Raw genomic sequence first — 56,011 nt, forward strand, 5'->3', positions numbered from 1 at the left:
CCATCAACGACAACCCGGCCGCAGTCAGACACCAGACTCGCTAAGTAAGTGGCATTGCCCCCAGGGCGGGTGGGGTCTGTCCGGTGGGGTTCGTTCGGTGGGGTTCGTGGCGAATCGTGCGGCTACTCGGCGACGTCCTCCTCGACCACGGCCAGCGCCGTGTCGATGCGCTCGCGCGCGCCGGCCAGATGCCGCTCGCAGAGCTTCGCCAACGACTCGCCGCGCTCCCACAGCGCGAGCGAGTCCTCGAGGGACAGCCCGCCCGCTTCGAGCCGACGCACCACGTCGACCAGTTCGTCCCTCGCCGCCTCGTAACCGAGGCCCTGGTCTGCCGTCGTACTGATCTTCGAACCGTCGCTCAAGTGGTCGGACTCCCCATTCGACTCTGTGTGACTTTGTTCTGGGCGAGCACCACGACGGTAGCCACCGCCTGGTCGTAGCCGACGAACGCCTCGGCGAACTCGGCCCCGTCGCCCTCGCGGACCGCCTCGTCGATGCGGCCCTCGGCCTCGGCGACCCGGTGGCGGTGCACCGCGCCGTCGCTCAACCACCACTGCGTCCCCGCGTACACCGACGTCGCCTCGGACAGCTCGCGCAGCCGCGAGGACAGCACCCGCCGCCCGTTCGAGTTGCAGCCGGCCAGTAACGCCGTCCAGCAGTCCGCAGCGGCCCGGTTCGCCGTCTCCGCCCTGCGCAGCACCACGCGCGCGCCGGAACGCGCGGGCGCCTCCCTGTCGACGGCCGTGTTCGCCGCGGTCACGGTCAACGGGAGGAACGTGGGTTCACGCGCCAGGTTCGGCACCACTACCTCCGCTCACCGTAGGTCTTTCGTCGCCGTTGTCGCCTTCGCCCGATACGACCGCGTACACCGCCCCGTCAACGAGCCGAACCCGCAGCTGGGTTCCCGCCGGAGCGTCCGCGACCGAACGGAGCACTCCGTCGGTCCCCTCCAGTGTGACGCGCTGCACAACCGCGTATCCGCGAGCCAGCGTGGCCGCAGGGCCGAGGGTCGTCAAGCGCGCCCTGGTCGCGGCGAGCCCGGCCTGCTCGGTGGCCAGCCCGGCCTGCACCGCCCGACGAGCGCGCTCCCGCATCGCGGACACCTCGTCCGCGCGACGCCCCAGTGGCCCGAACGGATCAGCGAGCACCGGCCGCGTGCGCAGCGCGTCGAGCAGCCTGCGCTCCCGATCCACCCATCCGTGTAGCGCGCGCCTGCCCCGGTCCCGGAGCTGCCTGATCCGCTCGGTCTCCTCGGCCACATCCGGAACCACCCGTTTGCCGGCGTCGGTCGGCGTCGAGCAACGCAGGTCCGCGACGTGGTCCAGCAGCGGGGTGTCGGGCTCGTGCCCGATCGCGCTCAGCACCGGAGTGCGGCACTGGGACACCGCCCGGCACAGCGCCTCGTCCGAGAACGGCAGCAGGTCCTCGACGCTGCCCCCGCCCCTGGCCACCACGATCACGTCCACCTCGGCGTCCCGCTCCAGGGTGGACAGTGCGGTGAGGATCTGCGGAACAGCGGAAACCCCTTGCACCGCAACGTTGATCACCCGGAACCGGGCGCCGGGCCAGCGCGCCTGCGCGTTGGTCAGCACGTCCCGTTCCGCCGCCGAGGCGCGGCCCGTGATCAGGCCGATCTTGTTCGGCAGGAACGGCGGCTTCCGCTTGCGGCCAGGCTCGAACAGGCCCTCGGCGGCCAGCAGCCTGCGCAGCCGCTCGATCCTGGCCAGCAGCTCGCCGATGCCGACCGCGCGGATCTCGTCCACCCGCAGGCTCAGCGTGCCGCGCCCGGCGAAGAACGTCGGCTTCCCGTGCACCACGACCCGGCTGCCGTCGGTCAGCGGCGGCTCCATGCCGCGCACCAGGCCGACCGCGCAGGTCAGCGACATGGACAGGTCGGCGGACGGGTCGCGCAGGGTGAGGAACGCCGTCGAGGTGCCCGGCCGCGCCGAGATCTGGGTCACCTGGCCCTCGACCCACACCGCGCCGAGCCGGTTGATCCACTCGGCGATCTTGCGCGCCACCGTGCGGACCGGCCACGGCTCCTCCGGCGTCGAAGGAGCGGTCACGACGCCGCCTCAGCGACGAGGACGTCGGCGGTCACGACGACTGCGCGGAGACCGTGGCGATGCGCCTGGTCAGCATGCCGACGAACGGCGGCCGGGCCGCGTGCCCGCGCTCGAAGGCCAGCAGCTCCTCCAGCTCGGCCAGGGACAGCCTGCGCATCCTGGCGCGCAGCTGCGCGACGGTCAGCTCGTTGTAGCCGGGCAGCACATCGGGGGCGTCCCCGTCGGCCGTCTCCTCGGCGAGCGCCCGCTCCTCCTGCGCCCACGGGTCCGGCGCCGCGCCGTCGTCCGGCTCGGCTGCGAGGTCCGACGACGCGACAGGGTCCGACGACGCGGCGGGCTCGTCCTCGTCAAAGGTCGCCCACTCGGGGTTCTCCTCGGCGGGACGCAGCGTCGCCAGCACCTCGTCGCCCTTGATCGCCAGCTCGGTGACCTGTTGCTGGACGCGCATCGACAGTTGCAGAGCCTCGCTGACCACGGTCACAGGCAGGCCGGCGAGCTGTTTCGGAAGGCTGCGGGCCTGCTCAACTGCGGTGGCCGCGAGACCGGCCGCGATACGGACCGCCAGCGGCAGTTGCTTCATGAGCACTAGCCTGCCGCAGTCACACCCTCCCTGCCCAGCTTCCCGCGCGGGTAGCAGCCCTCGGCGTGACCGAGCCGACCCCGAGCGCCGCGACACCCGTTCGGCCGCAGCCGTAGGCTGGACGCATGACCGAGCAGACCCCCTCCAAGCCTAAGCGGGTTCTCCTGGCCAAGCCTCGGGGTTACTGCGCAGGTGTCGACCGCGCGGTGGTGACCGTCGAGAAGGCGCTCGAGACCTACGGGCCGCCCGTGTACGTCCGCAAGGAGATCGTGCACAACCGGCACGTGGTCGAGACCCTCCAGGAGCGCGGCGCGATCTTCGTCGACGAGACCGACGAGGTGCCGGAGGGCGCCCTCGTGGTGTTCTCGGCGCACGGCGTCGCCCCGGTCGTGCACGAGCAGGCCGAGCAGCGCGGGCTGCGCACGATCGACGCGACCTGCCCGCTGGTCACCAAGGTGCACATGGAGGCCAAGCGGTTCGCCCGCGAGGACTACGACATCCTGCTGATCGGCCACGAGGGCCACGAGGAGGTCGAGGGCACCGCAGGCGAGGCCCCCGAGCACATTCAGCTCGTGGACACCGCCGAGGACGTCGACAAGGTCGAGGTGCGCGACCCGTCCAAGGTCATCTGGCTGTCCCAGACCACGCTCAGCGTCGACGAGACCATGGTCAGGGTGAACCAGCTCCGCGACCGGTTCCCCGAGATGCAGGACCCGCCGAGCGACGACATCTGCTACGCCACGCAGAACCGCCAGGTTGCGGTGAAGGCGATGGCGCCGGAGTGCGACCTGGTGCTGGTGGTCGGCTCGACCAACTCCTCCAACTCCAAGCGGCTGGTCGAGGTCGCCCTCCAGGCCGGGGCGCGCGCGTCCCACCTGATCGACTACGCCCGTGAGATCGACGAAAGCTGGCTGTCCGGCGTCGACACCGTCGGCGTCACCAGCGGCGCGTCCGTGCCCGACATCCTCGTCATGGAGGTGCTGGCCTACCTGGCCGAGCGCGGCTGGGGCGAGGTCGAGGAGATCACCACGGCCAACGAGAAGATCGCCTTCGCGCTCCCACGGGAGCTACGCAAGGACCTCGTCCGCTAGCTCTCCGCAGGCCCCAGACTCTCCGCGAAGACCCAGGAAGACCCAGACAGCCCTGGCGCGATCCGCGCCGGGGCTGTCCGCTGTTCGTGCCAGATGTTCGGTTGGACGCGCTCGACTCAGTACTCGTCGTCGCGGGGACGCGGCCGGCGCGGGGGCGGGGACTGACGGCCGCCGCGCGGCGGCTCCTGCCGAGGCGCCCTGGCCGGCGGCGTTGGCCGTCCGCCACCCTGGGCCGGTCGACCGGCGGCGCCGCCCGACGGGCGACCAGCGGCGGAAGCCGGGCGGCCGGTGCCGCCAGCACGCGCCGCGCCGGCATCCCTGCCGTCCCTGCTGTCTCGGCCGGCCGTGCCGCGCCGTTCGGGAGCCGCGTCAGCGGCCGGGCGCCTGCCCTCGGCCGGCTTGGGGCGCTTGGCGGGCTCGCCCCTGCGGTCGGCGGTGCGCGCGGCCTTGGCCTTCGCGTCGCTCCTGCGCGCGCTGGCCAACGCGGCCGAACGCTCCTCCTTGGTCGGCTGGTTCGGGTCGCGCTGGAGGAAGATCCGCAGCACCCCGATCACCACCGTGACACCCGTGGTGACCGCCATCGCCGGGAAGCCGTTGACCAGCGGCGTTCCGATCGCCAGGGCCTTCTGGCTCAGGCCGCCGGACGGGCTGTTGGAGGTGGCCAGCGCGATCACCGGCACCGTGATGGCCAGGATCAGCGGCGGCTGCACCATCGGCGCGAACAGGCTCCTGCGGCGGACCAGGGCGACCCCGACGGCGCAGCCGAGGAAGTACAGGCCCTTGAACACCCAGCCCAGCTGCTGTTGCTGCGACTTGAGGTCCACCATGGCGCCGATGCCGGCGAGCACAAGCGCGATGAGCACGGCGGCCCACCACGGCAGGCCCCGGAACGAGCCGACGACCGGCCGGTCGTCCCACGGTGTGGTGCCCGGCTCGTCATCGAGGTCGGTGTCGCGGTCGCGCGTGCTGATCACGCGATCTCCTTGCTGCGCTCGTCGCCCGCGTGATCGCGTGCGGGGCTCAGGTGCCTGGTGGCCGAGTGGATCGTGACCGTGCGTCGCCCGGTCACGTGACCTCACCGTAGCCCGTTTGTGTTCGGAAGATGATGGCCGGAACGCGCGCGCCGGCACAACTCACGGGCGAAAACGCGTGCGGTGACCACTCGCGCACGCACTGGCGTAACGCGTGGATCTCGTGATCGCGCAGCTCACCGTGCATCCGGCGATGTTAGACAGGCCACACTCCCGCAACGTCACCTCGGTAGGCCGAGGTCATCCCACATGAGGGTGAAATGCCCCGCTTCGACCAGCGAGGTCGAGTGATCGCCTGGAAGGTCCAGATTCATGCCCCGCACGCACCCGCGCGCACGCCTGTCCGCCGCCGTCCTGCTGGCGGGGGTGCTCACCCTGTTGGTGAGCCTGCTGGTCGCCGCGCCGGGCAGCGCCGCGCAACTGCCCGGCGGCCTCGGCCCGTGCGTGCCGGGCAGCTGCCCGGACCCGTACCCGTACCCGCCGCACAACGGGCCGTTCGCCGGCCGGGACGACGGCATCAACGTGTTCGTCGGCAAGAACTTCGACGTCCTCGGCGGCGCGGCCGAGACCGAGGGTCGCGTGGTGGTCGGCGGCGACTTCACCCAGAACAAGAGCGAGGGACGGCTGTACAACATCGGGGTCGCCGGGGTCGGCTCGCGGGTGCCGCCGTCGGATGGCACGGACTGGCTGACCACCGGGGGCAACATCACCATCGCGCCCGGTCAGGACCTGGACGCCAAGGGCGACTCGGCGGTTGGCGGCGTCGTCCGGCACGCGGGCACAGCCACCGGCCGCATCATCGCCAAGGAGGTCGTCCGGGATCCCAACGCGTTCACGCCGTACGAGGGGCTGAGCCCCAGCCTCACGACGGCGAGCCTGTGCTATGCGAACGGCGACTCGGGCACCGGCCGCCCTTCCACCGGATCCGTGGTCAACGTGGGTTACGCGACGCAGTTCTCCGGCGACGGCACGTCGATGTTGCAGGTGTTCAACCTGACTGCCGACATCGCCAACCCGAGGACCGGCGGCGCACAGGACATCACGTTCTCGAACATCCCGGCCGGGGCAACCGTGCTGGTCAACGTGCTCGGCGGCGCCAGGACGATCAACACCACCATCGGCGAGCTGGCCGGCATCGACCGGACCAGGCTGCTGTGGAACTTCCCGACCGCGACCACCGTGACCCTGACCGGGCCAGCGCAGTTCCAGGGCAGCATCCTGGTCGGCAATCCCGCGAGCACGACCACGCTGACGCAGGCCGGGCTCAACGGCCGGTTCTTCACCACCGGCAACTTCGTGCACGGCACGCCTACCGGCAGTCGAGGCCAGGAGATCCACGCGTACCCGTTCAACGGCGATCTGCCCGGCTGCGCGTCACCCACCACGACCACGACCACAACGACCACGACCACCACCACGACAACTACGACCACCACCACGACCACCACGACGACCAAGCCCACGACCACCACGACGACCGATGGCAGTTCGACCACGACGCCAACCACCACGAGTGGCGGCAGCTCGACCGCGACGACGACCACCACTCCCGGAGGCGGCACGGCCTGGACCACCGATTCGGACGGCGGCGGCACGGGCTACACCGGCCCGGACGACTCGACCGGCCCGAACCTGGCCAGCACCGGCGCGGACATCCGCGGGCCGATCGCCCTGGCCGGCCTGCTGCTGATCGGCGGCTCGATCCTGCTGTTCACCGTCGGCCGCCGCTCGAGCGGACGAGGCAGGCACCGCAACTGACGGTCAGTCGGTTGAGAACTCCTGGGCGAGGGCCTGCTGCGCCGGCGACCCGCCGGTGGGCTGCTCCTCGGCTCGACGCACCGGCGGGATCGCCGTCGGGCTGGCCGCCGCGTCGGTGAGCGGCTGGACGGCCGCCCGGAAGGTCTCCAGCGCGTCCAGCTCCCGCCTGCGGGCCGACAGGAACCGCTGAAGGTGGGTGCTGGACAGGTTCACCGAGTCCACCGCGGCACCGGCGGCCCGGTGCGCCCGCACCGCCTGGCCGCGCACCTGCTCGACGTCGTCGGCGATCGCGCGGTCGGTGACGGCGAACATCGCCGCCGACGCCACCACCGCGAAGCCCGTTGGCCCGCACAGGAAAACCCGCCGGTCAAGCAACCAGCGGAGCAGTTCGGGGTCGGTGTCCAGCGCCGCAACGACGGCCGCGTCGGACGGCACGAACATGATCGTGCCGTAGATCGCGTCCGCCCAGCGCTGGTAGCCCTTGCCGGCCAGCTCCGCGGCCCTCGACCGGATGTTGCGCACGTGCACGCGCAGCGCCTCGGCCCGCTCGGTCGCGTCGTCGGTCTCCATCGCCTCGGCCCAGCAGACCATGCTCATCTTGGCGTCGACCGGCACCTGCCGGCCCCCGCCGACCGTCAGCACCATGTCGGGCCGGACCGTGCCGCCGCCGGCCAGGTCGGTCTGCACCGAGAAGTGCAGGCCCTCGCGCAGGCCCAACGCGCGCGCCGTCTCCACCAGCACCTGCTCGCCGAGCTCGCCGCGCCCCGAGATCGAGGCGAAGGCCACCTCGTACCGCTGGAGCGCGGCCTGCTGCGTGTCGGTGCGGGCTCGTTCCTGCTGCACGGCCATCAGCGCCGCGTCCGTCCTGCGGACGCTGTCCTGGTAGAGCCGCCACAGGAACAGGACCGCGCCGACCAGCAGCAACGCGAGGACGACGGCGGCAGTGCTGATCACTGCGGAGGTCACGGTTCTGTGCTCCTGAGGTCCGGGAACGTGTCGAGGTCCTTGTCGGGATCATCACGCACGACACCGACAGAACCCGCTAATCCTGACGCGAAAGCGGGACACGCCGGGGGACCGCCGCAGGCTCGGCGGGCCGCGCGCCCTAGTTTGTCCGCATGCGCGTGCTGCACACCTCCGACTGGCATGTGGGTCGCACGTTCCACGGCAGGGACCTGTTGGCCGAGCAGGAGGCGGTGCTCGGCGGCCTCGCCGACCTCGTCGAGGACCGCGGGATCGACGTCGTGGTGATCGCCGGCGACCTCTACGACCGTGCCGTGCCCTCCGGCGAGGCCGTGCAGACCTGCAACCGGGTCCTGCTGCGGCTCAAGGCGGCCGGCGCGCAGATCGTGATCACGCCGGGCAACCACGACTCGGCACCGAGGGTCGGCGCGTTCGGCGACTTCGCCGCCGCGGGAGGCCTGCACCTGCGCACCAGGATCGCCGAGCTGCACCAGCCGGTGGTGCTGCGCGACGAGCACGGCCCGGTCGCCCTGTATGGGATCCCGTTCCTCGAGCCGGAGCCCGCGCGGCACGTGCTCGGCGCGCCGGAGGCCAGGGGCCACACCGGCGTCCTGACCGAGGCCATGCGCCGGATCCGCGCCGACCTGGCCGGCCGCGAGCCCGGCACGAGGTCGGTGGTGTTGGCGCACGCGTTCGTGACGGGCGGCGAGGCCAGCGCGTCGGAGCGCAGCATCGCGGTCGGCGGCGTCGAGCAGGTGGCCGGCGCGGTCTTCGACGGCGTCGACTACGTGGCGCTCGGGCACCTGCACGGGCCGCAGCGGCTGGCCGAGCACCTGCGCTACTCCGGCAGCCCGCTGGCGTACTCGTTCTCCGAGGCCGCCCACCGCAAGTCGGTGTGGCTGGTCGACCTGGACGCCGGCGGCCTGGCCGGTGTCGAACGTCACGAGCTGCCGGTGCCGAGGAAGCTGGCCACCGTCACCGGCCGCATCGAGGACCTGCTCGCCGACCCCGCGCTCGAGCGCCTCGCCGACAGCTACCTGTCGGTCGCGCTCACCGACCGGGTCCGGCCGCTCGACCCGCTTCGCAGGCTCCAGGAGCGTTTCCCCTTCGCCGTGCACCTGGAGTGGCGGCCCGACGGCGGCAGGGCAGGCGCGGGGCTGCGCTACGCCGAGGCGGTCAAGGGCCGCTCGGACCGGGCGGTCGCGCACAACTTCGTCGCGGACTGCAAGGGCGACGAGCCGTCCGATGGCGAGCGTTCGCTGCTGGACGAGGCGTTCTCCTTCGTCGGCAGGGCCGAGGTCTCGTGAGGCTGCATCTGCTTGAGGTCACCGCGTTCGGGCCGTATCCGCGGCACGAGACGGTCGACTTCGACGCGCTCGGCGGCGACGGGCTGTTCCTGCTGCACGGGGACACCGGCGCCGGCAAGACGACGTTGCTCGACGCGGTGGCGTTCGCGCTGTTCGGCACGGTGCCCGGCGCGCGCGGGGACGTGAAGCGGCTGCGCTGCGACTTCGCCGAGCCGGACACCATGACCGAGGTGGCCCTTGAGCTGACTGTGCAGGGGCACCGGCTGCGGCTGACCCGCAGCCCCGAGTACGAGCGCCCCAAGCTGCGCGGGGAGGGCGTCACCAGGCAGCAGGCCAAGGCGTCGCTCACCTGGCTGACCCCGGCCCCCGGCGGCGAGCCGGTCGAGGGGCTGACCCGCATCGACGAGGTCAGCCGCACGGTCGGGCGGCTGCTCGGCATGAGCGCGGAGCAGTTCTTCCAGGTGGTGCTGCTACCGCAGGGCGAGTTCGCGCGGTTCCTGCGCGCGGAGACCGCCGAGCGCGAGCAGTTGCTGGAGAAGCTGTTCGGCACCGAGCACTTCGCCGACGTGGAGCGGTGGTTCCGGGACCGGCGCCAGGAACGCCGCAGCACGCTGGACGCGCACAAGCAGGTCGCTGGCCAGCTGGTCGCCAGGGTCGCCCAGGCGGCCGGCGAGGAACCGCCAGACGGCGACGGCGACGCGGAGTGGCTGAGTTCGGTCGTGAAGCGTCGTGCGGAGGCCACGGCCGAGGCGGCCCGCCTCGCCGCGATCGCCGCCGCGGAACGGATCCGGTCGTCGGCCGCGCTGGCCGCGGCGCGGGACACGGCCGAGCGGCTGCGCCGCAGGAGCGCCGCCGAGGCGACCCTCGCGGAATGCGCGGCCGAGGAGCCGCGACTGCGCCAGTGGGAGGCGGAGCGGGACGCCGCCCGCCGCGCGCTGGCAGTGCTGCCGGCCAACCGCGTCGCCGTCGAGCTGGCCGGCGAGCTGGACCGCGCCCGCGAGCAGGAGGCGAGGGCGGCCGCGCGCTGCGGCAGGCTCGACTTCGCCGGGACGGGCGGCCCGGTGTCCGCGCTGTTGGTGGCGCGGGACGAGCTGCGCGAGGAGGCCGGCGGCCTGACCCAGCTGGCCGCCGAGGCGGAGCAGCACCGCGCGGACCTGGTTCGGCTGGACGAGCTGGCGGACGAGGAGCGGGCGGCCGTCGAGGACAGCACGCGGGTGGCCGAGGCCGTCGCCGCGCAGCCGATGGCGTTGGCACTGGCCAGAACCGCGGTAGACGAGGCGAACCGCGCCGAGGCGAGCGTGGCTGGCCTGCGCGCCCAGCAGACCGAGTTCGCGGAGCTGGTGGAGATCGCGCGGCGGCTCCCCGGCACGGAACGGGACGCCGTGGCCGTCGAGGACGAGTTGCGCGCCGCCGTCGACGCGCACCAGCTGGCCCGCGAACGCTCCCAGGAAATCCGGGCCCGACGCCTGGACGGCATGGCGGCCGAGCTCGCCGGCAGGCTGACCGCCGGCGAGCCCTGCCCGGTCTGCGGCGGCACGGAGCACCCCGCGCCGGCCACCCCGGTGCCCGAGGCCGTCAGCGAGTCCGACGAACGGGCCGCCGCCGAGGTCGCCGACCGGGCCGAACAGCGCCGCCGCGAGCTGGAGCTCCGCAGGGAGAGCGTGCAGCAAACCCTTGCCCTGCAACGGGAACGACTGGCCGGCCGGACCGGGGAGACGCTGACGGCGGAACTGGCGTCCGCCGACCAGGCGCTCGCCGAGGCCGAAACGCTTGCGGCGCAACGAGAGCAGCGCGCGGCCGAGCTGGCCGAACTGGAGCTGCGCGGCGCGGCGCTGACCGCCCAACGGATCGACGCCGAGCAACAGGTCGCCGCCGCCAAGACGGAACGCACCGGCCTGGCCGAGGCGGTCGCCGTGCGGGCCGTGCGACTGGACACGGCGCGCGGCGCCCATCCGGACGTGTTGGCCAGGCGCCGGCACCTGGTCGAACTGGCCGAGGCGGTTGGCGACCTGGCCGCCGCGCGCCAGTCCACCCAGGACCTCGCGACGCGGGCGGCGACCGCGCTCGCCGAGGCGGACTCGGCGGCGCACGCGGCCGGCTTCCCCGATGTCAGGGACGCCATCGCGGCCGCGCGGGACGCCGCCGAGGTGACTGCCCTCGACCGTCGCATCACCGAGCTGACCGTGGCCAGGAACAACGCCGAGGCCACCCTCGCCGCACCGGAGCTGACCGGCCTGCCCGAGGACGCCACGGCGGACCTGACCGCCGTGACGGAGCAGGCCGAGTCGGCCCTCGCCTCGGCCGAGTCCGCCGCGTCCGTGCGCGACGCGGCGAAGGAAGCCGAGGACCGGGTCGGCGCGCTGGCCGCGCGGCTGCTGGCCGCGTGGGCCGAGCTGGAACCGATCGAGGCGGAGTTCGCCGAACTCGACGCCCTGACGGACGTCGTGAACGGCCGGGGCCAGAACGCGCGCAAGATGTCGCTGCGCTCCTACGTGCTGGCCGCGCGGCTGGAGGAGGTCGCGGTGACGGCGACGCGGCGGCTGGAGCGGATGAGCCAGGGCAGGTACTCGTTCGTGCACTCCGACGCGGCCGGCGCGCGCGGCACGCGGGGCGGCCTCGGCCTCGACGTGCTGGACGACTACTCGGGCCGGGTCCGCCCCGCCAAGACCCTCTCCGGCGGCGAGTCGTTCCTGGCGTCGCTGGCGCTGGCGTTGGGCCTCGCGGACGTGGTCGCGGCGGAGACCGGTGGCGCGCTGCTGGACACCCTGTTCGTCGACGAGGGCTTCGGCACGCTCGACGCGGACACCCTGGACCTGGTGATGAACACCCTTGACGAACTCCGCGCCGGCGGCCGGGTGGTCGGGCTGGTGTCGCACGTCGAGGAACTGCGCCAACGCATTCCGGTGCGGCTGCGCGTCCGCAAGGCGCGCACGGGTTCCACGGTGGAGATCACCGCGGCGTGAGGCACCGTACTTAGCCCCGCCGAAGGCGTGTCACGTGCGCGGGCGGGCCGGCGTGGGCCTGGCCGCCCGGGTTGGTGGGGCCAGGCCCACTCCTCGGCTGAGCCGGCGCGAATCGGGCTCCGGACAGTGCACAGTGGAGCCACGAAGCCGCGCCGACGGGACCGGCGCGGACGCACGTGCCACCGTCGGGCTCGGCACGCGAGAGGGAGGGATCCGTGCGACAGCTGGGGTCGTGGGTGGCGAGCGCCTGCGTGGGGTTCGGGCGAGCGTGCGTCGCGCTGGTCGTCGCCATGCTGGTCCCCGCCGTGTGGGCCGCCGCCGTCGGCCTGTGGCTCTGGTGGGGCGGCAACCCGTGGTCCTGGATCGCGCCGTTCGTGTGGGCGAGTATCGGCACGCTCGTGCTGGCCCGCCCGGTGTGCCGGATGGTCCGCTCGCTGGTCGCGAGGTGGACCGGCACCGTCATTCCCGCCGGCTACCGGCAGGCCGGGCCGGTGACGCGGCTGTCCACCGGGTACTGGTGGAACGGCTACTCCTACTCGCGCACCAGCCGGGACGCCCGCAAGGACCAGCGGATGCGGCTCTGGTGGGGCGATCCCGCCACCTGGCGCGACCTGCGGTTCACGGTGCTCGCGCCGGTCGCCGTCGGCGTGGTCGCGGCCGTCCCGCCCGCAGGGGTCGCCGGAGCGGTCCTCGGGTTCGCCCAGCCGACCCTCGCCGCGCGCGTGTTCGGTGTGCTCTGCGCGGCCGTCGCGGTCGGCAGCGCCCCGTACGCCTGGCGGCTCGTCGGGCCGGTGGCGGGCCGCCTCCTGCGCGCCTCGCCCGCGATGGTGCTCACGGACCGGGTCGCCGAGCTGACGGCTCAGCGCGCGGACACGACGGTCGCGCAGGCCGCCGAGATCCGCCGGATCGAGCGGGACCTGCACGACGGGGCGCAGGCCCGCCTGGTCGCGCTCGGGCTCTCGCTGGTGATCGCGGAGAAGGTGTTGGACGCGGACCCCGAGCAGGCCAAGGCAATGCTGCGGGAGGCGCGGGCAGGCGCGGCGACGTCGCTGACCGAACTCCGCGAACTGGTCAGGGGAATCAGCCCGCCGGTGCTGACCGAGCGGGGACTCGTCGACGCCGTTCGCTCGCTCGCCCTGGACAGCCCGCTCGACGTGGCCGTCAGCGCCGACCTCGAACTGCGCCTCGACCCACCGATCGAGGCCGCCCTGTACTTCGGGATCACCGAACTGGTGACCAACGCGGTCAAGCACGCCGAGGCGACCACGGCGCGGATCTCCATCGCCCTGGTCGACACCGACATCGTCGTCGACGTCGAGGACGACGGCCGGGGCGGCGCGGACGTGCTGGCCGGCGGCGGACTCGCGGGGCTGCGTCGCCGCCTCGCGGCCTTCGACGGCACCCTGGAGATCACCAGCCCGGCAGGCGGGCCGACCAACGCGAGAATGGCGGTGCCATGCGAGTCGTCGTAGCCGAGGACCTCTACCTGTTGCGCGACGGGTTGGTCCGGCTCGTCGAGGCCTACGGGCACGAGGTGGTGGCGACGGCGGCCACCGGGCCCGAGACGCTCGACGCGCTGCTGAGGTGGCGGCCGGACGTCGCCATCGTCGACGTCCGCATGCCGCCGACCCAGTCGGACGAGGGCCTGCGGGCCGCGCTCGCCGCCCGCAGGGAACTGCCCGGGCTGCCCGTGCTGATCCTGTCCCAGCACGTCGACCAGCTGTACGCCCGCGAGCTCCTGGCCGACCGGGCTGGCGGCATCGGCTACTTCCTCAAGGAGAGCGTGTTCGACGCCGACCAGTTCGTCGACGCCCTGGCGCGCGTGGCCGGCGGCGGGACCGCGATGGACCCGGCCGTCATCGCCAAGCTGCTGTCCAGCGGGTCGTCGAACCGAGGGCTGGACCGGCTCACCGAGCGCGAGCAGGAGGTGCTCGGCCTGATGGCGGAGGGACTGTCCAACCAGGCCATCGCCCAGCGGCTCTTCCTCAGCGACAGCGCTATCAGCAAGTACACCACCTCGATGTTCGGCAAGCTCGGCATCGTCGATGACGACAACAACAACCGCCGCGTCCTCGCCGTCCTCACGTATCTGAACAAGCCCTGACGCGCGCCGGACCGTGCTCGTTCGCGCGGCCGATGGACCGCAGGCCGACCACGCACCCGGCCGTCACCGTCGCGGCGCCCAACGCCGCGACCATCGTCAGCTGCTGCGCGCCGAGCAGCACCGAGACCGCCAGCCCGGACACCGGCATCAGCCCGATGAGCACCCCGGCCCGGTCCGCGCCGAGCACGGACACCCCGGTGTACCAGCAGCCGAAGGCGAGCGCCGTCACCACGAACCCGAGGACCAGCAACGCGGCGGCCTCCGTGCCGGTCGGCATCCGCCACCCGCCGAACACCGTGCCGAGCGCCGACTCGCCCACGGCCGCGACGATGCAGGACCAGGTGGACGTCTCCACCGCGCCGTGCCTGGCCACCATGCCGGCCGCGCACAGCGTGAACATCACCTCGCAGGCCAGCGTGAGCAGCGCGAGCGCCAGCCCAGGCCCGTGCCACGACCCGCCGCCGGTCAGCACCGCAACTCCCCCGATGACGAGCACGGCGCCGACCAGCGCGGCCGGCGACGGCCACCTGCGCCGCAGCGCGGGCACCGCGATCGCCAACACCAGCGGGCTCGCCCCGAGCACCGCGGCGACCAGGCCGGGCGTGGCGTAGCGCTGGCCGTAGAGCACCGCGGCGTTGAAGCCGACCATGCCGGCGCCGACCATGCCGAGCAGCGCGAACACGTCGCGTCCGGTCAGCCTCGGCAGCGTGCTCGCCGAGGCCGTTGCCCCGCCGGACGGCGACCGGCGCCGCCGGTCGCGCAGCCGCAGCCAGCCGTAGAGGGCGAGCGCGCCGATGGCGTACCGGATCGCCTGGCCGGTGAGCAGCGGGTAGTCGTTGAGCAGTCCGGTCACCGGCACCGAGCCGCCGACGATGAGCGCGGCCATCGCCGCGAGAGCGGCGGCCACCGGCTCCGACGTGCTCGGCCTGGTCAGGGTTTGCTGTTCCACACCGCAGAGGCTGCCGGCGAAGTGGCCCAGACGTAAGCTCCACTTTCATGACCGGCGAATGGACCACTTTTCGGGAGCTGCTGCTGCCCGCCATCGCCGAGGTGCCCGCGGGACGCCGGGGCCGCGCGGTCGAGGCGGCGCTGCGCTCGGCGGTGCGGGAGGGCAGGCTCGCGCCCGGCGGCCGGCTACCCTCCAGCCGCGATCTCGCCGGCCAGCTCGGGCTCGCGCGCGGCACGGTGACCGCCGCCTACGCCCAGCTGGTCGCCGAGGGCCACCTCACGGCGCGGCACGGCTCCGGCACGAGGGTCGCCGAGTCCGTCGGTCATGCCGCCGGCCCGAGGCGGCCCGCCGAGGACGGACCGCCGAAGTGGCGGTTCGACCTGCGTCCTGGACTGCCCGCGCTTGGCGCGTTCCCGCGCGCCGACTGGCTCGCCGCGACGCGGGCGGGCCTCGCGGCGCTGTCCGACGAGGAACTCGGTTATCCCGACCCCGCAGGGCTTTCCGCGCTGCGCGCCGAACTCGCCGACTACCTCGGCCGGGTGCGCGCGGTGGCCGCCGACCCGGCCGAGGTGCTGGTCACCAACGGCGTCGCCGAGAGCCTCGCGCTGACCGCGGGCGTGCTGGCCGCCGAGGGACACCGGACCATCGCCGTCGAGGACCCGCACCACGAGGGTCAGGACGAACTCCTTGACGCGCATGGACTTCGCGCCGTGCCGGTGCCGGTCGACGACGAGGGCATCAGGGTGGACCTGTTGTCCCGCACCGAATGCCGCGCGGTGCTGGTCACCTCGGCGCACCAGTTCCCGCTCGGCGTCGTGCTCAGCCCGCGCCGCCGGCACGCCCTGGTCGCCTGGGCCGCCGAGCGCGACGGGTACGTGCTCGAGGACGACTACGACGCCGAACACCGCTACGACCGGCCGGCACTTGGCGCTGTGCAAGGACTTGCGCCGGACCGGGTGATCTACCACGGCAGCGTCAGCAAGGTGCTCGCGCCCGCGCTGCGGATCGGCTGGCTGGTCGCGCCGCGCGCGCTGCACCCGCTCGTGGTGCGTCGCAAGCGGTTGACCGACCTCGGGTGCAGCCCGCTGCCGCAGGTCGCGCTGGCGCACCTGCTGCGCACCGGCGGCTACGACCGGCATCTGCGCCGCACCAGGGCCCTGTACCGGCGCAGGCGGGATGCGCTGCTCGACGCGCTGGCCACCGCCCTGCCGAGCTGGCAGCCGGTCGGTGTCGCCGCTGGCCTGCACGTGGTGCTGCGGCTGCCGGCCGGCACGGACGACGTCGCCCTCCAGGACGCGCTGGCCGCGCGCGGGGTGCACGCGCCCGCGCTGTCGGGCTACCGGATCCGGCCCGACCTCGGTTCGCCGTCGAACACCCTGTTTCCCGGGCTGGTGCTCGGCTACGCGTCGATGTCCCCGGACCGCCTGCGCGCCGCCGTCACCGAGATCGCCGCAGCCGCCGCTGCTTGCTGACCCCACCGCCATAAAGGACGCCTTCCCGACATCAGTGGCGCACTATGGGACCGTGCTGCTCGCCGAGATCGTGGACACCGCCGCAGCCGCTGCTGCTTGCTGACCCCACCGCCATAAAGGACGCCTTCCCGACATCAGTGGCGCACTATGGGACCGTGCTGCTCGCCGAGACCGTGGACACCTCCGCCGCCGTCGCCGCCACCCGCTCCCGGCTGGCCAAGGTGGCGTCGCTGGCGGCCCTGCTGCGGCAGGTCGCCGACGCGACGACCGCCCGCGCGGTGGTCTCGTTCCTGGTCGGCCAGCCACGGCAGGGCCGGATCGGCGCAGGCTGGCGGACCGTCGTCGAGCTGACCCCGCCGCCTGCCGCGAGCCCCGCGCTGACCGTCGAGGAGGTCGACGGCGTGCTGGACGCGGTGTCGCGGGCGGCCGGCAAGGGGTCAGTGCAGCTCCGCGCCGACCTGCTCACCGGGCTGTTCGCCTCGGCGACGGCGGCCGAGCAGGAGTTCCTGCGGCGGCTGCTGACCGGCGAGCTGCGCCAGGGCGCCCTCGAGGGCGTGATGCTCGACGCGGTGGCCGCAGCGGCCGCCGTCCCGGTCGACACCGCGCGGCGCGCGTTCATGCTGTCCGGGAGCCTGCCGGACACGGCGGCCACGGCGCTGTCCGACGGGCTGGACGCGCTCGCCGCCGTCCGCCTCGAACTGGGTCGGCCGGTGCGTCCGATGCTCGCCTCGCCCGCCGAGTCGCTGCCAGAGGCCGTCGCCGAGCTGACGCCCTGCGTCGTCGAGTACAAGCTCGACGGCGCGCGCATCCAGGTGCATCGGGACGGCGACGCGGTGCGCGTGTTCACCCGCACGCTGCGGGAGATCACCGCGAGCGTGCCCGAGCTGGTCGAGCTGGTGGCCGGCCTGCCGTGCCGCTCGGTGGTGCTCGACGGCGAGACGCTGGCGCTCACCGACGACGGCCGCCCCCGCCCGTTCCAGGAGACGATGAGCCGGTTCGGCGCGACCACCGCGACCGAGCTGCTGCTGAGCCCGTACTTCTTCGACTGCCTGCACCTGGACGGCGTCGACCTGATCGACGCCCCGCTGGCCGACCGGCTGACCGCGCTGCGCCGCGTCGCCGCCGGGTACCGGATCCCGTCCACGGACTCCCCCGACCTGGCCGCCGCGACCGCCACCCTGACCGAGGCCATCGCGGCCGGGCACGAGGGCGTCATGGTGAAGTCCCTCGCGGCCCCCTACGCGGCCGGGCGGCGCGGCAGCGCCTGGCAGAAGGTGAAGCCCGTGCACACCCTCGACCTGGTGGTGCTGGCCGCCGAGTGGGGGCACGGGCGGCGCACCGGCACGCTGTCCAACCTGCACCTCGGCGCCCGCGACCCGGACGGTGGCCCGCCGGTCATGGTCGGCAAGACCTTCAAGGGCCTCACCGACGAGCTGCTCGCCTGGCAGACCAGGGAGCTGCCGGCGATCGCCACCGAGCGGACCGACTGGGTCGTACACGTCCGCCCGGAACTGGTGGTCGAGATCGAGCTGGACGGCGTCCAGGTCAGCCCCCGCTACCCGGGCGGCGTGGCGCTGCGGTTCGCCCGCGTGCTGCGCTACCGGCCGGACAAGGAGGCTGCCGACGCCGACACCATCGACCAGGTCAGGGCACTGCTCCCTGGCGCGGATCCGAATAGCGGGTACCGTTAGCTCCTCGTGCGGTTCCTCGAAGGGCACCAGCCCAGTTACGACCTGACGTACGACGACATCTTCCTGGTTCCCAGGCGGTCCGGTGTTGAGTCCCGGTTCGGTGTCGATCTGTCCACCCCGGATGGCACGGGGGCGACGATCCCGTTGGTGGTGGCCAACATGACGGCCGTCGCCGGGCGACGAATGGCGGAGACGGTCGCCAGGCGTGGCGGCCTGGTTGTGCTCCCGCAGGACGTCGCCACCGAGGCGGTCATCGAGATCGTGTCCTGGGTCAAGGCACGGCACCCGGTCTGGGACACCCCGCTCGTGCTGCACCCCGGCGACGCCGTGGCCGACGCGCTGAACCTGCTGCCCAAGCGGGCGCACGGCGCGGTCGTCGTGGTCGACGAGGACGGCAGGCCGGTCGGCGTGGTGGACGAGGCGGCGTGCGCCGGGGTGGACCGGTTCACCCGCGTCGGCGAGGTCGCCGACCCCGAGGTGCTCACGCTGCCGCTGGACACCCCGCCCCGAGAGGTCTTCGAGCGGCTGCACGGCCGGACGGCGAAGATCGCGCTCGGCGTCGACGCGGACGGCAGGCTGGCCGGTGTGCTCACCGAGCTCGGCGCGCTGCGGGCCGAGGTCTACGCGCCTGCCGTCGACGGCGCCGGCCGGCTGCGGGTGGCCGCCGCGATCGGCGTCAACGGCGATGTGGCGGCGAAGGCGGCCGAGCTAGCCGAGGCCGGGGTCGACGCGCTGGTGGTGGACACCGCGCACGGCCACCAGGAGAAGATGATCACCGCGCTCAAGGCGGTCCGGTCGGTCGACCCCGGCGTGCCGGTGGTGGCCGGCAACGTGGTCACCGCCGAGGGCGTGCGCGACCTGGTCGAGGCCGGCGCGGACGTGATCAAGGTCGGCGTCGGGCCAGGCGCGATGTGCACCACGCGGATGATGACCGGCGTCGGCAGGCCGCAGTTCTCCGCCGTCGCCGAGTGCTCGGCCGAGGCGCGGCGGCTTGGCAAGCACGTGTGGGCGGACGGCGGCGTCCGGCACCCACGCGACGTGGCCCTCGCCCTCGCCGCTGGCGCGGCCAGCGTGATGGTCGGCTCCTGGTTCGCCGGCACCTACGAGTCGCCGGGCGACCTCCAGCGGGACGAGAACGGCCGGCCGTACAAGGAGTCCTTCGGCATGGCGTCCAAGCGCGCCGTGACCGCGCGGACCAGGACCGACAACGCGTTCGACCGGGCCCGCAAGGGGCTGTTCGAGGAGGGCATCTCCACCTCGCGGATGCGGCTGGACCCACTGCGTCCCGGCGTGGAGGACCTGATCGACTCGATCTGCTCCGGCGTGCGCTCGGCGTGCACCTACGCGGGCGCCGAGGACCTCGAGCAGTTCCACGAGCGCGCCCTGCTCGGCATCCAGTCGGCGGCCGGGTTCGCCGAGGGCAGGCCGCTCCCGGGCGGCTGGTGACCACGGGCCACTAGGAGCTCTGACGCACTCCGGCCCGGCGCACGCCGCGCCGGGCCGGAGTGGGTCGTGCGGCTCTCAGGTCAGCTCGCGTAGTCCTCCAGCATCTCGGTGACCAGCGCGGCGATCGGCGACCGTTCCGAGCGGGTCAGCGTGACGTGCGCGAACAGCGGGTGCCCCTTCAGCTTCTCGATCACGGCCGCCACGCCGTCGTGCCGGCCGACGCGCAGGTTGTCCCGCTGCGCGACGTCGTGCGTGAGCACCACCCGCGAGCCGGCTCCCAGCCTCGACAGCACGGTGAGCAGGACGTTGCGCTCCAACGACTGCGCCTCGTCCACGATCACGAACGAGTCGTGCAGCGACCGACCCCGGATGTGGGTCAGCGGCAGCACTTCCAGCATGCCCCGATCGATCACCTCGTCGACGACGTCCTGGCTGACCAGCGCGCCGAGCGTGTCGAACACAGCCTGGGCCCACGGCTGCATCTTCTCGCTCTCCGAGCCGGGCAGGTAGCCGAGTTCCTGGCCACCGACCGCGTACAGCGGCCGGAAGACCACCACCTTGCGATGCTGCCGGCGCTCCATCACCGCCTCGAGGCCCGCGCACAGCGCGAGCGCCGACTTGCCCGTGCCGGCCCGCCCGCCCAGCGAGACGATGCCGACGTCGGGGTCGAGCAGCAGGTCAAGGGCGATCCGCTGCTCGGCGGAGCGACCGTGCAGGCCGAACGCCTCGCGGTCGCCCCTGACCAGCCGGACCTGTTTGTCCTGGGTGATCCGGCCGAGCGCGCTCGACGTGCCGGCCAGCATGCGCAGGCCGGTGTGGCAGGGCAGCCCGTCGGCTTCGGCGAGGTCGAACTCGGCGAGGTCGGCGACGCCCTCCTTGTAGAGCGTGTCGACGACCTGCTGCGGCACCTCGACGTCGACCATCCCGGTCCACCCCGACGGGGTCACGTCCTGCGCGCGGTACTCGTCGGCGTCCAGCCCGACGGCGCCCGCCTTGACCCGCAGCGGCATGTCCTTGGTGACCAGGGTGACCGCCTTGCCCTCGGCGGCCAGGTTCAGCGCGCAGGCGAGGATGCGCGCGTCGTTGGAGTCGGTACGGAAACCTGGGGGCAACACCTCCGGGTCAGAGTGGTTGAGCTCGACGTGCAGGGTGCCTCCGAGGTCACCGATGGGTACCGGGGAGTCCAGCCGACCATGCCGCAACCGCAGGTCGTCGAGCAGGCGCAGCGCCTCTCGGGCGAACCAGCCCAGTTCGGGATGGTGCCGCTTGCCCTCCAGTTCACTGATCACCACGAGCGGGAGCACGACGGCGTGCTCCGCGAAGCGCGTGGCGGCCAGTGGGTCGGAAAGCAGCACCGAGGTGTCCACAACATATGTGCGGGTTGTTGGCGCATTACTGCGCCGAGAGGTGCTACGGGATGAGCCTGAGGACCGGCTCGCGGGACGTCGTGCAGTCACGGCAACTCCCTGACGAACGCGGCACCCGCGTCCGCTCCTCGCTGGGCCAGGCACCGCCCTGGTTGGTCTGTGGTTCCCGCACCTTCGGTGCGGGCCTACCGACCTCTAGGGCCGGGTGCCGGCCCGCTCGCGTGCGTCGTGGACGGTGTCACCGTCCGGACATGTGCACCCACGACCAGGGCCTCCCGGGGCGAATCGCTTCGGACACGACCCACCACTGCGGACGCTACCTGCGGTCACGCCGACTCGGCAGGCAGCCACACAGGTGATTCGTCAATTCGTCACCGGGTCGCCAGCCGGCCGACAACTGGTCACCACGGGTCACCCGCCGCCTCTCCCGGCTGACCCTCGACCGGGGTGAGCGGTGTTTGCGCTGGTCAGCGGCGAGGGCCTGACCGGAGCACGCGGATCGGTCAGCCGGCGCAACCGGCTCGACCGTTCGACGGCAGCCACCGGACGCCCTCGGAAATTTCCTCCCGAAGCGTAATTGGCACGAGCGGCTCGTCCAGCAGCCTGCGGTACCGCTCGATCAACGACTCCCCGGCGGGTCGGGCGTCCAGCCAGGCCCTGACCAGGCGGTAGCCCTCCACATAGGTCGTCGTGTACGCGCGCCACAGCGGGTCGGCCACGAACCGCAGCAGCTGCCTGGCCCGCCTCGGCGGGACGAGCAGCCACCGGCACAGGTACTCGATCACGTCGTCCTGGTCGACGCCCCGGTCGTGTAGCAACAGGGCGGCGTCCTGCCGGACCGACAGCAGCGCGCCGGCGGCCCGCTCGACGGTCTCGGCCAGCTCGCCGTCCATCCACAGCCCGAGGTCGGCCATGATCCCCTCGGTCCAGGCGCCCCAGCCCGCCCCGACCACGGCGTGCAGGCCGAGGTCGGCCAGCCCCTCCGCGACCAGGCACTGCGGGGTGTTCAGCAGGAAGATCGCCTGCTCCCCGTGCCCGAGCGCGCCGACCAGGCCCGCGTCCTTGCGGCAGTGCTCGGTGTGGTGGCCAGGGTAGGACTCGTGCGCCACCAGGTGTGGCAGGTTCGACATCCGGTGCCCGACGTCGGCGTTGATCGCCACCCTCGACCGGAAGTCGCCGAGGTAGTAGTTGAACCCGCTCCACGGCTTGTCCGCGACCACCTGGTACTCGACGATCTCCCGCTCCGGCAGGCCGACCAGGCCGCGCACCCGGTCCCGCAGCGCGCTGGACACCGCGTGCACGCAGCCGGCGAGCCTGCGCGGCGGGATCTCGTCGCGGGCGCGGAAGTCGGCGAGCCGCTCGCGGAGCGGGCCGCCGCCGGGCAGCACCGCGTCGAGGTCGGCGTGCGCCTGCCGGTACGCGTCCTGGTCGCCCGGCGTGATGGTCGTCTGGAAGTACGACCGCACCTCGTCGACGAAGCCGATCGGCTCGCCAGCCAGCTTCCGGCCTGCGCACTCCAGCGCGGCCAGGTGGGCGTCGAGGAACCGCCGTCGCGCCTCGGCGAGGTCGGCGCCCGCCAGCTCGCGGCGCAGCGACCTGGCCGAGGCGGCCAGCGCGGCGGGCGCTGGCGCCGACTCGTTGTCGACCAGCCGCCGCAGCGCGGGGTCGCCGGTGTAGGAGTCGACGACTCCCGGCGTCAGCCGGTCGAACCGCAGCCCGAGCAACTGGTATTCGCGAACGAGCTGGTTGCCGTCCATGAACAGGGGAGCCTACGAGCCGCGACGGCGCTTCTACCATAGGTCGGGAGTGATCGCCGGGAGCGAAAGTGGGAAAACACCGAAACAGGCGACAGCGCGCGACCAAACCATCACACAATGGTGTCAGACACATCCCGTCACGGGTTGATAACGGGTAGCTTTTCGCCGCGATGACCTCCCTGTCCGGAGTGCCCTCCGTGGGGGTCTTTGACCGTACGGGTATTACCCCAAATCCAAGGAGAGTGTGGAAGTGCTGAAGAAGGCAGCCGTTGTCGCCGCCGCTGCGGCGGGCATCATGTTGGCCGGATCCCCGGCATTCGCTTGCGGTATGGACGCCTGTGCCGCCGCACCGGTGGTCCCGACCACCGCGGCCGCTCCCCCGGCGATCGCGCCGGTCGTGATGCCGACGACGGAGCCCGGTAACGAAGGCACCGAGCCTGAGCACCACTTCCACTGGCACCCGATGGGGCTGCTCGACGCCGGCAACGGCAACAACATCAACCTCGTCGGCGGCGCCTGCGGCAACAACGTCGGTGTGCTCGGCGGGGCGGTGCCGATCAACTCGCCGTCCATCACCGGCAACTGCGCCGCAGGCGGCATCATCGGCGGCGGCGCCGACAACGGCTGACCCAGCCCCACAGCTGATCCGCGCGACGGAGTCACCGGAACCGGTTCCGGTGACTCCGTCGCGCGTTTTTCGTGCATATTTTCGCGGCATTGTTTCACCCGCATTGTTCACCGAATGCGGTGGGGTCCCGTCACTGCCCGAGTTCCACTCGACAGTTCCACCGACCGAGCGTCACACGATGGTGTCAGAACGGTCGCATCAGGGGTTGGACGACGGTAGCTTTTCGTGTCGAGGGCCCCACCCCGGAATTCCCCCGAGGAGTCCGGAATTGACGGGGAAATCCCGACAGAAGGAGATTCAAGTGCTGAAGAAGGCAGGCGTTATCGCCGCCGCAGCGGCCGGCCTGATGATGCTCGGCTCCCCCGCGTTCGCGGCCGACGCCCACGACGGTGCCCGCACGCACGAGGGCTGGCACCCGCACTCGCTGATCAACGTGCTCAACGGCAACAACGTCAACGGTGTGCTCGGCGTCTGCGGCAACAACGTCGGCGTGCTCGGCGCGGCCGTGCCGATCAACTCGCCGTCCATCACGCACAACTGTGCCGCTGGCGGCATCGTTGGCGGCGGCCAGGGCAACGGCTGATCCAGCCCGACACGCAGTCGAAGGGCCGCCGGAACCTGTTCCGGCGGCCCTTCGCGTATGCGGTCCCACGCGTATGTGGTCCCAAAAGGTCAGGAGCCGTAACGGCGGTGCCGGTAGGCGTAGTCGCGAAGCGCGCGCATGAAGTCGACCCGGCGGAACTGCGGCCAGTAGGCCTCGCAGAACCAGAACTCCGAGTGCGCCGACTGCCACAACAGGAATCCGGAAAGCCGCTGCTCGCCCGAGGTCCGGATGACCAGGTCCGGATCGGGCTGGCCCGAGGTGTACAGGTGCTCGGCGATGTGGTCGACGTCGAGGACCTCGGCCAGCTCCTCGATCGTCGTGCCGGCCTCGGCGTGCTGCTGGAGCAGCTTGCGGACCGCGTCGGCGATCTCCTGCCGGCCGCCGTAGCCGACCGCGACGTTGACGGTCATGCCCGTCCGGCCCTCGGTGCGCAGCGAGGCGGCGGACACCCTGGCCGCGGTCTCCGTCGGCAGCAGGTCGAGCGCGCCGACATGCCTGACCCGCCACGGATTGCCCGGTTCGGCCAGCTCGTCGGCGATGTCGCCGATGATGTCCAGCAGCGGACCAAGCTCCTCCGGCGGCCGGTTCACCAGGTTGTCGGTGGACAGCAGCCAGACGGTCACGACCTCGACGCCGGACTCGCGACACCAGCCGAGCATCTCGACGATCTTGCGGGCGCCGGCGCGATGGCCGTCCACCACGTCGGTCAGCCCGGCCTCTCTGGCCCACCGACGGTTGCCGTCCATGATCAGGCCGACGTGGCGGGGTCGTTCGACACCCTCCAACTGCAACCCGAGTCGCCACTCATAGACCCGATAGATCAGCTTGTTCACCAGCGCACGAGGACCCACGTCCGAACAGCGTACGCCGGGTGGCCAAGCTCACCCGCCGCGTCCACCTGGGCCGTAACCCGCGCTACAGCTGGGAGACCAGCCGGTTAAGTCCACAATTGCGGGTCCCAGGGCGCTGACGAGTGAACCTACGGTCACGTAACCTCGCGACCGTGACCGCCCCGACGCTTCCGCCACCGCCCTCACCGGACCTCCGGCCGCGGTTGCGCGGTTGGCTGCATTTCTGGTCGTTCATCGTCTCCGTGGCGACCGGCGCCGCGCTGATCGCGCTGGCCGCGTCCACGGTGTCGGCCAGGGCCGCCCTCGCCACGTCGGTGTACGGCGCGACCGTCGTCGGCCTGTTCGGCGTGAGCGCGCTCTACCACCGTCGCGCGTGGACGAGCGCGAAGGCGCGCACCTGGATGAAGCGCCTGGACCACTCGATGATCTTCGTGTTCATCGCGGGCACCTACACGCCGTTCGCGCTGCTGGCGATGCCGCCGGACACCGGCCGCGTGGTGCTCATCGCGGTGTGGATCGGCGCGCTCGGCGGCGTGACCCTGAAACTGGCGTGGCCGCACGCGCCGAGGTGGGTCGGCGTGCCGTTCTACATCGCGCTCGGCTGGGTCGCCGTGTTCGTGTTTCCCGAGCTGCTGCACCACGCCGGCGTGGCCGCCCTCGTGCTGCTGATCGCAGGCGGCCTGCTCTACACGGTCGGCGCGGTGTTCTACGCGACCCGCTGGCCGAACCACTGGCCGAAGGTGTTCGGCTACCACGAGTTCTTCCACGCGGCGACCGTGCTCGCCGCGATCTGCCACTACGTCGCGATCTGGTTCGCGATGTACTCCTGACCTGACCTCGGCTGCCCGAAACGGCGAAGGCCCATACCGTCGAAAGGCGACGGTATGGGCCTTCAGCCGGTTCAGCCGGTTCAGCCAGCTCGGCCGGAGTCAGCTCAGCCGAGGTCCGGCCCCTCCTTGCGGAGCTCGTCGACCTTGCTCATCGCCTCGCGCAGCTCACCGAGCCAGGAGTCCGCGTGCTCGCCGACCAGGCGCACAGCCCAGGCCAGCGCCTCGGAGCGGGACCTGGCGATGCCCGCGTCGACCAGGGTGTCCAGCACCAGCCGCTCCGGCTGCCGCAGCCGGGTCATCACCGGCACGGACAGCGTGGTGAACAGCTCCCTTGACCCGCCGAGCCGCGCGCCCCAGGCGACCTTGCGGCCGTAGCGGTGCTCGGCCTGCCTGGCGATCTCGATCCGCTCCTCGCGGGTCTGCTCGCGGTACCGGCTGATCCGCCCGGTCTCCGCCGCCGCGCGGCCCGCGTCGTCCGCGAACTCGCCCTCCAGCGCGGGCAGCTCGCCGACGACCAGGATCTCCTCCCGGTCCACGACCACCTCGGGTGCGCCGGTGAACCAGCCGTCGGGCAGCCGCCCGGCGAACCAGCCGGCCGCATCCTCGGCGGAGGGCAGGTCAGCCTGCTGCCAGCCGCCCTTGCCGCGACCGCGCCCGCCGCCGTGCCCACCAGGGCCGCCCCAGCCGCGACTGGTACGCCCCGTCATCTCGAAACGCCCGTACATCGTCGCCTCCAGCAACGTTGATTACATGATTACCCTTCAACTCACGTTACGCCTGAAGAGACGGTTGTCGAGGCGCGTTCACTGGGGGCGGACACGGGGCGGACGCGAAGGCGGCGAGGTCCGAAATCCGAGGCTCGAAGTCCGAAGCAAACGTTTGCGCCGCAGCGAAGACCGGGCGAAGGACTGCTGAGTCCCAGCTCAGCCCCAGTTCAGTGCTGCGGCGCTGTCGTCAGAGGGCCGCGATCAGGTCCGCCACCTCGGTCACCGGGCGGTCGCACACGTAGCCGCGGCACACGTAGGCCGCGGCGCGGCCGGCCACCAGCGGGCGGTCGGCCAACAGGGGCGCCGCGTCCGGCTCGCCGGCCACCACGACGGCACCACCGGGCACGGCGGACACCGCGGCGGCGTACAGCTCGGCGCGGGCGGGATCGTCGGCCGCACCGACGACGGCGACCTGGACCGGACCGCCGCGCAGCGCCTCGGCCACGCTCAGCCAGTGGCCGGCGAACCGTGGCGCTCGCGCGGCCAGCACCCCCGACCTGGCCACCGCGCGCTCGGCCAGCTCGCGGTAGCCGCCCGAGCGCTCGGGACCGGCCAGCACCGACGCGGCGAGCAGGGCTCCGGCCAGCGCGGACGCCCCGGACGGGCTCGCGTTGTCCGTCGGGTCGGACGGCCTGCGGACTAGCGCCTCGGCGTCGTCGGCGGTGTCGTGGAACGCGCCCCCCGCCTCGCCGGCGAACCGCGCCACGGCGGTGTCCAGCAGCGCGCAGGCCGCGTCCAGCCAGCGCGGCTCGGCCGTGGCCTGGTGCAGCGCCAGCAATCCGTCGGCCAGGCAGCCGTAGTCCTCCAGCACGCCGGCGGCGGTGCCGGCCACGCCATCCCGGGAGGTGCGCAGCAGCCTGCCGTTCACCACGTGCAGGTCCAGCAGCAGGCCTGCGGCGTCGCCGGCCGCGGCCGTCCAGCTGTCGTTGCCGAGCAGGACACCGGCCTCGGCGAGGGCGGCGATGGCCAGGCCGTTCCAGGCGGTCACCACCTTGTCGTCCCGCGCGGGCTGCGGCCGGGTGGCGCGGGCCGCCAGCAGGCGCGCGCGGATGTCCCGCCAGCGCTGCGGGTCGGTCGGCTCGGCGAGCAGTCGCAGCGTCGAGCTGCCGTGTTCGAAGGTGCCCTGCTCGGTGACCCCGAACAGTTCTCCGGCCAAGGCCGCGTCGTCCCGGCCGAGCACGTCGGCCAGCTGCGCCGGGGTCCACGCGTAGGTGAGGCCCTCGACGCCGTCGGTGTCCGCGTCAAGCGAGGCGGCGAAGCCGCCCTGCGGCGTGCGCAGGTCGCGCAGCAGGAACTCGGCGGTGTCCTCGACCACCTCGCGGAACCGCACGTTTCCGGTGCGGCGGAACAGGTGCGTGTAGACGCGCAGCAGCAAACCGTTGTCGTAGAGCATCTTCTCGAAGTGCGGCACGACCCAACCCGCGTCGACGCTGTACCGCGCGAAACCGCCGGCGAGCTGGTCGTACATGCCGCTGCCGGCCATCGCGGCGCAGGTCTGTTCGGCCATCGCCAGCGCGTCGACCGACCCGGTTCGCTCGTGGTGGCGCAGCAGGAACTCCAGCACCATCGACGGCGGGAACTTCGGCGCGCCACCGAATCCGCCGTGCCTGCGGTCGTACTCGCCGAGCAGCGAGACCACCGCGCCGGACAACGCCTCATCGTCCACAGTGGACTCCGGCAACGGCGTGGCGGCCTCGCCGAGCTGCTCGATGACCTGCGCGGCCGCGGCGCGCACCTCGTCGCCCCGGTCGGTCCAGGCCTCCGTCACCGCGGTCAACAGCTGGAGGAAGCCGGGCATGCCGGGGCGCGGGGTCGGCGGGTAGTAGGTCCCGCAGTGGAACGGCTCGGCGTCCGGGGTGAGGAAGCAGGTCATCGGCCAGCCGCCGTGGCCGGTCATGGCCTGGGTGACCTCCATGTAGACGGCGTCGACGTCGGGCCGCTCCTCGCGGTCCACCTTGACGTTGACGAAGTGCCGGTTCATGAACTCGGCGATGGCGTCGTTCTCGAACGACTCGTGCGCCATCACGTGACACCAGTGGCAGGCCGCGTAGCCGATGGAAAGAAGAATGGGCACGTCCCGCTGTCTTGCCGCGGACATCGCCTGCTCTCCCCACTCGTACCAGTCAACGGGGTTGCTGGCGTGCTGGAGGAGGTACGGGGACTGGGCGTGCGCCAGTCGATTCACCATGAAGCCAGTATCACAGGGACGACAACGCCCGGACTTCCCGTGACGCCCGAGGCGACTGTGGGCCCTACGCTTGTGCCGTGGCGCCCGGCCAGTCGAGCAGGCTGAGGGGAGGTACGACATGAGCGCTGAGATGATCGTCCCTGCATGGATGCACGCCCAGATCACCGCAGAGGAGTACGACTCCTGGTCCGAGGAGCAGTGCGCCTGCATCGAGATCGTGGACGGGATGGTCGTTGTGAGTCCCAGTGCTCCCAAGCGGCACAACCGCCTGGCCCGGATGCTGGCGAACGCGCTGGACGCTGCGGGCGGACCAGAGTGGAACGTCGACACGGACTTCGACGTCCGCCTTCGGGACGTACCGCTCACCAACCGCCGACCGGACGTTGTGGTCTACCGCGCCGACACCATCGACATCGTCCCCACCCGCCCTGAGCATGTGTTGCTGGTCGTCGAGGTGGTCTCACCTGGCTCCGAGACCACGGATCGGGTCGTGAAGGTGGATCAGTACGCCAAGGCGGCGATTCCGGCCTACTGAAGGATCGAGCAGACCGCGACCGGCGTCCCCGTGGTGTACACCTACGTCCTCGATCCGGCCCGCGGAGACTACCGGGACGGTGAGGTGTTCACCGGCACGATCAGGGCCACCCTGCCGTTCGCCATCGAACTCGACCTCGGCGCGATCTGAGTCATGTCGCGCGGCAGGCCGGGCTCGGCGCTGTTCGGCCCCTTGCTCCGCAGGCGGTCCTTCCGGATGCCGACTGCGTGATCTCCTGCGGGTCCTGACCGCGCCTCCACGGACTACAACCGGGCCAGCCAGGGGTGTTGCGGGTCCAGGCTGCCGAGGCGGTCGGCCAGCCACTGCCTGGCGCGCGCGTCCAGCCACGGCACGATCGCGGCGAGGTCGGCTTTGCCGCGCGGGGCGTCCGGTCTGCGGGCCTTGGACAGCAGCACGATCTCGGGACGCAGGTAGCGGATGCCCTTGCTGGTCCAGGTCGCCTCGGCCAGCGGCATGGTGACCGTCGGGTCGTGGCGGTACACCCACTGGTCCTGCCAGCGGCGGGTCAGCCCCATGTCCAGCTGCCACGGCGCGTCCGCGCGTTCGCGCACCCACAGCCGGTCGGCCCAGTCGGGCAGGTCGGCCGGGTCGGTCAGCGGGCGCAGCGCGCCGCCGCCCCCGGCCCACACCTGGTGCGTGCCGCCGAGGCAGGCCAGCACCTCGGCCAGGTCGTCGGCGAACACCCCGACGTCCATGTCGTGGTGTTCCCTCGGCACGGCGGTGAACCGCTCGACCGCCCAGCCGCCCGACACCCACCAGTCGACGTCGAGGTCGGCCAACAGCCCGGCGACCGCCTCGGGGTCGAGGCGTGCCCACGGCCCGTACCAGCTGTCGAAGTCCTCGTCGTCCACCACGTCGGGGCTACGCCTCCTTCTTCGGGCCGCCGTCCGGCTCGGGCGCGTCCGAGGTCGCGCTCGACGCGGCGACGGCCGACGCCTCGGCCGTCGCCTCGGCCGACGCCTCGGCGGCAGGCGCGTCGTCCTCCGGCGGGTCGAAGCTCGCCGGCACCCGCTTGAGGTGCTTGGTCATCGACCGGATCAGGAAGATCACGGCGACGAAGAACACGATCAGCAGCAGCAGGCCGACCGGCGAGGACTTGCCGAAGTCCTCGCCCTGTCCGCCCTTGTCCTTGGGCTCCGGGTCCTTGACCGCCAGCACGACGGGCATCGTGTCGGCGACGGCCACCGGCGCCGGCAGGCCCGCGAGACCGGCGCCGCCGGGCCCGAACGCGATCACGCGGTCACCTTCTCCCGCAGCCCGGCGAACAGGTCGTCCTCGGGCAGCGTGCTGTCCACCAGCGACCTGGCCAGCTCGTACTCCTCGGTCGGCCAGAGCTCCCGCTGCATCTCCAGCGGCACCGCGAACCAGCGGCTGGTCGGGTCGATCTGGGTGGCGTGCGCCTTCAGCGCCTCGTCCCTGACCTCGAAGTAGTCCGCGCACTCGACCCTGGTCGTGACGCGCTCCATCACGTCGGGGCGGTCGGCGGGCCAGTTGGCCAGCCACTCCCCGTAGGGCGACTCGATGCCGGCGGCCTCGAGCGCCTCGTGGAACAGCGTCATCCGCTTCCGGGAGAACCCGTGCGAGTAGTACAGCTTCAGCGGCTGCCACGGCTCGCCGGCATCGGGGAACCGGTCCGGGTCGCCTGCCGCCTCGAACGCGGCGACGGACACCTCGTGGCAGCGGATGTGGTCGGGGTGCGGGTAGCCGCCGTTCTCGTCGTAGGTCGTGACGACGTGCGGGCGGAACTCGCGGATCACCCGGACCAGGGCCTCGGTGGACTCCTCGAGCGGCACCACGGCGAAGCAGCCGTCCGGCAGCGGCGGCAGCGGGTCGCCCTCGGGCAGCCCGGAGTCGACGAAGCCGAGCCAGTGGTGCGACACACCCAGGATCTCGGCGGCCCTGGCCATCTCGCCCCGGCGGATCTCCGCCATGTTCTCGAGCACCTCGGGGCGGTCCATGGCCGGGTTCAGAATGCTGCCGGCCTCCCCTCCGGTGCAGCTCACGACCATGACCTCGTGGCCTTCCGCCACGTAGCGGGCCATCGTGGCCGCGCCCTTGCTCGACTCGTCATCGGGGTGCGCGTGCACCGCCATCAGGCGCAGCTTCTCAACCATGACCGACGCGGTCCCTCTCTGATTCGCAATGTCCAGCCCCACCGGATGGGGCAACGCCGCCCCGGGGATACTCAACGTGGACCTACCACCCCATTGTTCCCGCCGGCCCCGCGACGCGGTCGGCCGGACCCCACCTCGCGCCGAAGGAGGCGGAACCGCCGTGACCCAGAGCGACGTGCTCGCCGACCGCTACGGCTCGCGCGCGAAGCGCTCCGGCGGCCGGTGGACGCGGTGGGTGTTGCTCGGCGTCGGCGTGGTCGTCGGCGCGGTGGTCGCCGTCGTGGCCTACCGCAACCTCGGGCCGCAGCCGATCGAGACGACGGTGACGTCGTTCGACACCAGCGGCGGCGACTCGGTGGCGGTCACGTTCGTTGTCACCAGGGACCAACCGGAACGGCCCGCCGTGTGCATCGTGCGGGCCCGCACCGACGACGGTATCGAGGGCGGCCGGCGCGAGGTGTATATCCCGCCGGGCAACGGTTCCGTGCCGGCCAGCACGGTCGTGCACACCTCGGGCAGGCCCACGACAGGGGAAGTATTCGGGTGCTCTTACCAGGTACCCGCGTACCTGGGCAAAAACTAGCGGCCAAGCGGGTGATCTGCGGGTTTCAGGCGGCTCAGCAGGCGAAACGAAGGCCGCTGACCCCGGCCTGCGTGTTATTCTCACGGTGCAGCACGGCCCCTGGCGGGCCGTGTTTTTCCGTTCCGGGCCGTAAGTGGACCGGGAGCTGCCAGTCCACAGCCGTGGGCCTGGAGTAAGACGAGGAGTTGGTGACCGTGAGCGAGAACCAGGTGACCTGGCTGACACAGGAAGCCTACGACCGGCTCAAGCACGAGCTGGACGAGCTGATCGAAAATCGCCCGGTCATTGCTGCGGAGATCAACGCGCGTCGCGAGGAAGGCGACCTTCGGGAGAACGGCGGTTACCACGCCGCCCGCGAGGAGCAGGGCAAGCAGGAGGCGCGGATTCGCCAGCTCCAGGAGCTGCTGCGGGCCGCGAAGGTCGGCGAGGCGCCGACCACCAACGGCATCGCCGCGCCGGGCATGGTGCTGACCGTGCGTTACGAGGGCGACGACGAGACCGAGGAGTTCCTGCTGGCCACCCGCGAGGAGGGCGCGCACGGGGCGATGGAGGTCTACTCGCCCAACTCGCCGCTGGGCAAGGCGCTGCTCGGCGCCAAGGACGGCGACACCCGCGAGTACGAGCTGCCCAACGGCAACTCCCAGAAGGTCACCCTGATCAAGGCCGTCCCCTACAAGGCCGCCTGAGCCTTCTGGTCGGCGGCGCATCGCCGCGCACGACCCCGGCCCCCGCCGACGATCGGGCTTCCGACCGCCGCCGGGGGCCGTCGTGCGTCGTGGCCGGGCCGGATCGGCCCGAACACCGGTGCGACGCCGGGCACTAGGGCAACCTGGGCGCTGGACAGCCGTCCTTCTGCACGTAGGCGTCGAAACCACGTGGGCGTCGAAACACTGGGGGTCTGGGACATGAGGGCAATCGGGCGAATACTGCTCGTGGCGGCGGGCGCGGCCGCCGTGCTGGCCAGCGCGGGCTGCGGGGCGCGCAACACGGCCGACGTGGCGATCGCCGCGAACGCGTCGGGTTCGTCGGGTTCCGCGAGCGCGTCGAGCGCACCGAGTTCGTCGAGCCAGGCGGCGCCGAGTGCGGCCGCCGCGCCGGCGACGGTCGCGCCGGTCGGCACGCCGACGAAGCCGCCCGCCGTGCGCCCTGCCGACGTGCCGGTGGCCTGGATGATCTCGATGAACAGCGGCGTCGTGCAGTGGCGGGACGCCCGCATGGTGCACACGCCGACCGACGACAGCGCCGCCGAGCCGGTGCCCGGCGGCCAGCAGCACTCCGCGCGGTTGGCCCCGGACGCGACGTTCTTCGCCCCGCTCTCCTGCGGCGGCCAAGAGAACGGCCTCAAGCTTGGCCCCGACGGGCTCGGCGCCATCCCGTGCAGCCGCGAGGGCTTTGCGGCCTACGTCATGCGGAACGCCCTGTCCGCGCCCAAGATCTTCTTCGGGCCGGACGGGACCATCGTCAAGATGGCCGCCCGCTACCACCCGTAAGCAGTGCCTTCGAGGGGTGGGACTCGGCGTGCGCGTGCGGGTACCCTCGGCGTAGTGATCGAAGCGACAACAGGACGTGACGCCGTGCTGGCCCCCTGTGACGCCGATCCCCAAGAACGCGCGAAGAACTCTGCGGAGGTGGCATGGCACTCGTCGGGCGCGTCGCCGCGGTGCTCCCGCTGATCGGGGCGCTGACCACGGCGGCGGCACTGACCGGCGCCGCCGTCTTCACCGTCGCCCAGGCCGGCTGTAGCGACCCAGGCCACTACGTGAAGCGCGACGGCGTCGTCGAGCTGGTCGGGGGCTGCCTCGACCACCGCGACCTGCCGCCGGCGCCACGCAAGGTCGAGCAGGCCGGGGGCGTCCTCGGCCCGTGACGGCCGCGAACACCCCCGGCTGAACGCTCCTAGACCGTGTCGAGCGCGGCCGTGAGGTCCGCGATCAGGTCGTCGGCGGACTCGATGCCGACCGAGATGCGGACCAGGTCGGCCGGCACCTCGAGCAGCGAGCCAGCGGTGCTGGCGTGCGTCATCCTGCCGGGGTGCTCGATCAGCGACTCGACGCCGCCGAGCGACTCGGCGAGCGTGAACAGCTTGGTGCGGGCGCACACCCGCAGCGCCGCCTCCTCGCCGCCCTCGACCAGGAACGACAGCATGCCGCCGAAGCGGCGCATCTGCTTGGCCGCCACCTCGTGGCCGGGGTGCTCCGGCAGGCCGGGGTAGTAGATCTTGGTGACCTTCGGGTGGCGCTGCAACGCCTCCGCGATCCGCTCGGAGTTGTCCGAGTGGCGGTCCATCCTGACGCCGAGCGTCTTGATGCCGCGCAGCGTCAGCCACGCGTCGAACGGGCCTGGCACGCCGCCGGCGCCGTTCTGGAGGAACGCGAACTGCTCGGCCAACTCGTCGTCGCTGGTGATGACGGCGCCACCGACCACATCGGAGTGACCGCCGATGTACTTGGTGGTGGAGTGCGTCACCACGTCGGCGCCGAGCTCGAGCGGGGTCTGGAGGTAGGGCGTCGCGAAGGTGTTGTCCACCACCAGGCGAGCGCCCGCCGAGTGGGCGACCTGCGCGAGCAGCGCGATGTCGGCGATGTTGAGCAGCGGGTTGGTCGGCGTCTCGACCCAGATCACCTTGGTGTTGGGCCGGATCGCGGCGCGCACGGCGTCCACATCGGTCAGCGGAACGGGGGTGTGCTCGATGCCCCAGTGCCGCAACACCTTGTCGATGAGCCGGAACGTGCCGCCGTAGGCGTCGTTCGCCATCACGATGTGGTCACCTGGCCGGCAGACCGACCGCAGCACGACGTCGGTCGCGGCCATGCCGGACGCGAACGCGAGGCCATGCCTGCCGCCCTCGAGGGAGGCGAGGCACTCCTCCAGCGCGGTCCTGGTCGGGTTACCCGTCCTGGAGTACTCGTAGCCCCCGCGCAGGCCGCCGACGCCGTCCTGCGCGTAGGTGGAGGTGGCGTGGATGGGCACGATCACCGACCCGGTGACGGGGTCAGGGTCCTGGCCCGCGTGGATTGCCCTGGTCTCGAAGCCGAACGAGGCGGCGCTGTCGGTCATGGTTCAGAGCCTACGACCGCAGTGGACAGTTGCCCACCTGCGAAAGTCCGATGGGGCTTGGCGTGCGCGTGCCCCGACGGCGGATCCGTTCGTCGCGTTCGGACCACACTCACCACTGCTGCGGGGGATTGCCCTGCTGCGGCGGATACCCGGGCTGCTGCGGCGCGTAGCCGCCCGACGGGGGCGGGTAGCCCGGTTGGGCGGGATAGCCGGGCTGAGCCGGGTACTCGGGCTGGGCCGCGTAGCCGGGCTGGGCCGGATAGGCCTGCTGCGGCGGGTACTCGGGCTGCGGCGGCGGGTACTCGGCCTGCTGGGGCGCGTAGCCGCCGAGCGACGGGTAGCCGTACGGCTGTTGGTCGTAGGGCGGCTGCTGGCCGCCGGCAGGCTGCTGCGGGCGGGCGTTCCCGAGCTGGCGGCGGGTCGCCGGCAGCACCGCGAGGACGAGCACGGCGATGGTGAGCAGCAGATCAAGGACCTCGAAGAACCCGGACAAGGGGTTGTACTCGAAGATCGCCCCGAACTGGAGGACCTCGCCACCGGTCCGGACGATCGCGTAGCCGAAGTTGGCCAGCGACAGGCCCGTGGCGACCACCAGCAGGGTCGCGCCGATCGACTTGCGGCCGAACGCCATGATCGCGCCGGCCCCGATCAGCAGCAGGATCACGATCTCGAGCCCGAACAGGAAGTAGTCGAGCGTGCCTGCGGACTCGCCGTCGACGTTCCAGCCGAAGATCCCGAGGTGGAAGACCGTGTCCGCAGTGACCACGGCGAAGTAGGTCTCGACCAGGAACAGCACGGTGGCCAGGACCGCGACGGTGATGGCGAGGCCACCGGACGGTCTGCGCACCGGCTCCGGATAGCCGACAGCCCCCGGCCAACCGGCCGGGGGCTGCTGCGGTGGGTATGTCATGACCTGCATTGTGCTGCCAGCTACGTCAACTCGGCGTGCTGTCTCGCAGGTCCGTACTCAGGTCGTCACCACTGCTGCGGCGGCTGCTGCCCGTAGCCACCCTGCTGCGGCTGCTGCTGCGGCTGCTGCGGGTACCCGCCGGGCTGCTGCCCGTAGCCGGGCTGCTGGCCGTAGGGCTGCTGGGGCTGACCGTAGGGCTGCTGCGGCTGGCCGAAGCCGCCCTGCGGCGCGCCGTAGGCCGGGGCGGGCTGGCCGGTGGCCGAGCCGCCGGCCAGGTACTGGCGGGTCTGCGGCAGCATCGCGACGGCGGCGACCACCAGCGCGATGATGATGTAGAGGACCGAGCGGCCGCTGAAGCTGTACTGCGCGCCGACGAGAATCGCCATCAGCAGCAGCACGGCGGCGCCGCCTGCGGCGACGAACGAGCCGATCGACTTCTTGAGGAAGATCAGCACGCCACCGACGAGCAGGCCGATCGCGCCGACGAGCTCAAGGATCAGGTAGAAGATCAACGCCCCACCCAGCGTCGGCGTCGGGACCTTGACGCCGTACTTCGCCGCGCTTTCCTGCACGCTCTTGAGGGTGTCGGCCGCGCTCGCGTAGTCCGACCAGTCCACCGCGACCAGGATGCCGACGAGCACGCCGAAGAAGGCGGCCAGGATGGCGGCCGTGAGCGCGAGGCCCTTGCCGCCTGCTGCGCCACCGCCCACCGAGAACGCGGGCGCGCCCTGTCCGTACGGGGCCGCCTGCTGCGGCGCCGCGCCCCACGGCTGCTGCTGCGGGGCGGCCTGCTGCGCGCCGGGCCATCCGCCCGGCTGCTGGCCGTAGGCCTGCTGCTGGTCGAACTGGGGAGCCTGCGGCTGGCCGTAGGCCGGCTGCTGCCCGAACTGCGGCTGCTGGCCCGCGCCGGGGAAGCTCGGCTGCTGGGCCGGGAAGCCGCCGGACGGCGCGCCGAACTGGGGCTGCTGGCCGGGCGTCACGACCTGCGTCGCGTCGGGGTTGACCCCGGCGGCGGCGCGCTGGGCGGACGACACGACCTGGGTGGCGTCCGGGTTGACCGGCGCGACCGGCTGCTGGCCCGCCGAGACGACCTGCGTCGCGTCCGGGTTTGCCACCGGGGGCAAGTGCTGGCCGGGCGACACGACCTGGGTGGCGTCGGGGTTGACCGGCGCGGGCGGCTGCTGGCCGTGCGACACCACCTGGGTGGCATCTGGCGGCGGCGCGGCCTGCGGCGCTCCGCCCTGTGCTTGCTCCTGCGGCGGGTTACCGCTCGCGTCCTGCGGCGGCTGCGGAGCGCTCATCAGGTTTCCGACCCCCTATGGGCATGGTGGTATACGTCTCGGCCAACGCTATCGCGGTAGCCCACTCGGAGCACCGCCGCACCCATAACAACCTGACGAACAACAGGTCAGCGCCCCGCGCCCGGCCCGGCTGGTCCTGTCCGGTGACACCGACAGGACCAGCCAACCACGGGCTCGGCGAAGGTTTCCGCGAAGGTTTCCGCGACGGCTCAGCGACCGGCGAGGAAGCCGAGCAGGTCCTGCCTGGTGACCACGCCTGCCGGCTTGCCGTCCTCGAGCACCAGCGCACCGTCGGCGTGCGACAGGGCGGCCATGGCCGCGCTGACCTGCTCGCCAGCGCCGATGGTCGGCAGCGGCGGGGACATGTGCAGCTCCAGCCGGTCGGCCAGCTGGGCCTTGCCGGTGAACAGGGCGTCGAGCAGGTCGCGCTCGTTGACGGCCCCGGACACCTCGGCGGCCATCACCGGCGGCTCGGCGTTGACCACGGGCATCTGCGACACGGCGAACTCCCGCAGGATCGCCACGGCGTCCGCGACGGTCTCGTTCGGGTGGGCGTGCACCAGCTGCGGCATGGTGCCGTCCTTGCGCCGCAGCACGTCGCCGACGGTCGTGCCGGCGGCGGGCGGCAGGAAGCCGTAGGTGGACATCCAGGTGTCGTTGAACACCTTGGACAGGTAGCCGCGACCGCCGTCGGGCAGCAGCACGACGATCACGTCGTCCGGGCCGCACCGCTCGGCGAGCCGCAGCGCGGCGGCCGCCGCCATCCCGCACGAGCCGCCGACCAGCAGCCCCTCCTCGCGGGCGAGCCTGCGGGTGATGTCGAACGAGTGGCCGTCGGACACGGCGATGATCTCGTCGCAGATGGACCGGTCGTAGGCGTCCGGCCAGAAGTCCTCGCCGACGCCCTCCACCAGGTACGGCCTGCCGGAGCCGCCGGAGTACACCGAGCCCTCCGGGTCCGCGCCGATGACCTGCACGCGGCCGCCGGAGACCTCCTTGAGGTACTTCCCGGTGCCGGAGATCGTGCCGCCGGTGCCGACGCCGGCCACGAAGTGCGTGATCCGCCCCTCGGTCTGCCGCCAGAGCTCCGGACCGGTGGAGTGGTAGTGGCTCGCCGGGTTCTCCGGGTTCGAGTACTGGTTGGGCTTCCAGGCGCCGGGGATCTCCCTGACCAGCCGGTCGGAGACGTTGTAGTAGGAGTCGGGGTGCTCCGGCGCGACCGCGGTCGGGCACACCACGACCTCGGCGCCGTAGGCCTTGAGGACGTTGCGCTTGTCCTCGCTGACCTTGTCCGGGCAGACGAACACGCACTTGTAACCGCGGCGCTGGGCGACGAGCGCCAGGCCGACACCGGTGTTGCCCGAGGTGGGCTCCACGATCGTGCCGCCGGGCTTCAGCTCGCCGGAGCGCTCCGCCGCCTCGATCATGCGCAGCGCGATGCGGTCCTTGACGCTGCCGCCAGGGTTCAGGTACTCGACCTTGGCCAGGACCAACGGGGACAGCCCCTCGGTCAGCGAACCCAGCTTGACCAGCGGGGTGTTACCGACCAGGTCGACGACGTGCTCGACGTACTCCACCGGAGTCCTTCCCACGTAGCGAGACGATGGGCAGAGCGTAACCTCCGCCCGCGCGCCCTGACCCCGATCTTGGTCGGCCCGCTCCCGTAACGGACTATCTACCCATCAGCGAATCAGTGCGACCGGGAATGACCTGTGTCCGAAAGCAGGTTGCACTGACCAACTGACGACTGGGGGAGGTTCGGCAGTGACGGGGTTTCGCGCGGTCCGGTCGGTGGTGCTCACCGCCGGGGCGCTTGGGGGTTTGTCCGGGGTCGCCTACGGGCTGTTCATGGAGCAGTCGAAGCGGGCCAGGCTGGTGATCGGAGTGCCGGAGGATCCGCCGCTGCACGCGGACGGGGTGTACCTGCCCGACGGCACCGGGCCGGTGCCGCTCGGCGAGCACGACGGGCCGACGCCGCTGCGGTTCGGCGTGTTCGGCGACTCGTCGGCGGCGGGTGTCGGGGTGGAGTCCGAGCGGGAGCTGCCCGGGGTGCTGTTGGCCGTCGGGTTGGCCGAGGAGGCCGAGCGGCCGGTGCTGCTGACGACGTACGCGATCAGCGGCGCGACCACACCCGACCTGGCGGGACAGGTGGACGGCGCGCTGGCCGAGCGGGCGGACGGGACGCCGCCGGTGCCGCCGGAGGTCGCGCTGGTGATCATCGGGGCGAACGACGTGACGGACACGATCCCGATCAGGTCGTCGGCGCGGATGCTGGCCACGGAGGTCGAGCGGCTGCGCGCGGCGGGTGTCGGCGTGGTCGTCGGCACGTGCCCCGACCTCGGCGCGATCCTGCCGATCCCGCAGCCGCTGCGATCGGTGGCCAGGACGTGGAGCCTGACGCTCGGTCGGACGCAGCGGCGGGCCGTCGACGAGGTCGGCGGGACACCGGTGCCGCTCGCGGACCTGTTGTCGCCGGAGTTCCTGGCCAGGCCGGGCGAGCTGTTCAGCCCGGACCGGTTCCACCCGAACGCGGCGGGTTACGAGGCCGCTGCCGCGGTGCTGTTGGCGCCGCTGTGCAGCGTGGCCGGGGTGTGGAGCGGCGGGCCGCTGCCTGCGCTGCCCCGCCGGTCGGCGACCGCGGAGGCCAACCGGCCGACGACGAAGGCGATCGCGTGGCTCAACCGGTTGAATCGGCGACAGGATTCGCCGCTCATCCCGTCGTGACGGTCGTCTCCCAGCCATCCTGGAGGGAGACACGGTTCACTACGCTGCTGGCATCGTTGCGGTGAAACAAAGGAGTTCCGTAATGGCTGAGGCTGTCATCGTCGCCGCCGCCCGGTCGCCGATCGGGCGCGCGGGCAAGGGTTCCCTCGTCGACATCCGCCCCGACGACCTGACCGCGCAGATGATCCGCGCCGCGCTGGCCCAGGTCCCGCAGCTCGACCCCGCCGAGATCGACGACCTGATGCTCGGCTGCGGCCTGCCCGGCGGCGAGTCGGGCTTCAACATGGCCCGCGTCGTCGCGGTGCTGCTCGGCTACGACAACCTGCCAGGCACGACCCTGACCCGCTACTGCGCGTCCAGCCTCCAGACCAGCAGGATGGCGCTGCACGCCATCAAGGCCGGCGAGGGCGACGTGTTCATCAGTGCAGGCGTCGAGACCGTGTCGCGGTTCGCCAAGGGCAACTCGGACGGCTGGCCGGACACGCACAACCCGCTGTTCGCCGACGCCGAGGCGCGCAGCGCGGCCGTGGCCGAGCAGGGCGCGGACTCCTGGCACGACCCGCGCCAGGACGGCGGCGTGCCCGACATCTACGTCGCCATGGGCCAGACCGCGGAGAACCTGGCGCTGAGCAAGGGCATCAGCCGCGAGGAGATGGACCACTTCGGCGTGCGGTCGCAGAACCTCGCCGAGAAGGCGCTGGCCAACGGCTTCTGGCAGCGCGAGATCACCCCGGTGACGCTGCCCAACGGCACCGTGGTCTCGGCCGACGACGGCCCCCGTCCCGGCGTGAACTACGAGAAGACATCCACGCTCAAGCCGGTCTTCCGGCCCGACGGCCGGGTCACCGCAGGCAACTGCTGCCCGCTCAACGACGGCGCGGCCGCGCTGGTGATCATGAGCGACACCAAGGCGAAGGAGCTCGGCATCACGCCGCTCGCGCGCATCGTGTCGACCGGCGTCACCGGCCTCTCGCCGGAGATCATGGGGCTGGGCCCGGTCGAGGCGTCCAAGCGGGCGCTGGCCAAGGCCGGCATGACGATCGACGACATCGACCTGGTCGAGATCAACGAGGCGTTCGCCGCCCAGGTGATCCCGTCCTACCAGGACCTCGGTGTCGACCTGGACAAGCTGAACGTCAACGGCGGCGCGATCGCGGTCGGCCACCCGTTCGGCATGACCGGCGCGCGGATCGCGACCACGCTGATCAACTCGCTCCAGTTCCACGACAAGCAGTTCGGCCTGGAGACGATGTGCGTCGGCGGTGGCCAGGGCATGGCCATGGTGCTCGAACGACTGAGCTGATCAGGTGAACCAGACGGCCCCCGGCGCACCGCCGGGGGCCGTTCTCGTTGTGTACGCGGTCAATCACCGAAAGTCGCGTCATGCCCGCGCGGCCGGCCCGTTCCCTACTTGTAAGTAAGGAGGGGCTCATGCGGTACATCTGGTGGCAGAGCGGGTACGACGATCGCTGCCATGCGTTTCCCGCCAACCAGACCACCGAGACCGACCGCGGCTACTACGAGGCGGCCTGCGACCACTCCGTGCCGCCCGGCCGGGTGATCCGCGAACAGGGCGGCCAGCTGTGCACGGCGTGCCTGATCCTGGTCGGCCTGGACTTACCCGAGGACAAGTGGCGCTGACGTCATGAAGGGACCCTCCAGGACACGGGCGTCCTGACGGGTCCCTTCATGGCATGAGTCAGTTGCGCTGGAGGTAGGACAGCAGGCGCAGGATCTCCAGGTAGAGCCAGACCAGCGTGGTCATCAGGCCGAACGCGGCCCACCAAGCCCACTTGGCCGGCATGCCGGTGCGGATCATCTCGTTGGCCTGCTCGAAGTCGAGCAGGAAGTTGAACGCCGCGATGCCGATCACGATGAGGCTGAACACGATCGCCATCGGGCTGCCGTCGCGCAGGCCGAGGTTGGCGCCGAACAGGCCGACGAGCAGGTTCGCGAGCATCAGCACGGCCGCGCCGACCGTGGCGCCGATGATCCACTTGGTCAGCCTCGGCGTGACCTTGACCGCGCCCGTCTTGTACACCACGAGCATCGCGACGAACACGCCGAACGTGCCCGCGATGGCCTGCAATGCGATGCCGGGCACGAGGTGTTCGAACAGGCCGGTGATCGCGCCGAGCAGCACGCCCTCCACCGCCGCGTAGGTCAGCACCAGCGGCGCGCTCGGGGTGCGCTTGAAGATGATGACCATCGACACGACCAGGCCGACGATCAGCGCGGGCAGCGCCAGCGCGTAGAGCTGGAACGCGACCGTCAGCGCGCCGGTGACGATGGCGAGGCCGAGGGTCATCGCGGTCTTGGTGACGATGTCGTCGATCGTGATCGGGCGCTCGGCCGCGACCGGCGGCGCCTCCTGGTAGCCGCCGTACCCGGCCGGCTGCTGGTAGCCGTACCCCGCCGCCTGTTGGGGCGAGCCGAAACCCGCGTAGCCGCCGGTCGGCAGATTGCGGAACGCGGGATTGCTGGTGGTGCGCACCTGATCCTCCTGGGGCGTACTGGCGCCGTCACGGGGTTCAACGCGGCTGGGCGCTGATCAGTTCCCATCGAGTAAAGCGAGTTTTACCTACGCGCTCGGTGAGCACTGGGTCGCGGACCGTGCCGCCATCCGTGCCGACCCTAGGCCGTCCGGGCCGGGCACGCGCAATCGAGGACACCCAGCGGAATGGATCATGACCAGCGCATTCGTCCCCCTGGCGGCTTGTTGGAACCGGATCTACCCGCAAGGCTCGCTGGCGGTGCCGTCCCGACGGGTGGCTCGTCGGGAACCGATCGGCCACCAGCACCTGGGATCCCCGGACCTGAGGAGTCGATATCACCATGGGGTGGAGACGACTGGTCGCCGGCCTGGCCGGCATGTCGGTGGTTGCGGGGATGTCCCTGCTGGCCATGCCCGGCAACGCGGGCGCAGCGCCCCAGCAGGGCATCGGCTGGGAAACGCCGGCGCAGCCCTACTTCCACAATCCGGACGCGAAGGACTGGCTCGGCTCCTACGTCGTGGACGGCAAGCAGGTCTGGTGCGTCCGGTTCGAGTTCAAGGCCCCGGACAGCCAGGAGAAGTACCACGACGGCGACGAGCTGTTGACCAAGTGGGGGCAGCACCTGTCGCCCGAGGTCGCCTCGGACATCTCCTACCTGCTGCTGCGCTACACCAGCACCACCTCGGCGGACGAGGCGGCCGCGCTGGCCCACCTGCTGCACAGCTGGACCGCGCACGCGGACGACCCGTCCTGGCTCGACCCGAGCCGGACCTACGACAAGGTCGCCTACGACGAGACGTCCCACTTCAACGCGCTGCCCAAGACCGCGCAGGACGCCGTGGCGCGGCTGAAGGCCGACGCGACGACGAACCACGGACCGTGGACGACGTCGATCACCGCGCCGAAGGAGCCGCAGCTGATCGGCACGCCGGGGAACTGGACCGTGCAGGTCAACCGGCCGGACAAGACCGGGGTCGCCGGCGTGCCGGTCAACCTGACGCTCACCGACGCCCAGCTCGACGGCGGGGCGACCACCGGGACGGTCAAGACCGGCGCGGACGGCGCGCCGCTGGCGGTGAAGGTCACGCCGACCGGCCCGAACCCCAAGGTCGCCATCAGCGTGGACGCCCCGGCCGACAAGCCGAAGGTGCACATCCCCACGAACGACGCGACCGTGCAGCAGATCGTCACCACCGGCGGCGAGACGAAGCTGCCCGGTGAGGCCAAGACGACCGCGCAGACCGCGCCGGGTGTCGTGAAGATCGCCAAGACCGACGCCGACTCGCACGCCGCGATCGCCGGGGTCTCGCTGCGGATCACCTCGGCCGACAAGGCCGCGCCGGCCGTCAAGCAGGACGGCACGCCGCTGGTCGGCCCGGACGGCAAGCCGTCGGTCGTGCAGACCGGCCAGGACGGCACCGCATCCGTGCCGGATCTCAAGACGCCGCAGGACATCTGCCTGATCGAGACGGCCGCGCCGCAGGGCTACGAGCAGTCCTTCGACGCGAACTCGCCGCCGTCGGTCTGCGGCACCGTCACGCCGGGCCAGACGCTGGCGCTCGCGCTGGTCAACAAGCCGAACAAGGTCATCGTGCCGAGCACGATCCCGGCCGGTGACACGCCGCCCGCGGCCGTCGGCAGGGCCGCGGTGGTCAGCGCGGTCGAGCCCGCCGGGCTGTTCGGCTTCGGCGGCCTCGTGCTGCTCGGCGCCGCGCTGGTCGGCGTCGTCGTCCGGCGGAAGGCGACCGGGCAGCGGTGACGAGCCTCGGCCACGACGAGTTCGCGAGCTGGTACCCCGTCCGCTCGCGGACTCCTCGCCGCGCGGTGGTGCTCGGCGTGCTCGGTCTCGCCCTGCTCGGCGGGGCGGTGTGGACCGCGCCGCCGAACCTGGTGATCGGCGCGCCGGTGGCCGCTCCCCCGCCGCCGGGGCCGGTCGGCGACGGGCTGTTCACCGGTCTGCAACCGGACCGGAACCCACCGAGCAGCGCCGCGCCGAGCAGCGCGCCGCAGGGCCAGCCGAGCCAGGTCCCCGCCCAGCAGCCCAAGGCACCCGTCCAGGCGCCGCAGACGGCCGGGCAGCGGCCGGGCACCATCCGGCTGCCGCAGGGCGGCACGGCGACGCTGGTCCGCCAGGAGGTCGGCGCGGACGGCGTGCTGCCGGTGCCGGAGCGGATCGACGAGGCGACCTGGTGGGGCGCGGGCCTCGAGGCGCAGGCCGGCGCGACGGTGCTGGCCGGGCACGTGAACTGGCGCGGCAGCACGGGACCGTTCGCCGAGCTGTGGTACGCCAGGGCAGGCGAGGACATCTCGGTGCTCAACGACAAGGGAACCAAGTACACCTACCGGATCTCCAGCGTCGTCACGCTGCACAAGAACGAGCTGCCGAGCCGGGCAGGCGAGCTGTTCGCACAGACCGGCAGCCACCGCCTGGTGCTGGTGACCTGCGGCGGGCACTGGGTCGGCGGCGAGCTGGGCTACGACGAGAACCAGGTGGTGATCGCCCAACCGGTGGCCTGACCGATGGCCCGACCGGTGGCCCAGCGCACCAACTCCGTCACACATAGCCACTTTCGGACAACCCGACACCGCGCCGAATCGTCTACCTGGGCGACGACCATCACCCAGAACGGCGGGGCAGGTAGCGGTGTTGAGGTTGCGGGGCGGCAAGCGGCTTGGCTGGCTGACGACGGGAGTGGCGCTGGCACTCGTGCTGGTCGTGCTCGCGGTGCTCGGGGCCCGCGAGCCGAGACCGGGCCAGGCGGCGCAGAGCAGCTGGGACACCGCGCCCGCCGTGCCGCTGCCCTCCTCGAGCGGCCCGCCAGCGCCGACGCCGACCGTGCCGCCGCCGCCCGCCGGGCAGGCGCCCGCCTGGCTGCACAAGCTCAACCCCGGTGAGAAGCCGCCGCAGTTCCTGCTGTTCTCCTTCGACGGCGCCGCGTCCAAGGAGCACTGGGACCGGGTGCTGCCCATCGCGAAGCAGGTGCACGCGCACGTGACCGGCATGCTGTCCGGCGTCTACCTGCTCGCCGACGGCGACGCCGACAGGTACGTCGCGCCGGGGCACGACAAGGGGTCCTCGGCCATCCACTTCGGCGGGCCACCGCAGGACATCGCGACCCGCATCGAGTACCTCAACAGGGCGCTCGCCGAGGGACACGAGCTCGGCACGCACTACAACGGGCACTTCTGCGAGGCCGACGACCAGCCGAGCGTCGGCCACTGGAACACCGCCGACTGGAACTCGGAGCTTGACCAGTTCTTCGACATGGTGAACTCGGCGCGGCAGAAGGGTTTCGCGCTCGACCCGAAGACGGTGCGCGGCGGCAGGACGCCGTGCCTTGAGGGCGACTTCAAGCAGCTGTTCCCCGCCATGCGGCAGCACGGACTGGTTTACGACACCAGCCAGGTCACCCTCGGCGTCACCTGGCCGACCGTGCAGGACGGCATGTGGGAGTTCCCGATGCCCGAGGTGCGCGTGCCGGCGCTCGGCCGCAACGTCGTGATGATGGACTACAACCTCTGGTTCGCGCTGAACGAGACGCGCGACGAACCGGCGCGCAGCGCGGAGTTCACCAAGATCACGCTGGACACCTACCGTTCGGTGTACCAGACGGCGTTCAACGGCAACCGCGCCCCGCTGGTGATCGGCAACCACTTCAACGACTGGAACGGCAGCGCGTTCAGCAACGCCGTCGAGCAGTTCATGGGCGAGGCGTGCCAGCAGCGGGACACCGTGTGCGCCACCTACACCGAGGTCATCCAGTGGATGCAGTTGCAGGATCCCGCGGTGCTCGACCAGCTGCGCAGGATGCCGGCCGCGCGCAACTGAGCGCTCCGAGCTCCGAGTCATCCGACGACTTTCGACTACGTCCAAGACGGTCTAGCGCGGAGGTGCTGCCACGGCATACGGTAGGACCCGCCGCCGCGCCAGCCCACGGAGCACGTGATCCGAGGAGTAGCGCATGTCTGTCACGAAGAACGTCAGCCGTCAGACCGCACCGGCGCCCGCGAGCCGCGGAACGGCCCGCAAGACCTGGGTAAAGCCCGGCTTCCGCGACATCGACACCCCGATGGAAATCACCGCGTACGCGGCCCGCACCTCGTAGTTCCTCGCGGTGGTCGCCGCCCGCGCCCCGGGCGGCGACCGCCGTCCCGTCCGTGGAGTCCGAGCGAGGAGCTGACCTGTTGTCCGGTGCGCGCGAACCATGGGAGGCCGAGGAGTTCATCGCCGCGCTGCGCGCGCTGGCTCCCCGGTACTGGCACGACCACCCGTTCCACCTGCGGCTGCACGAAGGCAGCCTGAGCAAGCACGAACTCCGGTGCTGGGCGGCGAACCGGTGGTACTACCAGCGTTGCCTGCCGCAGAAGGACGCGGCGATCCTGGCGAACTGCCCGCTGCCCGACATCCGCCGGCACTGGCTGGACCGGATCGTCTACCACGACGGCAGCGCGCCGGGGGAAGGCGGCGCGGAGAACTGGCTGCGGATGGCCGAGGCGCTCGGGCTGACGCGGGAGGAGGTGCGCGACGAGCGACACGTCCTGCCCGGTGTGCGGTTCGCCGTCGACGCGTACCTGACCTTCGCCCGCACCAGGCCGTGGGTCGAGTCGGTCGCCTCGGGGCTGACCGAGATGTTCTCGCCGGGCCTGATGCGCCGCAGGCTCGCGGACATGCGCACGCACTACCCGTGGATCGCCGAGGACGGCTTCGCCTACTTCACCTCGCGGCTCACCGTGATCGCCGAGGAGGGAAAGTCCACTGTGGACATCGTGGTGCGGCACAGCAACACCAGGGAGCAGCAGGAGGCCGCCGTGGCCGCCCTCGCCTTCAAGTGCGATGTCCTGCAAGCGATCCTGGACGCGGTCGACTACCACGGCAGGGTCGCCGGATGACCGCGCGGGACGCGGTGCCGCGCCTGCGGGCCGGGGTGCGCCGCGCCTACGACCGGACCCGCGACAGCGACGTCGTGCTGTTCCCCGAGGGTGTGCTGGTGCTCAACGAGACCGCCGCCGCCGTGCTGGCGCGGTGCGACGGCAGCAGCACGATCGCGGAGATCACCGAGGGACTGGCCGAGGAGTTCGACGGAGTGCGGCCCGAGGACGTGGCGGAACTGGTGGCCGACCTGGCCAGGCGACGGGTGGTGCGGGTCGATGGCTGAAAGCACCGAGCCGCCGTTCGGGCTGCTCGCGGAGTTGACGCATCGGTGCCCGCTGCACTGCGCGTACTGCTCCAACCCGCTGGAGTTGGTGCGGCGCAACGAGGAGCTGTCCACCGACACCTGGCGCAGGGTGTTCGACGAGGCCCGCGAGCTCGGCGTGCTCCAGGTGCATCTGTCCGGCGGCGAGCCGCTGGCGCGCCCCGACCTGCCCCGGCTCGTCGAGCACGCGAGCGGGCTCGGCATGTACGTGAACCTGGTGACCAGCGGGCTCGCGCTGACCGAGGAGGTGGCGACGGACCTGGTCGCCAGGGGCCTTGACCACGTGCAGCTGTCCGTGCAGGACGCGGACCGCGCGAACGCCGACCTGCTCGCCGGCACGCGGGCGCACGATCGCAAGCTCGTCGCGGCCGAGGTGGTCCGGCGGTCCGGTCTGCCGCTGACCGTGAACGTGGTGCTGCACAAGGCGAATCTCGACCACGTCGGCGGGATCATCGAGCTGGCCGAACAACTCGGCGCGGACCGCCTCGAACTGGCCAACACCCAGTACTACGGTTGGGCGCTGCGCAACCGGGCCGCGCTGCTGCCGACCAGGGCGCAACTCGCCTCGGCCGCGCCGATCGTGCGGGCCGCGCAGCAGCGCCTCGCCGACCGGATGGAGATCGTCTACGTGGTAGCCGACTACCACGAGGCGCACCCCAAGCCGTGCATGCACGGCTGGGGCAGCCGGCAGCTGACCGTGGCGCCCGACGGCGCCGTGCTGCCGTGCCCGGCGGCCAGTGTCATCGACGGCCTGCCGATCGAGAACGTCCAGCACCGGCCGCTGGCCGAGATCTGGTACGACTCGGCGTCCTTCAACGCCTATCGCGACACGGACTGGATGCGCGAACCGTGCCGGAGCTGCGCGCGCCGGGAGCTGGACTTCGGCGGCTGCCGGTGCCAGGCGTTCCAGCTGACCGGCGACGCGGCGGCGACCGACCCGGTCTGCTCGCTGTCGCCGGACCACGGGCTGGTGCGGACGATCCTCGCGCGGGACGCCGACCAGCCGGACCGGCCCGCGCTGGTGCCGAGGTCGGTGGCCAGGTGAGGGTGGTGCTGCTCGGCACGGCGGCGGGCGGCGGTGTGCCGCAGTGGAACTGCGCGTGCGGGCCGTGCGCCGCCGTCCGCGCCGGGACGCTGCCGGCGCGCGGCCAGGACTGCGTCGCGGTCAGCGGCAACGATCGGGACTGGTGGCTGCTCAACGCGTCCCCGGACATCCGGACGCAGCTGGCGGGCGCGGCGCGGCTGGCTCCCGGCCCGGGGCCGAGACAGAGCCCGGTGCGCGGCGTGCTGCTCACCGACGGCGAACTGGACCACACGCTCGGGTTGTTGGTGCTGCGCGAGGGATCCGGGCTCACCGTGCACGCGCCGGAACTCGTGCTGCGCGCGCTGACCGAGGACTTCGCCGTGCGCCCGATGCTGGACCGTTACGCGTCGTGGACCTGGCGGGTGGCGCCGCCGGGCACGGCCGTGCCGCTGGCCGGCGGGCTGCGCGCGACGGCCTTCCCGGTCGGGGCCAAGCGACCGAAGTACGCGTCCACTGTGGACGGTGACTGGGTGGTGGCCTACCGGATCGAGGATCCCGCTGGCGGCGGCGTGCTGGTGTACGCGCCGTGCCTTGGCGGGTGGCCGGACGGCTTCGACGAGGTGGTCGCCGACGCGGACTGCGTCCTGCTGGACGGCACCTTCCACGGCGCGGGCGAGCTGGGCTCGACCACCGGCGGGCCGAGCGGCCAGGCCGGCATGGGGCACCTCCCGATGACCGACAGCCTGCCGAGGCTGGCCAACCATCCCGGCGTGCGTTGGGTCTACACGCACCTCAACAACACCAACCCGGCGCTGGACCCGGCGTCCGGGGAACGCGCCGGGCTCGGCGGGGCCGAGATCCTGCCCGACGGCACGGAGTTCGTGCTGTGAAACTCCTGCTGTGACACGGGATCACGCCCGCGCGACGGCCCCGGCCGACCGGACGTCGCCGCGCACCGCGTCGAGGTACTCGGCGATGGCGTCGCGGTTGCGGGTCAGGCAGTTGACCCGGCTGGTCATCCGGTCGCGTTCGAGTTCGAGCGTGGCGATCATCTCCGGTGTCGCGTCAGAGATGTGGATGACCTTCGGTTTGTCCAGGCACGGCAGGATCTGCTTGATGATCCTGGTCGGCAGCCCGGCGTCGAGCAGCCCCCTGATCTGCATGACGCGGTCCACGATGCGCTCGTCGTACTCGCGGTAGCCGTTGGCCGAGCGGTCGGGCAGGATGAGGGTCTGCTCCTCGTAGTAGCGCAGCAGCCTGCGGGGTGTGCCGGTGCGCTCCGACAGCTCGCCGATCCGCATGTGCCCGACCTCACGTCTCGTCGCGTTGACCCTCACATGGATGTGATGGTTCGAGCATACGTCCATGGAAACGCGCAGCAAAGAGCCGTCCACCGCCCCCGGCGCGGCGGCCGTAACCCCACGACTTCCCCTGCGGGCGCTCGTCGCGCTGGCCACCGCCGCCTTCATCACCGTGCTCACCGAGGCGCTGCCCGCGGGCGTGCTGCCCGCGATGAGCGCCGGCCTCGGCGTCAGCGAGTCCACGACCGGCCAGCTGGTGACGATCTACGCGATCGGCAGCGCGATCGCCGCGATCCCGTTGTCCTCGGCCACCGCGAGCTGGCGGCGCAAACGCCTGCTGCTGACCGCGGTGGCCGGCTTCGCCGTCGCCAACACGGTCACCGCGGTGTCGGCGTCCTTCCCGCTGACGCTGGTCGCCAGGTTCGTCGCCGGGGTGGCCGCTGGCCTGGTCTGGGCGCTGCTGGCCGGCTACGCCCGTCGCCTCGCCCCCGCGCACCTCCAGGGCAAGGCGGTGTCCATCGTGATGACCGGCATCCCGGCCGCGCTGGCGCTCGGCGTGCCGGCCGGCACCTTCCTCGGCAAGGCCGTCGGCTGGCAGGTGACCTTCGCGGTGATGACCGCGCTCGCCGTCGCGCTGCTCGGCTGGATCGGCGCGATGGTCCCGGACTTCCCCGGGCAGCAACGGGGCGGCCACACCCCGATCGCGCGGACGCTGGCCGTTCCCGGCGTCGCCCCTGTCCTGTTCGTCACGCTGGTCTTCGTGCTGGCGCACACGATCCTCTACACCTACGTCGCCGCGTTCCTCGACCGGTTCGGCATGGGCGGCTCCATCGACGTGGTGCTGCTGGTCTTCGGCGTCGCCTCCATGGCCAGCATCTGGATCGTCGGCGCGCACATCGACCGCAGGCTGCGGGTCCTCACCATCGGCAGCGCCGTGCTGTTCGCCGTCGCGGCCGCCGTCCTCGCGCTGCTGGCCGACAGCCCGGTCCTGGTGTACCTCGCGGTGACGCTGTGGGGCCTCGCTTACGGTGGCGCGCCGAGCCTCCTCCAGACCGCCGTCGGCGACGCGGGCGGGGCTGCGGGCGACACCGCGCAGGCCATGCTCGTCACGCTGTGGAACACGGCCATAGCGGGCGGCGGGGCCGTCGGCGGGATCCTGCTCACCGGGCCCGGCCCGCTCTCCGTCCCCTGGACCGTTCTCGCGCTGCTGCTGCCGGTACTGGTCGTCGTGCTCGCCGCCCGCGCGCACGGTTTCCCGGCCAGGCGCGCTTGACAGCCCGTCCGCGCGGATGATGGGGTCCACCTCAGCGTCGCGGTGTACCCGGCACACAGGCCGTCGTGGGCACGGAGGCGTCGAACCACAGGACGACCATTGGCATCACCCACCGAGCCCACCGAGCCCGGCGACCGCGCCAGGGCGTTCGGCAACCAGCTGATCGACGTGCACAACTGGCTCCGCGACGAGCTGGACCGGCTCCGCGAGGACGTCGAAAGGCATCTCGACGGCGAGGTCTGGCGACCGCGGGACCTGCGCGCCAACTGCCTGACCTTCTGCTCGGCGCTGACCAGGCATCACACCGGCGAGGACCGCGGCGCGTTTCCCCTGCTTGGCAAGGAGTTCCCCGAGCTGCGGCCGGTGCTTGCCGAGCTGGAGCGGGATCATCACCTGGTGAACGAGGTGCTGCGCGGGCTCGCCGACCTGCTCGGCGGCCTCGGGGGCAGCAGGGACACGGCCGAGGCGCGGCGGGTGCGCACCGAGCTGGACACGCTGGCCGCACTGCTGGAGACGCACCTCACCTACGAGGAGAAGCGAATCGTGGCCGCGCTGGACTCGCTGTCCGTGCCGGCCTGGCGCCGCGACACCCCGGACTTCCTGCGCAGTACGGGAAATCCCGAGGTGTGACCACCGGTCAGCAGGGCCAGCGCGGCGCGTCCAACTTCAGGTTCTTGCGCATCGAGCTGAACCGCAGTGCCTTGCTCGCGGCACAGAACCTGTCGTTGCTCAGCTCGTACTCCACGTGGAACACGGCCTTGCCGGCCTGGATGAACGGCGACAGCCGGTCGCACTCCTGGTACTGCGCGCACTGCTCGTTGATGGCGAACTCGAAGTCGCCGAGCAGGTCGGTCACCTGGTCGAGGTCGTTCTTGAGGCCGATGGACAGCCCGCGCTCGTGCGCGAGGCCGGCCAGCATGCGGTTGTAGGCGAGCTGGTCCCGGTCGGTGAGCGGGAACCCGGTGTCGGACTTGTAGCCGTCGACCTGGTCGGCCTCGATCGCGTCGAACCCCTTGCCCCGGCACTGGTCGAACCGCCCGGCCATGATCGGCCGCAGCTGGTCGAGCTTCCTGACGTCCAGCCACTTCTCGCCGGGCCACCGGTCGCTCTTGCCCTGCACCTCGGGGGTGAAGGCGTTCTTGTCCGGCCGGAAGTCCTCGGAGGCGCCGACGTTGACGTAGCAGATCACCTTGCGCCCCTTGGCGTGCAGCGACTGCACGTCGGCGGCGCTCACCTCGACGCCGTCCACGTCGTACACCGGCACGTCGACGCTCTGGTCGACCGGCGTGGTCAGCTGCCACTGCCACGGCGTGCCCGGCGCGGGAATCCACCGCGCGCCGGCCGCCGGTGGCGGCGGAACGGCCGTGGTGCCGGCCTTCGGCGGGGTCGACGCGGCGCTGGACGGGGTCGCGCTCGACGGCGGCGGGCTGCTCGGCGCGGCGCTGCCGCTGCCGGTCGCGCTGTCCTCGGTGCTGCTGGCCGCGCTGCTCGTCGGGGTCGGGCCCGCCTCGTCGTGACCGCTGGAACAGGCCGCCAACAGCAGCGCGCAGGCCAGGGTCAAACCTAAGAGGGTGGGAGCGCTCAGTGCCCGGGTGCGCATTCGCGCGACCTCCTCGTGTGGTGCGGAAACCAGCCGGGCAGCCGGTCCCACGGGTTCGCGCCGCCGCGCTCGGTGACGGCGAAGTGCGCCGCGCCCAACCGCGTGACCCGGTCGATCGTGTCCTGGACGCAGTCGTCCGGGACGCCGTGCACGAGATGATAGAACCGGTCCGACGCGCACCGGAGTGCCCACCTCGGCGGCACCACGGCGCGGTGGTCGGCCAGGTCTCCCTCGAACACGCCGACCAGGTCGGCGTGTTCGACGTACTCCCTTGCCGGGTAGGCGCCGTGGTGGAACGCGACACCCCGCGCGCCGAGGCCGCGCGCCGAGCGGGCCAGCGCCGCGTAGTGCGGCAGGTGCGCACGGTCGGTGCTGACCCGGTCGAAGAACACCTCATCGACGCCGTACCACTGGCGGTACCGGATGACCTCCCGCAGCACGAGTTCGGCCGCGCGCCTGCCGTAGTCGGTGTCCACGTACCCGGCCACCGGGATGTCGCTGGCGCGCAGGCGATCCAGCGCTGGCAGGAACACGCAGTCCGGCCGTTCGCCTGCGCCGTCGGCGATGTTGAGCACCACCAGTCGCACCAGGGCCGCCGCTGCCGCGACGGCCGCCCAGTCCCCCGGTGCGACGGCTGGATGGAAATAGGCGGGCACGATCATCTCGTCGCCAACCAGTGATCCCGGACCGAGGCGGCGAGATCGGTGCCCGGCCGCCAGCCCAGGGCCGTGGTCACCAGCCGCAGGTCGGCCTGCTGCCATGGCACGTCGGCCGACCGCGCCGAGCCCGCCGCCTCCTCGAGCACCCGGCCGGTGAACCCGGCGACGCCGGTGAACAGCGCGGCGAGCACCCGGCTCGGCACGGCCGACCCGCTGCCAACGTTCAGCACCGGAGCGTCCACTGTGGACGCTTCGAGAGCGGCGAGCACGGCACGGGCGACATCGCGGGCGTCCACGAAGTCCCGTTCCGCGCCGAGCGGCCCGAGCCGCACGTCGTCGCCCTCGGCGATGGCCCTGTCCAGCTCGGCGACCAGCCTGCCGGACAGGCTGTTCGCCGCCGAGCCCGGCCCGACCGGGTTGAACACCCGCAGGGTCACCGCGGCCAGCCCGGCCGCGCGGGCCACCTCGATCGCGCGGGTGCCGCCGAGCTTGGCCAGCCCGTACGCGCCGACGGGACACTCCGGCGCGTCCTCGGTGACCGGCACGCCGACGGGCACCCTGCCGTACTCGGCCGAGGAACCCAGGTGCACCAACCGCGCGGCCGGACGCACCCGCAGCATCGCCGTCGCCAACCGCGCCGGCCCGGTGGCGTTCGCGGCGGCCAGCGTCGCGGGCTCCCCACCGGTCGCCCCTGCGCAGTTCACCACCGCGTCCGGCGACGCCTCGGCGAGCACCGAGCCGATCCCGGCGACGTCGTCCCCGCCGAGGTCCAGCCGGAGATGCGCGGCGGACGCGGCGACCGGCGAGCGGCCCGCGGTGACCACCGTGGTCCCCTCGGTCGCGGACAGCAGATCCAGCACGTGTCCGCCGAGGAAGCCGGTCGCCCCGATGAGCAGGACCCGCATGCGTTGCTACGCTCCCTTCAGCAGTCGCGGTCGGATGGCGTCGAACTCCGCGTTCGCCCGGTCGTAGTCGTCCGGCCGCCCGATGTCCAGCCAGTAGCCGCTGAACTCGAACTCCTCTGGCGGGTTGTTCTGGCTGAGCATGTCGAGCACCAGCTCGTCGAAGCCGAGCGGCAGGCCTGCCGGGTAGGTCTCCAGCGCCCGCTTGCTGACGCCGTAGACACCCATGCTGACCCGGTAGTTGAGCGTGGGCTTCTCGGTGAACTCGACCACCCGCCCGTCCTTGGTGGCCAGCACGCCGAAGTCGATCTTCACCTGGCGCTGGTAGGTCGCCACGGTCAGCGGGGCCGGCGTGGCGCGGTGGTGGTCGTACAGCTCGGCGTAGTTGAGGTCGGTGAGCACGTCGCCGTTCATCACCAGGAAGTCCTCGGGTAACCGGTCCCTGATGCACAGCACCGGGCCGATGGTGCCAAGCGGCGAGTCCTCGGTCGCGTAGTCGATGGTCATGCCCCAGCGGCTGCCGTCTCCCACGTAGGACCTGATCAGGTCGCCGAGGTAGCCGATGGCCAGCGTGACACTGGAGAAGCCCTGCTGGGACAGCTGCCTGAGCACGATGTCCAGGATGGAGAACTCGTCGCCGATGGGCATCAGCGGCTTGGGCAGTCGCGTCGTGTATGGCCGGAGCCTGGTTCCCTTGCCACCGGCCAGGATGATCGCGTGCATGATCTCCTCCGCTGCTACTGGTTGTACTGCTCGGGCCTGTAGTGGGCCAGGTTCGCGGGGTCCAGGAACCACGCGATGGTCTCGTGCAAACCCTGGTCCCTGGTGTACCTGGGTTCCCAACCGGTTCGCTCGCGCAGCTTGGTCGCGTCGGCGACCAGCCGCAGCACCTCGGATCCCTTCGGCCTGATGCGCTGGGGATCCTCGGTGATCTCCGCCTCGACACCCATCAGCCGGACGATGTCCTCGGCGAGCTGGCCGATCGACACCTCCGTGCCGGTGCCCGCGTTGAAGTCCTCCCCGATGACGGCGGAGGACTGCGCCGTGCCGACCGTGACGAACGCCTCGACGGTGTCCTTGACGAACAGGAAGTCCCTCGTCGGGTCGAGCGCGCCGAGTTCCAGCCTGCTGTGCCCGGCGGCGAGCTGGCTGACCACCGTGGGGATCACCGCGCGGGCGGACTGCCGTGGGCCGAAGGTGTTGAACGGCCGCAGGGTCACCGTGGGCAGCCCGAAGCTGAGGTGGTAGCTCTCCACCAGCTTGTCCGCGCCCAGTTTGCTCGCCGCGTAGGGCGACTGGGCCTGGAGCGGGTGCGACTCGCTGATCGGCACCGTGCGCGCGGTGCCGAACGTCTCGCTGGTCGAGGTGTGCACCAGGCGGGGCGTCTCGGCGGCGCGGACCGCCTCAAGCACGTTGAGCGTCCCCGTCACGTTGGTGTCCACATAGGACCTTGGCGCGCGGTAGGAGTAGGGGATCGCGATCAGCGCCGCCAGGTGGTAGACGACCTCGGCGTCGGCGACCACCTCCCGCATCGACGCGGGATCGCGCACGTCACCGAGCACGACATCCACCTGCGCCAACACGTCCCGGCTCAGCGAGTCGAGCCATCCCCATGAGCCGAACGAGTTGTACAGCACCATCGCCCGCACCCGGTGGCCGCGCCGCACCAGCAGCTCCACCAGGTGTGAGCCGATGAAGCCCTCGGCTCCGGTCACCGCGACAACACTCGTCATGGACATCCTCCTCTGGGTTTGTCTTGGTATCACTGGTGTCGGACCGCCCGGCTGAGTGCGGCGGCCGAGTATCCGAACAGCACGACGCCGAGGCCGCCGCACACGCACAGCTGCGCCGACATCACGTCGACGGGCCAACCGAACCTGGCCCGACCGACCAACAGCACGACC

57 protein-coding genes (1 of these 57 cut by a window edge) are annotated in these 56,011 nt (G+C 72.0%); 30 read left to right on the top strand and 27 right to left on the bottom strand.

Going from position 1 to position 56,011, the window contains the following annotated elements; genetic code table 11:
• Window positions 1-122 precede the first annotated feature (122 nt).
• Genes F0L68_RS10335 through F0L68_RS10350 form a run of 4 tightly spaced genes read right to left on the bottom strand, consistent with a single transcriptional unit; the run spans window position 123 to window position 2,646 of the window.
• The gene (locus F0L68_RS10335) at window positions 123-362 is read right to left on the bottom strand and encodes an exodeoxyribonuclease VII small subunit (protein ID WP_438672266.1); all 240 of its coding nucleotides are present in this window, start codon (window positions 360-362) and stop codon (window positions 123-125) included.
• Window positions 359-802 (bottom strand): sugar ABC transporter substrate-binding protein, encoded by a 444-nt coding sequence (locus F0L68_RS10340; protein WP_149849290.1) that lies wholly within the window; start codon window positions 800-802, stop codon window positions 359-361. Before F0L68_RS10340 ends, F0L68_RS10335 begins: the two co-directional genes overlap by 4 nt.
• Complete coding sequence (gene xseA, locus F0L68_RS10345) at window positions 783-2,066, bottom strand: exodeoxyribonuclease VII large subunit (RefSeq protein WP_149849291.1); 1,284 nt, start codon at window positions 2,064-2,066, stop codon at window positions 783-785. The genes F0L68_RS10340 and xseA overlap by 20 nt, the downstream gene beginning before the upstream one ends.
• A gap of 31 nt (window positions 2,067-2,097) precedes the next feature.
• Entirely contained in the window at window positions 2,098-2,646 is a 549-nt protein-coding gene (locus tag F0L68_RS10350) for a lipid droplet-associated protein (RefSeq protein ID WP_149849292.1), read from the bottom strand.
• A 125-nt stretch (window positions 2,647-2,771) separates the two neighbouring features.
• Between F0L68_RS10350 and F0L68_RS10355 the strand changes: the two genes are divergently transcribed.
• A complete protein-coding gene (locus F0L68_RS10355) occupies window positions 2,772-3,737 on the top strand; it encodes a 4-hydroxy-3-methylbut-2-enyl diphosphate reductase (RefSeq protein WP_149849293.1) in 966 nt (321 codons plus the stop codon).
• Window positions 3,738-3,853: 116 nt separating this feature from the next.
• On the opposite strand, the gene F0L68_RS10360 is transcribed toward F0L68_RS10355, so the two are convergent.
• Window positions 3,854-4,711, bottom strand: coding sequence for a DUF6542 domain-containing protein (locus F0L68_RS10360; protein ID WP_149849294.1), 858 nt, complete (start codon window positions 4,709-4,711; stop codon window positions 3,854-3,856).
• A gap of 369 nt (window positions 4,712-5,080) precedes the next feature.
• On the opposite strand from F0L68_RS10360, the gene F0L68_RS10365 reads away from it, so the two are divergent.
• On the top strand, window positions 5,081-6,526 hold the full coding sequence (locus F0L68_RS10365) for a choice-of-anchor A family protein (RefSeq protein ID WP_149849295.1): 1,446 nt from the start codon (window positions 5,081-5,083) through the stop codon (window positions 6,524-6,526).
• Window positions 6,527-6,529: 3 nt separating this feature from the next.
• Here F0L68_RS10365 and F0L68_RS10370 read toward each other — a convergent pair whose 3' ends face one another.
• On the bottom strand, window positions 6,530-7,492 hold the full coding sequence (locus F0L68_RS10370) for a DNA recombination protein RmuC (protein ID WP_149849296.1): 963 nt from the start codon (window positions 7,490-7,492) through the stop codon (window positions 6,530-6,532).
• A gap of 152 nt (window positions 7,493-7,644) precedes the next feature.
• Between F0L68_RS10370 and F0L68_RS10375 the strand changes: the two genes are divergently transcribed.
• From F0L68_RS10375 to F0L68_RS10390, 4 genes are all read left to right on the top strand, one after another.
• On the top strand, window positions 7,645-8,796 hold the full coding sequence (locus F0L68_RS10375) for an exonuclease SbcCD subunit D (protein ID WP_149849297.1): 1,152 nt from the start codon (window positions 7,645-7,647) through the stop codon (window positions 8,794-8,796).
• Window positions 8,793-11,759, top strand: a complete 2,967-nt coding sequence (locus tag F0L68_RS10380) for an AAA family ATPase (RefSeq protein WP_149849298.1) — start codon at window positions 8,793-8,795, stop codon at window positions 11,757-11,759. Before F0L68_RS10375 ends, F0L68_RS10380 begins: the two co-directional genes overlap by 4 nt.
• Window positions 11,760-11,974: 215 nt before the next feature.
• On the top strand, window positions 11,975-13,231 hold the full coding sequence (locus tag F0L68_RS10385) for a sensor histidine kinase (protein ID WP_223198661.1): 1,257 nt from the start codon (window positions 11,975-11,977) through the stop codon (window positions 13,229-13,231).
• Complete coding sequence (locus F0L68_RS10390) at window positions 13,216-13,863, top strand: response regulator transcription factor (protein WP_149849299.1); 648 nt, start codon at window positions 13,216-13,218, stop codon at window positions 13,861-13,863. The genes F0L68_RS10385 and F0L68_RS10390 overlap by 16 nt, the downstream gene beginning before the upstream one ends.
• Here the strand turns inward: F0L68_RS10390 and F0L68_RS10395 are convergent.
• Window positions 13,841-14,812: a DMT family transporter gene (locus F0L68_RS10395; RefSeq protein ID WP_223198662.1), complete on the bottom strand. Its 972-nt coding sequence runs from the start codon at window positions 14,810-14,812 to the stop codon at window positions 13,841-13,843. The genes F0L68_RS10390 and F0L68_RS10395 overlap by 23 nt on opposite strands.
• A gap of 47 nt (window positions 14,813-14,859) precedes the next feature.
• Here F0L68_RS10395 and pdxR point away from each other — a divergent pair, with 47 nt between their 5' ends.
• From pdxR to F0L68_RS10410, 3 genes are all read left to right on the top strand, one after another.
• The gene (gene pdxR / locus F0L68_RS10400; protein ID WP_149849300.1) at window positions 14,860-16,284 is read left to right on the top strand and encodes a MocR-like pyridoxine biosynthesis transcription factor PdxR; all 1,425 of its coding nucleotides are present in this window, start codon (window positions 14,860-14,862) and stop codon (window positions 16,282-16,284) included.
• Window positions 16,285-16,439: 155 nt separating this feature from the next.
• Complete coding sequence (locus F0L68_RS10405; RefSeq protein WP_149849301.1) at window positions 16,440-17,975, top strand: ATP-dependent DNA ligase; 1,536 nt, start codon at window positions 16,440-16,442, stop codon at window positions 17,973-17,975.
• A gap of 6 nt (window positions 17,976-17,981) precedes the next feature.
• Window positions 17,982-19,421, top strand: a complete 1,440-nt coding sequence (locus tag F0L68_RS10410) for a GuaB1 family IMP dehydrogenase-related protein (protein WP_149849302.1) — start codon at window positions 17,982-17,984, stop codon at window positions 19,419-19,421.
• An 80-nt stretch (window positions 19,422-19,501) separates the two neighbouring features.
• Here the strand turns inward: F0L68_RS10410 and phoH2 are convergent, their stop codons facing one another.
• Entirely contained in the window at window positions 19,502-20,878 is a 1,377-nt protein-coding gene (phoH2, locus tag F0L68_RS10415; protein WP_149849303.1) for an RNA 5'-3' helicase PhoH2, read from the bottom strand.
• A 413-nt stretch (window positions 20,879-21,291) separates the two neighbouring features.
• A complete protein-coding gene (locus tag F0L68_RS10420) occupies window positions 21,292-22,545 on the bottom strand; it encodes a DUF2268 domain-containing putative Zn-dependent protease (protein ID WP_149849304.1) in 1,254 nt (417 codons plus the stop codon).
• Between the two features lie 244 nt (window positions 22,546-22,789).
• On the opposite strand from F0L68_RS10420, the gene F0L68_RS10425 reads away from it, so the two are divergent.
• Both F0L68_RS10425 and F0L68_RS10430 read left to right on the top strand, forming a co-directional pair.
• Window positions 22,790-23,173, top strand: a complete 384-nt coding sequence (locus F0L68_RS10425) for a hypothetical protein (RefSeq protein WP_223198664.1) — start codon at window positions 22,790-22,792, stop codon at window positions 23,171-23,173.
• Window positions 23,174-23,474: 301 nt separating this feature from the next.
• Window positions 23,475-23,756: a hypothetical protein gene (locus tag F0L68_RS10430; protein WP_149849305.1), complete on the top strand. Its 282-nt coding sequence runs from the start codon at window positions 23,475-23,477 to the stop codon at window positions 23,754-23,756.
• Window positions 23,757-23,845: 89 nt separating this feature from the next.
• Here the strand turns inward: F0L68_RS10430 and F0L68_RS10435 are convergent, their stop codons facing one another.
• Window positions 23,846-24,610 carry an isoprenyl transferase gene (locus F0L68_RS10435; protein ID WP_438672268.1) on the bottom strand — a complete coding sequence of 255 codons (765 nt, stop codon included), beginning with the start codon at window positions 24,608-24,610 and terminating at the stop codon, window positions 23,846-23,848.
• Between the two features lie 170 nt (window positions 24,611-24,780).
• Here F0L68_RS10435 and trhA point away from each other — a divergent pair, with 170 nt between their 5' ends.
• Complete coding sequence (gene trhA, locus F0L68_RS10440; RefSeq protein WP_149849307.1) at window positions 24,781-25,458, top strand: PAQR family membrane homeostasis protein TrhA; 678 nt, start codon at window positions 24,781-24,783, stop codon at window positions 25,456-25,458.
• Window positions 25,459-25,562: 104 nt separating this feature from the next.
• Here the strand turns inward: trhA and abmR are convergent, their stop codons facing one another.
• Together abmR and F0L68_RS10450 are read right to left on the bottom strand one after the other, a co-directional pair.
• Window positions 25,563-26,165, bottom strand: a complete 603-nt coding sequence (gene abmR / locus F0L68_RS10445) for an ATP-binding transcription factor AbmR (RefSeq protein ID WP_149849308.1) — start codon at window positions 26,163-26,165, stop codon at window positions 25,563-25,565.
• 247 nt (window positions 26,166-26,412) lie between these two features.
• On the bottom strand, window positions 26,413-28,413 hold the full coding sequence (locus F0L68_RS10450) for a thioredoxin domain-containing protein (RefSeq protein WP_149849309.1): 2,001 nt from the start codon (window positions 28,411-28,413) through the stop codon (window positions 26,413-26,415).
• A 118-nt stretch (window positions 28,414-28,531) separates the two neighbouring features.
• On the opposite strand from F0L68_RS10450, the gene F0L68_RS10455 reads away from it, so the two are divergent.
• Window positions 28,532-28,948: a Uma2 family endonuclease gene (locus tag F0L68_RS10455; protein WP_223198665.1), complete on the top strand. Its 417-nt coding sequence runs from the start codon at window positions 28,532-28,534 to the stop codon at window positions 28,946-28,948.
• Window positions 28,949-29,211: 263 nt separating this feature from the next.
• Here the strand turns inward: F0L68_RS10455 and F0L68_RS10460 are convergent, their stop codons facing one another.
• The 3 genes from F0L68_RS10460 to mca are packed head-to-tail and all read right to left on the bottom strand — an operon-like array spanning window position 29,212 to window position 31,083.
• Window positions 29,212-29,823: a nucleotidyltransferase domain-containing protein gene (locus F0L68_RS10460; protein ID WP_149849310.1), complete on the bottom strand. Its 612-nt coding sequence runs from the start codon at window positions 29,821-29,823 to the stop codon at window positions 29,212-29,214.
• A 7-nt stretch (window positions 29,824-29,830) separates the two neighbouring features.
• On the bottom strand, window positions 29,831-30,205 hold the full coding sequence (locus tag F0L68_RS10465) for a hypothetical protein (protein WP_438672267.1): 375 nt from the start codon (window positions 30,203-30,205) through the stop codon (window positions 29,831-29,833).
• Entirely contained in the window at window positions 30,202-31,083 is an 882-nt protein-coding gene (mca, locus tag F0L68_RS10470) for a mycothiol conjugate amidase Mca (RefSeq protein ID WP_149849311.1), read from the bottom strand. Before mca ends, F0L68_RS10465 begins: the two co-directional genes overlap by 4 nt.
• A 160-nt stretch (window positions 31,084-31,243) precedes the next feature.
• On the opposite strand from mca, the gene F0L68_RS10475 reads away from it, so the two are divergent.
• The 4 genes from F0L68_RS10475 (at window position 31,244) to F0L68_RS10490 (ending at window position 33,533) form a co-directional block, all read left to right on the top strand.
• Window positions 31,244-31,666 carry a DUF4307 domain-containing protein gene (locus tag F0L68_RS10475; RefSeq protein WP_223198666.1) on the top strand — a complete coding sequence of 141 codons (423 nt, stop codon included), beginning with the start codon at window positions 31,244-31,246 and terminating at the stop codon, window positions 31,664-31,666.
• Between the two features lie 185 nt (window positions 31,667-31,851).
• Window positions 31,852-32,352 (top strand): transcription elongation factor GreA, encoded by a 501-nt coding sequence (greA, locus tag F0L68_RS10480; protein WP_188316494.1) that lies wholly within the window; start codon window positions 31,852-31,854, stop codon window positions 32,350-32,352.
• Window positions 32,353-32,571: 219 nt separating this feature from the next.
• The gene (locus F0L68_RS10485) at window positions 32,572-33,156 is read left to right on the top strand and encodes a hypothetical protein (RefSeq protein WP_149849314.1); all 585 of its coding nucleotides are present in this window, start codon (window positions 32,572-32,574) and stop codon (window positions 33,154-33,156) included.
• A gap of 143 nt (window positions 33,157-33,299) precedes the next feature.
• Window positions 33,300-33,533, top strand: a complete 234-nt coding sequence (locus F0L68_RS10490; RefSeq protein ID WP_149849315.1) for a hypothetical protein — start codon at window positions 33,300-33,302, stop codon at window positions 33,531-33,533.
• 29 nt (window positions 33,534-33,562) lie between these two features.
• Here F0L68_RS10490 and F0L68_RS10495 read toward each other — a convergent pair whose 3' ends face one another.
• The 4 genes from F0L68_RS10495 to F0L68_RS10510 all read right to left on the bottom strand — a co-directional run bounded on the left by F0L68_RS10495 (window position 33,563) and on the right by F0L68_RS10510 (window position 38,511).
• Entirely contained in the window at window positions 33,563-34,723 is a 1,161-nt protein-coding gene (locus tag F0L68_RS10495) for a cystathionine gamma-synthase (protein WP_149849316.1), read from the bottom strand.
• Window positions 34,724-34,832: 109 nt separating this feature from the next.
• On the bottom strand, window positions 34,833-35,633 hold the full coding sequence (locus F0L68_RS10500; protein ID WP_149849317.1) for a hypothetical protein: 801 nt from the start codon (window positions 35,631-35,633) through the stop codon (window positions 34,833-34,835).
• A 65-nt stretch (window positions 35,634-35,698) separates the two neighbouring features.
• Window positions 35,699-36,934 (bottom strand): hypothetical protein, encoded by a 1,236-nt coding sequence (locus tag F0L68_RS42270; RefSeq protein WP_188316495.1) that lies wholly within the window; start codon window positions 36,932-36,934, stop codon window positions 35,699-35,701.
• Window positions 36,935-37,143: 209 nt separating this feature from the next.
• On the bottom strand, window positions 37,144-38,511 hold the full coding sequence (locus F0L68_RS10510) for a cystathionine beta-synthase (protein ID WP_149849355.1): 1,368 nt from the start codon (window positions 38,509-38,511) through the stop codon (window positions 37,144-37,146).
• 187 nt (window positions 38,512-38,698) lie between these two features.
• Between F0L68_RS10510 and F0L68_RS10515 the strand changes: the two genes are divergently transcribed.
• The 3 genes from F0L68_RS10515 (at window position 38,699) to F0L68_RS10525 (ending at window position 41,299) form a co-directional block, all read left to right on the top strand.
• Window positions 38,699-39,658, top strand: coding sequence for an SGNH/GDSL hydrolase family protein (locus F0L68_RS10515; protein ID WP_149849318.1), 960 nt, complete (start codon window positions 38,699-38,701; stop codon window positions 39,656-39,658).
• Window positions 39,659-39,740: 82 nt separating this feature from the next.
• A complete protein-coding gene (locus F0L68_RS10520; protein WP_149849319.1) occupies window positions 39,741-40,961 on the top strand; it encodes an acetyl-CoA C-acetyltransferase in 1,221 nt (406 codons plus the stop codon).
• Between the two features lie 128 nt (window positions 40,962-41,089).
• Window positions 41,090-41,299 (top strand): hypothetical protein, encoded by a 210-nt coding sequence (locus tag F0L68_RS10525; protein WP_149849320.1) that lies wholly within the window; start codon window positions 41,090-41,092, stop codon window positions 41,297-41,299.
• Between the two features lie 58 nt (window positions 41,300-41,357).
• On the opposite strand, the gene F0L68_RS10530 is transcribed toward F0L68_RS10525, so the two are convergent.
• Window positions 41,358-42,152 (bottom strand): Bax inhibitor-1/YccA family protein, encoded by a 795-nt coding sequence (locus F0L68_RS10530; RefSeq protein WP_149849321.1) that lies wholly within the window; start codon window positions 42,150-42,152, stop codon window positions 41,358-41,360.
• A 341-nt stretch (window positions 42,153-42,493) separates the two neighbouring features.
• On the opposite strand from F0L68_RS10530, the gene F0L68_RS10535 reads away from it, so the two are divergent.
• From F0L68_RS10535 to pqqB, 8 genes are all read left to right on the top strand, one after another.
• Entirely contained in the window at window positions 42,494-43,912 is a 1,419-nt protein-coding gene (locus F0L68_RS10535; RefSeq protein ID WP_149849322.1) for an MSCRAMM family protein, read from the top strand.
• Window positions 43,909-44,670 carry a class F sortase gene (locus F0L68_RS10540; protein WP_223198667.1) on the top strand — a complete coding sequence of 254 codons (762 nt, stop codon included), beginning with the start codon at window positions 43,909-43,911 and terminating at the stop codon, window positions 44,668-44,670. The genes F0L68_RS10535 and F0L68_RS10540 overlap by 4 nt, the downstream gene beginning before the upstream one ends.
• Window positions 44,671-44,797: 127 nt before the next feature.
• Window positions 44,798-45,982 (top strand): polysaccharide deacetylase family protein, encoded by a 1,185-nt coding sequence (locus F0L68_RS10545; RefSeq protein WP_223198668.1) that lies wholly within the window; start codon window positions 44,798-44,800, stop codon window positions 45,980-45,982.
• 133 nt (window positions 45,983-46,115) lie between these two features.
• On the top strand, window positions 46,116-46,259 hold the full coding sequence (pqqA, locus tag F0L68_RS10550; protein ID WP_149849323.1) for a pyrroloquinoline quinone precursor peptide PqqA: 144 nt from the start codon (window positions 46,116-46,118) through the stop codon (window positions 46,257-46,259).
• A gap of 79 nt (window positions 46,260-46,338) precedes the next feature.
• Window positions 46,339-47,043 (top strand): pyrroloquinoline-quinone synthase PqqC, encoded by a 705-nt coding sequence (gene pqqC, locus F0L68_RS10555; RefSeq protein WP_149849324.1) that lies wholly within the window; start codon window positions 46,339-46,341, stop codon window positions 47,041-47,043.
• Window positions 47,040-47,309: a pyrroloquinoline quinone biosynthesis peptide chaperone PqqD gene (pqqD, locus tag F0L68_RS10560; protein WP_149849325.1), complete on the top strand. Its 270-nt coding sequence runs from the start codon at window positions 47,040-47,042 to the stop codon at window positions 47,307-47,309. Before pqqC ends, pqqD begins: the two co-directional genes overlap by 4 nt.
• Window positions 47,302-48,393, top strand: a complete 1,092-nt coding sequence (gene pqqE, locus F0L68_RS10565; RefSeq protein WP_149849326.1) for a pyrroloquinoline quinone biosynthesis protein PqqE — start codon at window positions 47,302-47,304, stop codon at window positions 48,391-48,393. The genes pqqD and pqqE overlap by 8 nt, the downstream gene beginning before the upstream one ends.
• Entirely contained in the window at window positions 48,390-49,262 is an 873-nt protein-coding gene (gene pqqB / locus F0L68_RS10570; RefSeq protein ID WP_149849327.1) for a pyrroloquinoline quinone biosynthesis protein PqqB, read from the top strand. The genes pqqE and pqqB overlap by 4 nt, the downstream gene beginning before the upstream one ends.
• A gap of 21 nt (window positions 49,263-49,283) precedes the next feature.
• Here the strand turns inward: pqqB and F0L68_RS10575 are convergent, their stop codons facing one another.
• The gene (locus F0L68_RS10575; RefSeq protein WP_149849328.1) at window positions 49,284-49,673 is read right to left on the bottom strand and encodes a MerR family transcriptional regulator; all 390 of its coding nucleotides are present in this window, start codon (window positions 49,671-49,673) and stop codon (window positions 49,284-49,286) included.
• Between the two features lie 64 nt (window positions 49,674-49,737).
• Here F0L68_RS10575 and F0L68_RS10580 point away from each other — a divergent pair, with 64 nt between their 5' ends.
• Together F0L68_RS10580 and F0L68_RS10585 are read left to right on the top strand one after the other, a co-directional pair.
• Complete coding sequence (locus tag F0L68_RS10580) at window positions 49,738-50,946, top strand: MFS transporter (protein ID WP_149849329.1); 1,209 nt, start codon at window positions 49,738-49,740, stop codon at window positions 50,944-50,946.
• 99 nt (window positions 50,947-51,045) lie between these two features.
• The gene (locus F0L68_RS10585; RefSeq protein ID WP_149849330.1) at window positions 51,046-51,576 is read left to right on the top strand and encodes a hemerythrin domain-containing protein; all 531 of its coding nucleotides are present in this window, start codon (window positions 51,046-51,048) and stop codon (window positions 51,574-51,576) included.
• Between the two features lie 7 nt (window positions 51,577-51,583).
• Here the strand turns inward: F0L68_RS10585 and F0L68_RS10590 are convergent, their stop codons facing one another.
• The 6 genes in view from F0L68_RS10590 to F0L68_RS10615 are tightly spaced (at most 29 nt apart) and all read right to left on the bottom strand, a layout consistent with a single transcriptional unit that may run on beyond the window.
• Complete coding sequence (locus tag F0L68_RS10590) at window positions 51,584-52,507, bottom strand: endo alpha-1,4 polygalactosaminidase (RefSeq protein ID WP_223198669.1); 924 nt, start codon at window positions 52,505-52,507, stop codon at window positions 51,584-51,586.
• Between the two features lie 20 nt (window positions 52,508-52,527).
• The gene (locus F0L68_RS10595) at window positions 52,528-53,202 is read right to left on the bottom strand and encodes a spherulation-specific family 4 protein (RefSeq protein WP_188316496.1); all 675 of its coding nucleotides are present in this window, start codon (window positions 53,200-53,202) and stop codon (window positions 52,528-52,530) included.
• Window positions 53,203-53,204: 2 nt separating this feature from the next.
• Window positions 53,205-54,110 (bottom strand): NAD-dependent epimerase/dehydratase family protein, encoded by a 906-nt coding sequence (locus F0L68_RS10600; RefSeq protein WP_149849333.1) that lies wholly within the window; start codon window positions 54,108-54,110, stop codon window positions 53,205-53,207.
• Window positions 54,111-54,116: 6 nt separating this feature from the next.
• Complete coding sequence (locus F0L68_RS10605; RefSeq protein WP_149849334.1) at window positions 54,117-54,830, bottom strand: sugar phosphate nucleotidyltransferase; 714 nt, start codon at window positions 54,828-54,830, stop codon at window positions 54,117-54,119.
• A 14-nt stretch (window positions 54,831-54,844) separates the two neighbouring features.
• The gene (locus tag F0L68_RS10610; protein WP_223198671.1) at window positions 54,845-55,840 is read right to left on the bottom strand and encodes an SDR family NAD(P)-dependent oxidoreductase; all 996 of its coding nucleotides are present in this window, start codon (window positions 55,838-55,840) and stop codon (window positions 54,845-54,847) included.
• Window positions 55,841-55,869: 29 nt separating this feature from the next.
• Window positions 55,870-56,011 carry the 3' end of a hypothetical protein gene (locus tag F0L68_RS10615; protein WP_149849336.1) on the bottom strand. 1,313 nt of this gene lie beyond the right edge of the window, so the window shows 142 of its 1,455 coding nt (coding positions 1,314-1,455); its start codon lies beyond the right edge, outside the window; it ends in the stop codon at window positions 55,870-55,872.

The organism is Solihabitans fulvus (assembly GCF_008386585.1).
Classification (GTDB): Bacteria; Actinomycetota; Actinomycetes; order Mycobacteriales; family Pseudonocardiaceae; genus Solihabitans; species Solihabitans fulvus.

Excerpts from the sequence above, each read along its gene's own strand:
- pqqE (WP_149849326.1), top strand. The coding sequence starts at position 47,302 with ATGGCTGAAAGCACCGAGCCGCCGTTCGGGCTGCTCGCGGAGTTGACG.
- F0L68_RS10350 (WP_149849292.1), bottom strand. The coding sequence starts at position 2,646 with ATGAAGCAACTGCCGCTGGCGGTCCGTATCGCGGCCGGTCTCGCGGCC.
- F0L68_RS10520 (WP_149849319.1), top strand. The coding sequence starts at position 39,741 with ATGGCTGAGGCTGTCATCGTCGCCGCCGCCCGGTCGCCGATCGGGCGC.
- mca (WP_149849311.1), bottom strand. The coding sequence starts at position 31,083 with ATGGTTGAGAAGCTGCGCCTGATGGCGGTGCACGCGCACCCCGATGAC.
- F0L68_RS10495 (WP_149849316.1), bottom strand. The coding sequence starts at position 34,723 with ATGACCGACAGCGCCGCCTCGTTCGGCTTCGAGACCAGGGCAATCCAC.
- F0L68_RS10455 (WP_223198665.1), top strand. The coding sequence starts at position 28,532 with ATGAGCGCTGAGATGATCGTCCCTGCATGGATGCACGCCCAGATCACC.
- F0L68_RS10575 (WP_149849328.1), bottom strand. The coding sequence starts at position 49,673 with ATGCGGATCGGCGAGCTGTCGGAGCGCACCGGCACACCCCGCAGGCTG.
- F0L68_RS10500 (WP_149849317.1), bottom strand. The coding sequence starts at position 35,633 with ATGACATACCCACCGCAGCAGCCCCCGGCCGGTTGGCCGGGGGCTGTC.
- F0L68_RS10605 (WP_149849334.1), bottom strand. The coding sequence starts at position 54,830 with ATGCACGCGATCATCCTGGCCGGTGGCAAGGGAACCAGGCTCCGGCCA.
- F0L68_RS10390 (WP_149849299.1), top strand. The coding sequence starts at position 13,216 with ATGCGAGTCGTCGTAGCCGAGGACCTCTACCTGTTGCGCGACGGGTTG.
- pdxR (WP_149849300.1), top strand. The coding sequence starts at position 14,860 with ATGACCGGCGAATGGACCACTTTTCGGGAGCTGCTGCTGCCCGCCATC.
- F0L68_RS10610 (WP_223198671.1), bottom strand. The coding sequence starts at position 55,840 with ATGACGAGTGTTGTCGCGGTGACCGGAGCCGAGGGCTTCATCGGCTCA.
- pqqA (WP_149849323.1), top strand. The coding sequence starts at position 46,116 with ATGTCTGTCACGAAGAACGTCAGCCGTCAGACCGCACCGGCGCCCGCG.
- F0L68_RS10375 (WP_149849297.1), top strand. The coding sequence starts at position 7,645 with ATGCGCGTGCTGCACACCTCCGACTGGCATGTGGGTCGCACGTTCCAC.
- F0L68_RS42270 (WP_188316495.1), bottom strand. The coding sequence starts at position 36,934 with ATGAGCGCTCCGCAGCCGCCGCAGGACGCGAGCGGTAACCCGCCGCAG.
- F0L68_RS10355 (WP_149849293.1), top strand. The coding sequence starts at position 2,772 with ATGACCGAGCAGACCCCCTCCAAGCCTAAGCGGGTTCTCCTGGCCAAG.
- F0L68_RS10580 (WP_149849329.1), top strand. The coding sequence starts at position 49,738 with ATGGAAACGCGCAGCAAAGAGCCGTCCACCGCCCCCGGCGCGGCGGCC.
- F0L68_RS10450 (WP_149849309.1), bottom strand. The coding sequence starts at position 28,413 with ATGGTGAATCGACTGGCGCACGCCCAGTCCCCGTACCTCCTCCAGCAC.
- pqqD (WP_149849325.1), top strand. The coding sequence starts at position 47,040 with ATGACCGCGCGGGACGCGGTGCCGCGCCTGCGGGCCGGGGTGCGCCGC.
- F0L68_RS10535 (WP_149849322.1), top strand. The coding sequence starts at position 42,494 with ATGGGGTGGAGACGACTGGTCGCCGGCCTGGCCGGCATGTCGGTGGTT.
- F0L68_RS10490 (WP_149849315.1), top strand. The coding sequence starts at position 33,300 with ATGGCACTCGTCGGGCGCGTCGCCGCGGTGCTCCCGCTGATCGGGGCG.
- abmR (WP_149849308.1), bottom strand. The coding sequence starts at position 26,165 with ATGACGGGGCGTACCAGTCGCGGCTGGGGCGGCCCTGGTGGGCACGGC.
- F0L68_RS10485 (WP_149849314.1), top strand. The coding sequence starts at position 32,572 with ATGAGGGCAATCGGGCGAATACTGCTCGTGGCGGCGGGCGCGGCCGCC.
- F0L68_RS10420 (WP_149849304.1), bottom strand. The coding sequence starts at position 22,545 with ATGGACGGCAACCAGCTCGTTCGCGAATACCAGTTGCTCGGGCTGCGG.
- F0L68_RS10365 (WP_149849295.1), top strand. The coding sequence starts at position 5,081 with ATGCCCCGCACGCACCCGCGCGCACGCCTGTCCGCCGCCGTCCTGCTG.
- F0L68_RS10600 (WP_149849333.1), bottom strand. The coding sequence starts at position 54,110 with ATGCGGGTCCTGCTCATCGGGGCGACCGGCTTCCTCGGCGGACACGTG.
- F0L68_RS10525 (WP_149849320.1), top strand. The coding sequence starts at position 41,090 with ATGCGGTACATCTGGTGGCAGAGCGGGTACGACGATCGCTGCCATGCG.